This window comes from Nocardia sp. NPDC102475, from assembly GCF_055584605.1.
On record NZ_JBVJLS010000022.1, the window covers coordinates 111,749 to 157,367 of the forward strand.

The 45,619-nt window shown below is 66.0% G+C and carries 40 protein-coding genes, 1 other RNA gene and 1 pseudogene (1 of these 42 only partly in view); 24 read left to right on the top strand and 18 right to left on the bottom strand.

Going from position 1 to position 45,619, the window contains the following annotated elements; translation table 11 throughout:
* Positions 1 to 352: the 3' portion of a serine hydrolase domain-containing protein gene (locus tag ACZ60G_RS33035; RefSeq protein WP_465815181.1), read on the top strand. 1,160 nt of this gene lie to the left of the window's left edge; the window shows 352 of its 1,512 coding nt (coding positions 1,161–1,512); its start codon lies off the left edge, out of view; its stop codon occupies positions 350 to 352.
* Between the two features lie 38 nt (positions 353 to 390).
* Here ACZ60G_RS33035 and sigJ read toward each other — a convergent pair whose 3' ends face one another.
* Positions 391 to 1,338 carry an RNA polymerase sigma factor SigJ gene (gene sigJ, locus ACZ60G_RS33040; RefSeq protein ID WP_465815182.1) on the bottom strand — a complete coding sequence of 316 codons (948 nt, stop codon included), beginning with the start codon at positions 1,336 to 1,338 and terminating at the stop codon, positions 391 to 393.
* A 306-nt stretch (positions 1,339 to 1,644) separates the two neighbouring features.
* Between sigJ and ACZ60G_RS33045 the strand changes: the two genes are divergently transcribed.
* On the top strand, positions 1,645 to 2,562 hold the full coding sequence (locus ACZ60G_RS33045) for a cobalamin biosynthesis protein (RefSeq protein ID WP_465815183.1): 918 nt from the start codon (positions 1,645 to 1,647) through the stop codon (positions 2,560 to 2,562).
* A gap of 193 nt (positions 2,563 to 2,755) precedes the next feature.
* Here ACZ60G_RS33045 and ACZ60G_RS33050 read toward each other — a convergent pair whose 3' ends face one another.
* Positions 2,756 to 3,616 (bottom strand): SURF1 family cytochrome oxidase biogenesis protein, encoded by an 861-nt coding sequence (locus tag ACZ60G_RS33050; protein ID WP_465815184.1) that lies wholly within the window; start codon positions 3,614 to 3,616, stop codon positions 2,756 to 2,758.
* 188 nt (positions 3,617 to 3,804) lie between these two features.
* A pseudogene (locus tag ACZ60G_RS33055) lies at positions 3,805 to 4,266 on the bottom strand (low molecular weight protein-tyrosine-phosphatase); the annotation flags it as partial.
* Between the two features lie 44 nt (positions 4,267 to 4,310).
* Here ACZ60G_RS33055 and cobC point away from each other — a divergent pair.
* From cobC to ACZ60G_RS33095, 8 genes are all read left to right on the top strand, one after another.
* Positions 4,311 to 5,348: an Rv2231c family pyridoxal phosphate-dependent protein CobC gene (gene cobC, locus ACZ60G_RS33060; RefSeq protein ID WP_465815185.1), complete on the top strand. Its 1,038-nt coding sequence runs from the start codon at positions 4,311 to 4,313 to the stop codon at positions 5,346 to 5,348.
* Positions 5,349 to 5,391: 43 nt separating this feature from the next.
* Positions 5,392 to 6,513, top strand: a complete 1,122-nt coding sequence (locus ACZ60G_RS33065) for a Nif3-like dinuclear metal center hexameric protein (RefSeq protein WP_465815186.1) — start codon at positions 5,392 to 5,394, stop codon at positions 6,511 to 6,513.
* Positions 6,514 to 6,617: 104 nt separating this feature from the next.
* A complete protein-coding gene (locus tag ACZ60G_RS33070; RefSeq protein ID WP_387294769.1) occupies positions 6,618 to 7,262 on the top strand; it encodes a hypothetical protein in 645 nt (214 codons plus the stop codon).
* 181 nt (positions 7,263 to 7,443) lie between these two features.
* On the top strand, positions 7,444 to 8,181 hold the full coding sequence (locus ACZ60G_RS33075; protein WP_465815223.1) for a zinc ribbon domain-containing protein: 738 nt from the start codon (positions 7,444 to 7,446) through the stop codon (positions 8,179 to 8,181).
* A gap of 82 nt (positions 8,182 to 8,263) precedes the next feature.
* The gene (locus ACZ60G_RS33080) at positions 8,264 to 9,547 is read left to right on the top strand and encodes a bifunctional RNase H/acid phosphatase (protein WP_465815187.1); all 1,284 of its coding nucleotides are present in this window, start codon (positions 8,264 to 8,266) and stop codon (positions 9,545 to 9,547) included.
* A gap of 315 nt (positions 9,548 to 9,862) precedes the next feature.
* A complete protein-coding gene (locus ACZ60G_RS33085; RefSeq protein WP_465815188.1) occupies positions 9,863 to 12,337 on the top strand; it encodes an FAD-dependent monooxygenase in 2,475 nt (824 codons plus the stop codon).
* Between the two features lie 177 nt (positions 12,338 to 12,514).
* Entirely contained in the window at positions 12,515 to 19,741 is a 7,227-nt protein-coding gene (locus ACZ60G_RS33090; RefSeq protein ID WP_465815189.1) for an amino acid adenylation domain-containing protein, read from the top strand.
* A 203-nt stretch (positions 19,742 to 19,944) separates the two neighbouring features.
* Positions 19,945 to 20,643 carry a S1 family peptidase gene (locus ACZ60G_RS33095; RefSeq protein ID WP_465815190.1) on the top strand — a complete coding sequence of 233 codons (699 nt, stop codon included), beginning with the start codon at positions 19,945 to 19,947 and terminating at the stop codon, positions 20,641 to 20,643.
* On the opposite strand, the gene ACZ60G_RS33100 is transcribed toward ACZ60G_RS33095, so the two are convergent.
* Entirely contained in the window at positions 20,583 to 21,467 is an 885-nt protein-coding gene (locus ACZ60G_RS33100) for a helix-turn-helix domain-containing protein (protein WP_465815191.1), read from the bottom strand. The two genes, ACZ60G_RS33095 and ACZ60G_RS33100, sit on opposite strands and share 61 nt — an antisense overlap.
* Positions 21,468 to 21,595: 128 nt before the next feature.
* Here ACZ60G_RS33100 and ACZ60G_RS33105 point away from each other — a divergent pair, with 128 nt between their 5' ends.
* Entirely contained in the window at positions 21,596 to 21,991 is a 396-nt protein-coding gene (locus tag ACZ60G_RS33105) for a hypothetical protein (protein ID WP_465815192.1), read from the top strand.
* Between the two features lie 20 nt (positions 21,992 to 22,011).
* Here the strand turns inward: ACZ60G_RS33105 and ACZ60G_RS33110 are convergent, their stop codons facing one another.
* Entirely contained in the window at positions 22,012 to 22,509 is a 498-nt protein-coding gene (locus tag ACZ60G_RS33110; protein WP_465815193.1) for a GNAT family N-acetyltransferase, read from the bottom strand.
* Positions 22,510 to 22,625: 116 nt separating this feature from the next.
* On the bottom strand, positions 22,626 to 23,033 hold the full coding sequence (locus ACZ60G_RS33115; RefSeq protein WP_465815194.1) for a hypothetical protein: 408 nt from the start codon (positions 23,031 to 23,033) through the stop codon (positions 22,626 to 22,628).
* Positions 23,034 to 23,266: 233 nt separating this feature from the next.
* On the opposite strand from ACZ60G_RS33115, the gene ACZ60G_RS33120 reads away from it, so the two are divergent.
* Positions 23,267 to 23,686 (top strand): pyridoxamine 5'-phosphate oxidase family protein, encoded by a 420-nt coding sequence (locus ACZ60G_RS33120; RefSeq protein WP_063040418.1) that lies wholly within the window; start codon positions 23,267 to 23,269, stop codon positions 23,684 to 23,686.
* 4 nt (positions 23,687 to 23,690) lie between these two features.
* Here the strand turns inward: ACZ60G_RS33120 and ACZ60G_RS33125 are convergent, their stop codons facing one another.
* From ACZ60G_RS33125 to ACZ60G_RS33140, 4 genes are all read right to left on the bottom strand, one after another.
* Positions 23,691 to 24,269, bottom strand: coding sequence for an NUDIX hydrolase (locus tag ACZ60G_RS33125; RefSeq protein ID WP_465815195.1), 579 nt, complete (start codon positions 24,267 to 24,269; stop codon positions 23,691 to 23,693).
* Between the two features lie 36 nt (positions 24,270 to 24,305).
* Positions 24,306 to 24,590, bottom strand: a complete 285-nt coding sequence (locus ACZ60G_RS33130; RefSeq protein WP_465815196.1) for a hypothetical protein — start codon at positions 24,588 to 24,590, stop codon at positions 24,306 to 24,308.
* Positions 24,591 to 24,654: 64 nt separating this feature from the next.
* Positions 24,655 to 25,263: a TrmH family RNA methyltransferase gene (locus ACZ60G_RS33135; protein WP_465815197.1), complete on the bottom strand. Its 609-nt coding sequence runs from the start codon at positions 25,261 to 25,263 to the stop codon at positions 24,655 to 24,657.
* 61 nt (positions 25,264 to 25,324) lie between these two features.
* On the bottom strand, positions 25,325 to 26,212 hold the full coding sequence (locus tag ACZ60G_RS33140) for an alpha/beta hydrolase (RefSeq protein WP_465815198.1): 888 nt from the start codon (positions 26,210 to 26,212) through the stop codon (positions 25,325 to 25,327).
* Between the two features lie 106 nt (positions 26,213 to 26,318).
* Here ACZ60G_RS33140 and rnpB point away from each other — a divergent pair.
* Together rnpB and ACZ60G_RS33150 are read left to right on the top strand one after the other, a co-directional pair.
* Positions 26,319 to 26,734: RNase P RNA component class A (gene rnpB, locus ACZ60G_RS33145), an RNA gene on the top strand.
* Positions 26,735 to 26,861: 127 nt separating this feature from the next.
* Complete coding sequence (locus tag ACZ60G_RS33150; protein ID WP_465815224.1) at positions 26,862 to 27,719, top strand: slipin family protein; 858 nt, start codon at positions 26,862 to 26,864, stop codon at positions 27,717 to 27,719.
* A gap of 194 nt (positions 27,720 to 27,913) precedes the next feature.
* Here the strand turns inward: ACZ60G_RS33150 and ACZ60G_RS33155 are convergent, their stop codons facing one another.
* The gene (locus ACZ60G_RS33155) at positions 27,914 to 28,294 is read right to left on the bottom strand and encodes a hypothetical protein (RefSeq protein WP_465815199.1); all 381 of its coding nucleotides are present in this window, start codon (positions 28,292 to 28,294) and stop codon (positions 27,914 to 27,916) included.
* Between the two features lie 429 nt (positions 28,295 to 28,723).
* Between ACZ60G_RS33155 and ACZ60G_RS33160 the strand changes: the two genes are divergently transcribed.
* Both ACZ60G_RS33160 and ACZ60G_RS33165 read left to right on the top strand, forming a co-directional pair.
* Entirely contained in the window at positions 28,724 to 29,056 is a 333-nt protein-coding gene (locus ACZ60G_RS33160; protein WP_465815200.1) for a hypothetical protein, read from the top strand.
* A 17-nt stretch (positions 29,057 to 29,073) separates the two neighbouring features.
* Positions 29,074 to 30,774, top strand: coding sequence for an RNB domain-containing ribonuclease (locus ACZ60G_RS33165; protein WP_465815201.1), 1,701 nt, complete (start codon positions 29,074 to 29,076; stop codon positions 30,772 to 30,774).
* A gap of 398 nt (positions 30,775 to 31,172) precedes the next feature.
* Here the strand turns inward: ACZ60G_RS33165 and ACZ60G_RS33170 are convergent, their stop codons facing one another.
* Entirely contained in the window at positions 31,173 to 31,634 is a 462-nt protein-coding gene (locus tag ACZ60G_RS33170; RefSeq protein WP_465815202.1) for a hypothetical protein, read from the bottom strand.
* 254 nt (positions 31,635 to 31,888) lie between these two features.
* On the opposite strand from ACZ60G_RS33170, the gene ACZ60G_RS33175 reads away from it, so the two are divergent.
* The 3 genes from ACZ60G_RS33175 to ACZ60G_RS33185 are packed head-to-tail and all read left to right on the top strand — an operon-like array spanning position 31,889 to position 33,430.
* Complete coding sequence (locus ACZ60G_RS33175; protein ID WP_465815203.1) at positions 31,889 to 32,086, top strand: hypothetical protein; 198 nt, start codon at positions 31,889 to 31,891, stop codon at positions 32,084 to 32,086.
* On the top strand, positions 32,076 to 32,576 hold the full coding sequence (locus ACZ60G_RS33180) for a DUF6879 family protein (protein ID WP_465815204.1): 501 nt from the start codon (positions 32,076 to 32,078) through the stop codon (positions 32,574 to 32,576). The genes ACZ60G_RS33175 and ACZ60G_RS33180 overlap by 11 nt, the downstream gene beginning before the upstream one ends.
* A complete protein-coding gene (locus ACZ60G_RS33185) occupies positions 32,573 to 33,430 on the top strand; it encodes a helix-turn-helix domain-containing protein (RefSeq protein ID WP_465815205.1) in 858 nt (285 codons plus the stop codon). The genes ACZ60G_RS33180 and ACZ60G_RS33185 overlap by 4 nt, the downstream gene beginning before the upstream one ends.
* A 116-nt stretch (positions 33,431 to 33,546) precedes the next feature.
* Here ACZ60G_RS33185 and ACZ60G_RS33190 read toward each other — a convergent pair whose 3' ends face one another.
* From ACZ60G_RS33190 to panB, 5 genes are all read right to left on the bottom strand, one after another.
* Positions 33,547 to 34,473: a CHAD domain-containing protein gene (locus ACZ60G_RS33190; protein WP_465815206.1), complete on the bottom strand. Its 927-nt coding sequence runs from the start codon at positions 34,471 to 34,473 to the stop codon at positions 33,547 to 33,549.
* A 2-nt stretch (positions 34,474 to 34,475) separates the two neighbouring features.
* A complete protein-coding gene (gene pip / locus ACZ60G_RS33195; RefSeq protein WP_465815207.1) occupies positions 34,476 to 35,438 on the bottom strand; it encodes a prolyl aminopeptidase in 963 nt (320 codons plus the stop codon).
* Positions 35,438 to 35,887, bottom strand: a complete 450-nt coding sequence (locus tag ACZ60G_RS33200) for a hypothetical protein (RefSeq protein ID WP_465815208.1) — start codon at positions 35,885 to 35,887, stop codon at positions 35,438 to 35,440. The genes pip and ACZ60G_RS33200 overlap by 1 nt, the downstream gene beginning before the upstream one ends.
* Positions 35,888 to 35,976: 89 nt before the next feature.
* Entirely contained in the window at positions 35,977 to 36,831 is an 855-nt protein-coding gene (locus ACZ60G_RS33205) for a phosphotransferase (protein WP_465815209.1), read from the bottom strand.
* 7 nt (positions 36,832 to 36,838) lie between these two features.
* Positions 36,839 to 37,693 carry a 3-methyl-2-oxobutanoate hydroxymethyltransferase gene (gene panB, locus ACZ60G_RS33210; protein WP_465815225.1) on the bottom strand — a complete coding sequence of 285 codons (855 nt, stop codon included), beginning with the start codon at positions 37,691 to 37,693 and terminating at the stop codon, positions 36,839 to 36,841.
* Between the two features lie 183 nt (positions 37,694 to 37,876).
* On the opposite strand from panB, the gene ACZ60G_RS33215 reads away from it, so the two are divergent.
* The 3 genes from ACZ60G_RS33215 (at position 37,877) to ACZ60G_RS33225 (ending at position 43,972) form a co-directional block, all read left to right on the top strand.
* Positions 37,877 to 39,415, top strand: coding sequence for an alpha/beta hydrolase (locus tag ACZ60G_RS33215; protein WP_465815210.1), 1,539 nt, complete (start codon positions 37,877 to 37,879; stop codon positions 39,413 to 39,415).
* Positions 39,416 to 39,530: 115 nt separating this feature from the next.
* A complete protein-coding gene (locus ACZ60G_RS33220; protein WP_465815211.1) occupies positions 39,531 to 40,871 on the top strand; it encodes a glutamine synthetase family protein in 1,341 nt (446 codons plus the stop codon).
* An 89-nt stretch (positions 40,872 to 40,960) separates the two neighbouring features.
* Positions 40,961 to 43,972, top strand: a complete 3,012-nt coding sequence (locus ACZ60G_RS33225) for a bifunctional [glutamine synthetase] adenylyltransferase/[glutamine synthetase]-adenylyl-L-tyrosine phosphorylase (RefSeq protein ID WP_465815212.1) — start codon at positions 40,961 to 40,963, stop codon at positions 43,970 to 43,972.
* Positions 43,973 to 44,048: 76 nt separating this feature from the next.
* Here the strand turns inward: ACZ60G_RS33225 and ACZ60G_RS33230 are convergent, their stop codons facing one another.
* Positions 44,049 to 44,381 carry a winged helix-turn-helix transcriptional regulator gene (locus tag ACZ60G_RS33230; protein ID WP_040688440.1) on the bottom strand — a complete coding sequence of 111 codons (333 nt, stop codon included), beginning with the start codon at positions 44,379 to 44,381 and terminating at the stop codon, positions 44,049 to 44,051.
* Between the two features lie 121 nt (positions 44,382 to 44,502).
* Between ACZ60G_RS33230 and ACZ60G_RS33235 the strand changes: the two genes are divergently transcribed.
* Both ACZ60G_RS33235 and ACZ60G_RS33240 read left to right on the top strand, forming a co-directional pair.
* The gene (locus tag ACZ60G_RS33235) at positions 44,503 to 44,841 is read left to right on the top strand and encodes a YciI family protein (RefSeq protein ID WP_040688442.1); all 339 of its coding nucleotides are present in this window, start codon (positions 44,503 to 44,505) and stop codon (positions 44,839 to 44,841) included.
* The gene (locus ACZ60G_RS33240; protein ID WP_465815213.1) at positions 44,841 to 45,482 is read left to right on the top strand and encodes a cysteine hydrolase family protein; all 642 of its coding nucleotides are present in this window, start codon (positions 44,841 to 44,843) and stop codon (positions 45,480 to 45,482) included. The genes ACZ60G_RS33235 and ACZ60G_RS33240 overlap by 1 nt, the downstream gene beginning before the upstream one ends.
* Positions 45,483 to 45,619: the final 137 nt, after the last annotated feature.

Below are 45,619 nucleotides of genomic sequence, written 5' to 3' on the forward strand. Positions count from 1 at the left end.
GCTGGCGACTCTCGCTCTCGGTGTGCTCTGCCTGGTGCGATCACGCCGCTGGGCCGATCGGCAGACCGCCCGGCCCAGCTGGCTGATCGCCCTGCGCCAATTGCCGTATCTCGCCGCGATCCCGATCCTCATCGCGCTACCGCAGCTCGCAGGTCTGGTCTTCCGCGGCCGGGCCCCGACTTTTCTCCAGGTGACCTACGTCTGGCCTGGTCTCGTGATATTTCTCGGCATTGCCGCGTTGGCGGGCGCGGGGGTTCTTCTTGCTCGCGGTATCCGGCTCATCATGTTGCGGCGCAATCGATCCGGGACCGATATCGAACGAGAAGCGCCCGTGGACCGAGCGCCCGCCTAGCCGGCGGCCCGCACATCGCAATGTGCGGGCCGCGTGGGTTATTCGGCGTTCGGGCCGAGGTACCAGTCGGGGGCGCCTTCGGTGGGGAGGTCGTGCAGCTTGTCCGGGTTGCGGACGACATTGATCGCGACGATGCGGCCGTTGTCGATGGTGAAGGAGAAGACGCCGGTGTGGGTGCCGTCGAAGACGACCAGACCGGGCGCGCCGTTGACCAGGACCGCGCGGCCCCACGCGCCCGCCGCGGACGGTGCGTGGTACCAGCCGAGCAGCATCTTCGCGATGAGTTCGGCGCCGCGCACGGGCTGGCGGATAGCGGGGACCTTGCCGCCGCCGTCGGCGGTCAGGCTGACATTGGCGTCGAGCACGCCGAGCAGCGCGCTCAGATCACCCGAGCGCCAGGCGACCGCGAAGGCCGAGACGACCTTCTCCTGCTCGACGGGCGAGGCGGGGAAGCGGGGCGTGCCGTCCTCGACGTGCTTGCGTGCACGCGAGGCGAGCTGCCGCACGGCTGCCGGCGTGCGCCCGACGACCTCGGCGACCTCGGGACCGCTCATACCGAACACATCCTGCAGCACGAATGCGGTGCGCTCGGCGGGCGAGAGGGATTCCAGCACGACCAGCAGCGCCGTGGTGACGCGCTCGTCCTGGGTGATCCGGTCGGCCGGATCGTCCCACGTGGTGACCTCGGGTTCCGGCAACCATTCACCGACATACTGCTCGCGCCGGGCGCGGGCCGAACCGAGTTGATCGAGGGCCAGCCGTCCGGTGACCGTGGAGAGCCAGGCCCGCAGATTCTCGATCTCGCCCGCGGTCCCGGCCTCGTACTGGCGCTGCAGTCGCAGCCACGCCTCCTGCACCACGTCGTCGGCATCGGTGAGACTGCCAAGCGTGCTGTAGGCGAGCCTGCGCAGATATGGCCGGTGCTCCTCGAAACGCCGAGCCAACTCGGCCTGGTCGATGGGTTCGCAGGAGTGGTCTGCAGTCACTGGTCTCGCCGTTCGGTCGTACGGCCCCGTCAGGGGCGAGCTTATGCGTCGTCACCCTGATGACGACGCAGGGCTAGCGAGTGTGACATCACCGCTCTCCGGGCGAGTTGGCGGGTCGCGCAGCGATCGGCTGGCAGCGCAGCGCTACCTGGACAATTCGGCGTTCGGCCCCGAGGACGCACAGGGGGATCGGTCGTAAGGCCATACGAGCGGTACGCATCGGTTGCGGATGCGAGCGCCCGCGGGGCGGACACGTGCGCTGGGCGTGGGCGTGGGTGGGAGGTGGCGACGGGCTACCCTCGCCGGGTGCGAACGGGGACTTCTACGGCGGCCGGGCTGTTGCTCGGGTTCGCCCTCGACCGGGTATTCGGTGATCCACGCCGGTGGCATCCGGTGGCCGGATTCGGTACGGCGGGAAGTGCGCTGGAGCGGGTTACCTATGCCGATCGGCGTTCGGCGGGGGTGGTGCACGAACTGGTGTTGGTAGGTGCGACAACGGCGTTCGGGTTCGGGCTACGGCGCGGTGGGGTAATCGCGACCACGCTGGCGACCTGGACGGTGCTCGGCGGGCGCAGCCTCGTGTGCGCTGGACGGGAGATGGCCGACCGGCTCGAGTCCGGTGATGTGGCGGGTGCGCGAGCACTGCTGCCGTCGCTGTGCGGGCGGGATCCGGAGGTGCTCGATGCGGACGGATTGGCCCGTGCCGCATTGGAATCCATTGCCGAGAACACCTCGGACGCGACGGTCGCGCCGCTGGTGTGGGGTGCGATCGCCGGAACGCCCGGGCTGCTCGGGTATCGCGCGATCAACACGCTGGACGCGATGATCGGCTACCGCAACGAGCGATATCTCCGCTTCGGCTGGGCCGCCGCTCGTGTCGACGATCTGGCGAATCTGTTGCCCGCGCGCGTCACCGGCATGCTCACCGCCGTCCTGGCCCCTGCTGTGGGCGGTCACCCGGCCGAGGTGCTGCACGCGTGGCGACGAGACGCGTCCAAACACCCCAGCCCCAATGCCGGGGTCGTCGAGGCCGCGATGGCAGGTGCGCTCGGTGTCCGCCTCGGCGGGCGGACTCGATACCGCCATGGCATCGAACTGCGTCCCAGCCTCGGCGACGGCCCCGCACCTCAGGTAGCGGATCTTCGTCGCGCTGTACGCATGTCGGAGGCGATCCAGGTCGGAGCGGTCCTGACCGTCGCGCTCTGGTCGATTCTGCGTCGCTGAGTCCGCTCCGTGGCGGCGTGTTCTGGTCGCTTGGCAGAAATCGCCTGATCGGCTGCGAAGTTGCACGCGCGGATTCGGTGTGGAGCTGGTCAACAGAATCCGTGCCGATGTTCACCGTGCGGTGGACAGGTCCTTCGTCCAGCCCTCCGAGGATCCGCTCGCGGGACCTCGTCTCAGCCGTGAGCGCTAGCGCTCAGCGAGAACCGCCGTAGCGGTCGGCCAGGCGCTGCTCGTTGGTGGATGCCGGTGCGGGGGTCGGGGTTTCGGCCGGGGCTGGTTCCGGGGTGGCCATGGCCTTTCCCTTGCGGCGCTCGCGGATCTCGGCGTAGATGAAGTAGCCGAGGCCGAGGGGAGCCATGATGCCGAAGGCCAGCCATTGCAGGCCGTAGGAGAGATAGGGGCCCGCGTCGAGTTGCGGGAGGGGGGTGGGGGTGAAGGCGCCGGGCTGGTTTTCACCGAGCTGTAGGTAGCCGCCGCGTTCGCCGGTGGCGATGACGGTGAGGGGCGCCTGCAGGACGGTCATCTCCTGTGTGGTGTCCACCGAATACACCTGGCGGTAGCCGTCCTGGACCATCGGGTCCTTACCGGGGGTGACGCCCTCGGACATCCGGATTCGCGCCTCGATCTTCTGCGGTCCGGTGGGCGCGTCCGGAATCTGCGGTGGGCGGGAGCCGTCCACGGCCGCGACCAGTCCGCGATCGATGAGCAGGATGCGGCCGTCGTCGAGTTTGAAAGTGGCCAGTACCGAGTACCCGGGCGCGCCGTCGAGATGGCGCAGGCGAACCAGCGCGGTCGAGTTCGGCATATAGCTGCCGGTCGCCGTGACACGTCGCCATTCGGCGTGCGAATCGGTGCTCTCGTCGTCCAGGACGGTGGCGATATCGATCGGGGCGGCGTCCACCGAATCGGCGATCAGTTGGTTGCGGTGCGAGGTGGTGGTGTTCTTGCCGAGCTGCCACGGTGCGAGCACGGTGAAGCAGAGGTAGGCGAAGGCCGCCACGAGTACGGCCAGGATCAGCCAGCTCGGGCGCAGCAGGAAGGTCAGTCGGCGCATCACAGGCGTCCATCGGGGACGGGCTCGTAAGAGACTGATTGGTCCGATTTGTGGCCGGGCTCTTCGACAGCGAGGGAGCCGTCCGTGGACGCGACGACGTCTCGGGATGCGTCAGTGTGGGCCGAGCGACTGGCATCGCCCGGGTCCGCGGCTTGGCCCGTGTCGCCGGTGCGCGCGGCGAGGGTGGCACGAACCCAATCCAACAGCCCAGGGATGGCGGCCGCGATCTGATCGTGGACGAGGTCGAAGTCGGCGGTGTCGCCGTAGTACGGGTCGGGGACGTCGAGGGCGTCGGCAGCGGGGTCGAAGCTGCGGAGTAGGCGGCGGCGATCCGATGGGATGCCGAGGGTGGCGAGGCGGCGTTCGTGACCGGAGTCGAGGGCGACCAGCAGGTCGGCGTCGCGGTGCTGGTTGCCGAATTTCGCGGCGATGTGGCCGGTCGGATAGCCGTGGCGGCGCAGCGTGGCATTGGTGCGGGCGTCGGCGTCCGCTCCGGCATGCCAGCCGTCGGTGCCCGCGCTGCTGACCCGTACGCGGTCGGCGAGCCCCTCGCGGTACAGGTGTACCGCGAACATCTTCTCCGCCATCGGCGAACGACAAATGTTGCCGGTACAGACGAACGACACGTGCAACTCACCCACGACAGCCATTCTGGCCGGTCGTCCCGATGGACCGCCACGTAGGGTGTTTTCTCGTGTCAGCGGAGAGTGTCGATCGCGCGAAATTGCGTCATCACGGTGACGTCGATGCGCGCCCCGGCATGCTCGATTTCGCGGTGAATGTGCAGGGCAGTGCGCCGCCGGACTGGTTGCGGAACCGACTGGCCGCGCGACTGGGCGACCTCGGCAGATACCCGAGCGCGGCCGACGAACTGGCCGCACGCGCCGCGGTGGCGGCCCGCCACGGACGCAGCACCGGCGAAGTGATGCTGCTGGCGGGCGCGGCCGAGGGTTTCGCGGTCCTGCCCCGACTCGCACCGCGACTGGCCGCCGTGCTGCACCCCTCGTTCACCGAGCCCGAACTGGCGCTGCGCGAGGCCGATATCCCGGTGACCCGCGTCGTACTCGAGCCGCCGTACGCCCTCGACCCGGCGCTCGTCCCTACCGCGGCCGACCTGGTAGTGCTCGGCAACCCGACCAACCCCACCTCGGTCCTGCACCCCGCCGACACCATCCGTGCGCTGCGCCGACCGGGACGGATCATCGTGGTCGACGAGGCCTTCGCCGATGCGATTCCCGGCGAACCGCAGTCACTGGCCGCTACGGCCGGACCGGACATCCTCGTTCTGCGCAGCCTCACCAAAACCTGGGCCCTGGCGGGTCTGCGCTGCGGCTACTTCCTCGGCGCACCCGAACTGCTGGCCCGCCTGAATCACGGCCGCGCGCACTGGCCGCTCGGCACACTGCAACTGGAAGCGATCAGCGCGACCGCCGAGCCGGATGCGGTCGCCGCGGCGCAACAGCGCGCACACACGATCGCCGCCGAACGTGACTCGATGATCGAACGACTGACCGCTGTCGGCATACACGTCCACACCCCCGCCGCCGGGCCATTCCTGCTGCTGCGCGTGCCGGATGGTGAGCTCCTGCGAAAGCACCTGGCAGACCAGGGAATTGCGGTCCGCCGCGCAGACACCTTCCCGGGCCTCGGAGCGGATCATGTGCGCGTCGCGGTCCGCGGTCCCGCCGCGGTCGATCGGTTGGTAGCCGGAATTCGCGCGGCAGGGGTTTGATGTCGGCTGGTGCGGGCGGAAATCGGGATATGGAGGTAGGCGGATGGTGACGACGCTGGCGGATCTCATCGAGGTGCTCGACGTGGCATATCCGCCGAAGCTGGCGGAGTCGTGGGATTCGGTGGGGTTGGTGTGCGGTGACCCGGGTGATGAGGTGACTCGGGTGCTGTTCGCGGTGGATGCCACCGCCGCCGTTGTGAATGAGGCCATCGACTGGCGGGCGCAGGCTTTGGTGGTGCACCATCCACTGCTGTTGCGCGGGGTCGACACCGTCGCCGCCGATACGCCCAAAGGTGCACTCCTGCATCGGCTCATCCGGTCCGGGTGTGCGTTGTTCGCGGCGCACACCAATGCGGACTCCGCTGATCCGGGAGTTTCCGATGCGCTGGCCGATGCGCTCGGACTCACTGTCACCGGACCTTTGGATTCGAAACCGCGAGCTGCCGTCGACAATTGGGTGGTCCAGGTGCCGCGTTCGCATGCGGATGCGGTGCTGGCGGCGCTGTTCGCAGCCGGTGCCGGTGGCAGCGGAACCTATCGGGACTGCGCTTTGCGGGTGCCGGGAGTCGGGCAGTTTCGTCCGGTGGCAGGGGCGAATCCGGCGATCGGCGCGATCGGGGAGTTGCAGCAGGTCGACGAGGATCGCCTCGAAGTGATCGCACCGCCTTCGGCCCGCACCGCCGTGCTGGCGGCGCTGCGGTCGGCCCATCCCTACGAGGATCCCGCCTATCACGTCACCGAGCGCGCGGCGTTGCCATCCGGGCTCGGCATCGGTCGCGTCGGCACCCTGCCCGAACCGGAGTCTTTGCGCGAGTTCACCTCTCGGGTCGCCGCCGCATTGCCCGCCACCACCTGGGGCGTTCGTGCGGCCGGTGACCCGGACCGCATGATCCAGACCGTCGCGGTGTGCGGCGGCGCGGGTGACTCCTATCTGAAGACGGTCGCCCGCCTCGGTGCCGACGCATACGTCACCTCCGACCTGCGCCACCATCCGGTCGACGAACATCTGCGCAGCGGCGGCCCGGCCGTAATCGATGCCGCCCACTGGGCCACCGAATTCCCTTGGTGCGCACAGGCGCAGACAGCAGTCCGAACCGCCCTGCCCGACCTCGAAACCCGCATCTCCACCCTGCGCACCGACCCTTGGACGATCGCCGCCCCGTGATCCGATACCCGAACCAGCCAGTGCGACGGCGTGTTCGGGCGTGTTGCCGGACTTGGTATGTGGTTCAGGTGAGTTGACGCGCCCGCTCGGGGTACAACTACCGCATGAACTACCCGGTGGACTTCGGGATCGTGCAGATCGGTCTGATGCTGATCATCCTGGTCGCGGTCGCGTTGCTGATATCGGCGCTCGTCATGGTGCGCAAGGTCGGATTGCGGGTTTTGCTCGGGCGCGGCGCGGGCGGATTAGCGCTGCTGGTCGTCGCGGTGCTGCTGCTGTGGGTGATCACGCTCGTGCAGACATTCCTCGGACTGAGCGGGGAGGTCAAGGCCGCGCACGTGGTGGTGAATCAGGTTGCGGGCCAAGACCACCGGCTCGAGGTCGACCTCACCCTCTACGGCGACGAGCATCATCCCGAAAAGCACGAGAAATATCAGGTCGAGGGTGACCTTTGGGTGCTGCAGGCCAATATCGTCGAATTAAAGCCCTGGGTGAACGCCCTCGGCTTCCACTCCGGCTACAAGGTCACCCGCCTCTACGGCCAACGTCTCGACGGCGTCGCGACCACCCAGAACCAGATCTTCGTCAACGGCGACGACCAGGACTTCTTCAACGATATGCGCAACCACAAATGGTGGACCGACCCCTTCGTCCGCTCCGCCTACGGCAACGCCGTAATCGCCACCCCCGGCACCTACGACGTCTTCATCTCCCGCGACGCCATCAAAACCCGCGCCCCCGGCAGCTGACTGTTCGAGCTGACACCGTCGTGATCGGCTGATCGCGTCGCTACGCGGCCTCGGTTCCACGCATTTCCCCGCCACACACCTGGCCCGGACCGGATCACCCACCATCCGGGGTACGGTTGAAGACTGGCATCGCCACCTCGCGTGCCCCCATCCGTCCACAGCGTCCAGGAGTTTGTCCGCGTTGAATGTCGAACCACCTGTCCAGGCCAAGCTGCTCCAGCTCGCCGCCGTCGACGCCGAACTGACGCGGATCGCGCATCGGCGCACCGTGCTGCCCGAGCAGCAGGAGGTGGCGCGGCTCGAGGGTGAGCGGAATGCGCACAAGGATGCGGCGGTGGCGGTCGAGATCATGCTCGACGATCTCGACCGCGATATCCGGAAGCTGGAGGGCGAGGTCGACGCGGTGCGCAAACGCGAGGAGCGCGACCGCGGCATGCTGACCGCCGGTTCGGTGGGCGCCAAACAGCTGTCGGAAATTCAGCACGAGCTGGGCAGCTTGGAGCGACGCCGTTCGGTGCTCGAGGACGAATTGCTCGAGGTGATGGAGCGCCGCGAGGCGTCGGCATCCGATCATGATCACGCGGGTGCCCGGCTCAGCAAGACCGAGCAGGAGCTGGCCGATGCGCAGCGCCTGCGCGACGAGGCGCTGGCGGATCTCGATGTGGCGCAGGGCCGTTGCGATTCCGACCGCAAGGATCTGGTCGCGCTGTTCCCGGACGAACTGCTGAGCATCTATGACCGGCAGCGCACCCAGCACGGCGTCGGTGCCGCGCTGCTGCAGGCCCGCCGGTGCGGCGCGTGCCGGATCGAACTGGACCGCGGTGAGATCGCGCGGATCGCCAAGGCCGCGCCGGATGTGATCATGCGGTGTCCGGAATGCGGTGCGATCCTGGTGCGCACCAAAGAGTCGGGTTTGTGAGGTTTCCGGTGCGGGTATCAGTACTCGCGTCGGTCCGCTCCCAGCGACGGATGGTCGGCTGTCGAAGAGGACGAGGGAAACAATGACCGAGCACGAGGTGATCGTCGAGGCCGATGGCGGTTCCCGGGGCAATCCGGGCCCGGCCGGTTACGGCGCGGTCGTCTTCGGTGCCGATCACATCCGAATTCTCGCCGAGCGCAGAGAATACCTCGGCATCACCACCAATAATGTCGCCGAATACCGCGGGCTCATCGCGGGTTTGGAGGCGGCGGCGGAGTTGGGCGCGCGCGTGGTGTCGGTGCGGATGGATTCCAAGCTGGTGGTCGAGCAGATGTCCGGCCGCTGGAAGGTCAAGCACGCGTCCATGATTCCGCTGGCTGACCGGGCACGCAGGCTCGTCGCCGGCTTCGACAGCGTGACGTTCACCTGGATTCCACGTGCCGAGAACTCCCATGCCGACCGGCTGGCGAACGAGGCGATGGATGATGCCACGCTGATCGGCGAGGTGCACGCTGCCGAGCGGCAGTTGCTCGATGCGGGCGCATCGGCCGCCACCCTGGCCGAAGAGGTGCGCGCGGCCGAAGAACAGCTGCTCAGCTGGACCGACGAGCCCCAAGCCTCCGCGCGCGGCGTCGAAGAGCACCTGCCGAGTTGGATCGACGAGGCCCGGGATGCGCAGTCGAACGCATCGAATGCCGCCGAACACGAGACGCCGACCGCCGCCGAAAGTGCACCCGCGTGGACCGGCGCAACGGGCCGCCCGACCCGGTTCCTCCTGCTGCGCCACGGCCAAACCGCCCTCTCGATAGAGCGCCGCTACTCCGGCCGCGGCAACCCACCGCTCACCGACCTCGGCCGTGAACAGGCCGCTCGCGCCGCGAAAATGCTCGCCGCGAAGGGTGGCATCGCCGCCGTGGTCACCTCCCCGCTCGGCCGGGCACGTGAGACCGCCGAAGCCGCCGCGACCGCACTCGATATCCCGGTGCGCGTACTCGACGGCCTCACCGAAACCGACTTCGGTGACTGGGAGGGTCTTACCTTCCAGGAAGCGGCACAACGAGATCCGCAACTACACGCCCGCTGGCTCGGCGATCCCTCGACTCCCGCGCCGAACGGCGAGAGTTTCGATCAGGTGCGCGAACGAGTCGAGGCGGCGCGGCGCGATCTGCTCGCCCTGTATCCGGGCCAGAACATCGTGGTGGTCAGCCATGTGACCCCCATCAAGACGTTGCTGCAGTTGGCGCTCGGCGTCGGTCCGTCGCTGCTGTATCGCTTGCACTTGGACCTGGCGTCGCTATCGATCGCGGAGTTCTATCCGGACGGCGGTTCGTCGGTTCGGTTGGTCAACGACACGTCCTACCTCTGAGGAAGTTGGGCATCGGACCAAACCCGAATCTTTTCGCGAACCGTGAATTATGGCGCATCGCAATGGATTCGGCCTGTCGAAACGACCCCTTTGGGTTGAATCTCACACGGTAACGTTTCAGACACGGTTATAGCGGTAGGCTTCGGTCGGTCAGGCACAGGCATCCCGCTCCGCCTGTCTGGTCGGGGATAACGAAGGTCTTCGAACAGTGCTGCTCGGGGGGATGAGAGCTGACGAGCAGCGTTGCTCGGTGGTCGCTTCGAACGATGAAGTAGTCCTGTGCGGTCGAGTGATTCGATGGAAGCGCAGGTTCGAATGAGTAGTCCGATCAAGGTTATCGTGCTCGGTGCGGGGATCGGAGGGCTCACCACCGCCGCCGCATTGCGACAGGCGGGCTTCGCGGTCGAACTCTATGAGGCCGCTCCCGAGCTGCGTGGCCAGGGATTCGGACTTTCGGTGCAGGCCAATGGGATCAAGGCGCTGCGGGCAATCGGCCTCGGCATCGAGGAGGAACTGTTCGAGCGCGGTGGCAAGGTCGAGACCTTCCGCTTCAACAACCCGGACGGCACGCCCATCCGAGTGCTTCCGGTACACCGCCAGGACGACCGGCTCGGCGCACCGAGCGTCGCCCTGCACCGCAAGGATCTGCACGCGATCCTGCTGCGCGCGATCGGCGACACCCCGACTCATGTTGGCGCACAAGCGACTCGGTTCATCGACGACGGTGAGCACGTGCGTGTCGAATTCGCCGACGGCCGCATCGCCGAGGGTGATCTGCTGATCGGCGCCGACGGCATCCATTCCGTGGTGCGCGCCCAATTGCACGGCCGTGCCGAACCGCGCCCCGGCAATTTCGTCGCCTGGTTGGCCTGCATCCCGTTCGAACATCCCGCCGTGCCGCGCGGCTACTCCGCCCACTATTGGGGCGCCGGAATGCGTTTCGGCATCCACGACATCGGTCACGGCCGGGTGTACTGGTGGGGCACCATGACCATGCCGGGTGACGAGGCCGCTGATTGGCAGGGCACCAAGGAAGATCTGCGTCGGCTCTATGCCGACTGGGCGCCGGAGGTACGCGCCTGCATCGATCAGACCGAATGGTCCGATGTGCTCGCAGTGCCCTGCCAGGACCGTCCGCCGCTGGACGGCTGGGGCCGCGGCCGGGTCACCCTGCTCGGTGATGCCGCACATCCCATGCTGCCCAGCCTGGGCCAGGGCGCCAACTCGGCCATCGAGGACGCGGTCGTACTCGCCCACACGCTGAAGTCCTCGCTGGATCCTGTTGCGGGCCTGCGCCGTTACGAGCAGGTGCGTGCCGAGCGCACCGCCATGTTCGTCAACGGCTCCTGGTCGCTCGGCAAGATCGAGCAGACGACCGACCCCAAGCTGGTGAAGGTGCGCGACACCTACTTCCGGCACGCACCCACCGAATTCTTCCTGCGCGAATTGGGCAAGCCGATGTCGTTCCCACCGCTGGAGGGACCGACCGCGCGGCTGCCGCGCCAGCTGTCCCCGGTGGAGCGCTGGCACTGGATCGCGGATCAGCTTGCGCCGCTGCATATTCTGGCCCGGGTGCGGGTGCACGGCTCGATTACCGCCGAGCAGGTGCGAACCGGTCTCGACGAAGCGCAGCACCGACATCCGCTGCTCGGTGTTGCCGTGGCGGCCGAACCCGACGGCACCGCACCGCGTTTCGTGCCGGTGCCCACGCCGATTCCGCTGCGCGTGGTCGAATCCGCCGATCCGGATGCCTGGTTGACCGAGGTCGACGAGGTCGAATTGCGCGAACCCTTCGACTGGCACTCGGGTCCGCTCGCGCGCGCCGTGCTCATCACGGATGCGACCGGTGAGACCAGCGATCTGATCGTCACCCTGCACTATGCGATCGCCGACGGCGAGAGCGCGATGTCGGTGGCCAAGCAGGTGCTGCAGGTCGCCGCGGGCGATGGCGTCGGTCTCGAGCCCGCACCGATCCGGCCGGGTCCGGAGGAACTGTTCCCGGCGAAGTTCCAGGGCGCCAAGGGCTTCGGCCGCACCGTGGGATCGCTGCTGCGCGACCAGAAGTCGCAGCTGAAGCGGCCGCACCGACTCGAACCGACCGAACTCGCACCGCCGTCGCGGCGACGCAGCAGGGTCGTGCACCGCAGCCTGGATGCCGATCAACTCGACGCATTGACCGCAGGCTGTGAGCGCAAAGGCGTCGGCCTGCAGGCCGCGCTGTCGGCGGCGCTGCTCATCGCGGCGGCCCGCGAGTCGGGCACCTACACCGAATCCTGGTACACCGTAGGCAGTTCGGTGAACTTCCGCGGCCACCTCGACGGCGCGGTCGCCGATACCGAGGTCGGGACCTACCAGGGCATGATCGCGACCCCGGCGAAGTACGCGCCGTGGTCCTCGCTGTGGCAGATCGCCGGCGAGATCGAGCGCGAGTACGGCGCAAGAATGGACCGTCGCGACCATCTCGCGGCATTGAGCCTGCTGAAGGTCGCCGCACCGAAATCGGTGGCCGCCAGTGCATCCACGGTCAAGCTGATGGACACCCGGGGTCCAGGTCACCTGTGTATGACATATCTGGGGCGCTACGCATTCCCGGACAAGATCGGCGCGTGGCAGCTCTCGGGCGCGCAATTCGTCTCGGGCATGTCGGTGAGTGGCTTCATCATGGCCACCGCCAATGCCACGCACGGTCAGCTGTCGTTCAACATCGGCTATGTCGAGCCCGCGGTGTCGCGCGAGCGTGCCGAACGTCTTGCCGATGAGAGTGTGCGCGCACTGTTGTCGGTGATCTGACGGGGTTCTCACACCCATAAACAAGGGCGAATTCCGGCGTCTAGGTCGATGCCGGTAATTCGCGCTATCTGAAAACTGGATACAAGTGGTAACAGCTATGCGTTTCGGCGTCGTCAGGGGTGGGTCCTGGACAGTTCGCGCACGGTCTGTGCCGCGACTGTCGCGATAGGAGTGACTGTGACGTCGGAAACCAGCGCAAATCCCGAAAGACCGATCGAAGCATGGCCGGTGAGCGCATATCAGCGCGACGTACTCGGCCTGGCATTCCGGCTGGCGCCGGAACCCGTTGCGCAACAAACCTATAGCCTGCGCATGGATGAGCCGCTGGATATCGAGCGGCTGCAGGCGTGCTGGCAGCGCGCCCTGATGAGCGATGACGCATTGCGACTGCGCTTCACATTCGAGAACGGCGAATTCCGCCAATGGATTTCGAATGAGATTCCGCCGGTCGAGGTGGTCGACTTGACCGGAACACCGGACCCCGAGGCCGCGGCCCAGGAGTGGCTGTGGCGCGAGGTCGGCGCGCCGGAGCGGCCGGATCGGCCCGCGCGGCTTGCCGCGGTGATGGACCGGCCGGACCGGTTCTTCCTGTTCATGTCGTTCCATCACACGCTGGCCGACGGCTACGGCATGAATCCGGTCATCGCCACGCTCGATACCAGCTACAAGATGAAAGACGTTCCGCTCGAAAAGCTTGCGGTGCCCGAGCCCGCCAACGAGCACACCGACCGTTCCGTGGCCACCTATCGGCGGATCATCGAGGACGACGAGGCGTACCGGACCTCCGAGCAGTACACGGCGGACCGCGACGGTCTGCTCGCCGCACTCGACGGCGTCGAACCCGCTCTGTTCCCCAACCGGACCAGCTCGCCGAGAATCGCCCGCGGACACTACAACACGATGATCTCGGGGCAGTACCTCGACCGCGTCCGCGCCACCGGTGTCACCGTCTTCGCCTATCTGACCGCCGCGGTGGCAACGTATCTCGCGACGATCCACCGGACCGATCAGGTGGTGATCGGCGTCCCGATGCTGAACCGGCACTCGGCGGAGACCTATCGCACGCAGGGCCACCGCGCCAATGTCGTTCCGCTGCCGGTGCGCGTCCATCGCGACGCGCCGCTCTTGCGGATCGCCGAGCAGGTGACCCAGCAGATTCGGAAGCTCAAGAAGCATCAGCGCTTCCCGTACGGCGAGCTGACCCGCGCGCTGAATCCGGATCCGGCCGCTCCGCCGCTGTACGACGTCGCCTTCTCCCATACGAAGCTGCCGGATGCCGATTACGTCCACGAGCTGATCTCGAAATGGACGGTGCACAATCCGGGTTCGGTGACCAACGCGCTCACCATCGTCACTGCCGAAAATGGCCGGGACGGCTCGTTCAGCCTCCAGCTGTTTTACGACAAGGACATTTTCGACGCGAGCTTCCCGATCGAATCGGCGCTGCGCAGCGTCGGCGAAATGGTTACCGCGTCGCTGGACGATCCGGAGACCCCGGTGGGTGCGCTGCCGCTGCTTTCGGCGCAGGCGAGCGCCGAAGTCGCGGCGTTCGAGGCTGGTCCGCGTATCGAATTCCCCTACACCACCATTGATCGGCTTTTCACCGAAAAGGCCGCCGGCCATCCGGACCGGGTGGCGGTCGTATCCGCCGACTCCCGCGAACTGACCTACACCCGATTGTCCGGTCTGGTCGATGGTTTCGCAGCCCGGCTGCATGAGCTCGGTGCCACCGGCAACGAGTGCATTCCGGTGGTGCTGCCCCGTTCGACCGACATGCTCATCGCGGTGCTCGGCATCCTGCGTGCCGGATGCGCTTACGTGCCGCTCGATCCGGACTACCCTGCGGCGCGTATCGAAACGGTTCTCGCGGACTGCGAAGCACGGTTCGTGGTCGCTGGAAGCGAGCATGCGCGGGTCTACCGAGACCTCGGCATCACCCCTGTCACGGTGGCCGATACTGTGCACGGCACGGTCGAAAACGTCTCGCATCCACACGATTTGAGCTATCTCATCTACACCTCGGGCTCCACCGGTGTGCCCAAGGGTGTGATGGTCGAGCACCGCTCGGTGGTCAACCGGCTGACCTGGATGCAGCGCCGCTACCCGCTGCTCGCCGATGACGTGATCTTGCAGAAGACGCCCGTCACCTTCGACGTTTCGGTGTGGGAGTTGTTCTGGTGGGCCATCACCGGCGCCAAGGTCGCGCTGCTCGAGGTCGGCGGCGAGCGCGATCCGCGCCGCATTGCCGAGGCCATCGAGGCGAATGCGGTGACGGTCGTGCACTTCGTGCCGTCCATGCTGGCGGCCTTCGTCGACGAACTGGAGGCCGATCGCACGATCGTGCCGCGCATCGCGAGCTTGCGCCGGGTGTTCTGCAGCGGGGAGGCGCTGCCGCCCGCACTGGTCCGCCGCTTCCACGCCGCCTTCGCCGCGGTCGCTCAGCGGCCACCGCAATTGGTGAACCTTTACGGTCCCACCGAGGCCACCGTAGACGTCTCGTATTTCGATTGCCCGCACGGTGATTCGCTGGATCTGGTGCCGATCGGCCGTCCGATCGACAATATCGACCTGCTGGTGCTCGACGAATCCGGTCGCCGTATGCCCATCGGCGTTCCCGGTGAACTGAATATCGCCGGAGTCGGCCTCGCGCGCGGCTACCGCGGCCGCCCCGACCTGACCGCGGCCGCATTCGTCGACGATCTGACCGTGCCCGGCCGTCGCCGCTACCGCACCGGTGACCTGGCGCGTTGGCTGGCCGACGGCACCCTGGAGTACCTGGGCCGATTCGACGATCAGGTCAAGATCCGCGGTAACCGGATCACCCTCGGCGAGGTGCAGAACGCCATCCTGGGCTGTGCGGGTGTGCGCGCCGCGGTCGTCGTCGACGAGCAGTCCGAAACGCACGGGCTGCATCTGGTCGGACATTTCGTCGGCGATGCCGTCACCGGTGACGAGATCGCCGACCAGATCGCGCTTCGCCTGCCCCGCTACATGATTCCGACCCGGCTGCTGCGCGTCGACCGGATTCCGTTGACGCCCAACGGCAAGACCGATCGCAAGGCGCTCGCACGGGCGGCGGCGGTTTCGGAGCATGCGGACTTCGTCGGCGTGCCGATCGAACCGCGGACACCGGTCGAGGCCGAGCTGGCACAGGTCTGGCGGACCGTGCTCGGTATCGACTCCATTGGTGTACACGACAACTTCTTTACCCACGGCGGCGACTCCATACTCGCGCTATCGGTACGGACTTCAGCCGAACGCGCCGGACTGTTCTTCGATGTGGATGCCTTCTATGAGCATCCGACCATTGCCGAATTGGCTCGGATCGTCTCGGATGGCCCGGACGGCAACCGGATTCGCATCGCCGATCCATTGGCGACCGTGCCGCTGATCGACCGCGCCGCACTGCATCAGGCCGAGGACGCCTTCCCGGCCACCGCGCTGCAGCTCGGCATGCTCTTCCACAGTATCGAGCGCACGGATTCGGTGACCTACAAGGACGTATTCCGCTATCGGTTCGAAATGCCCTGGGACGCCGCGCAATTCCGCGCCGCATTCGACCGGCTGGTCAGCCGTCAGCCCGCACTTCGCTCCTCGTTCGAGCTGAGCAGGTATTCGGTCCCGCTGCAGGTCGTGCACACCGCGATCGAGTACGAGATGGACATCGTGGATGTCTCCGATCTCGATCCGGTGCTGGCCGATCAGGATGTCGAGGACTACACGCGGGAACGCAGGCACGCCCGGTACGACCTCGCACGCGCCCCGCTACATGCCGTCCGGGTATTCCTGCAGCCGTCCGAGGGCACCCTCCAGACGGTCGATCTGGTGCTCAGCTTCCACCACGCCATCCTCGACGGATGGAGTGTCGCGACCTCGGTGCTCGAGCTGCTGGTCGACTACCTGAACAAGCTGGGACTGATCGAAACCGGTATCGATGACACGGCGCATGCGGCCACTGTCCTGGCCGAGTACGCCCAGTCCGAAATTGCCGCGGTGCACGATGATTCGGCCCGCGAGTTCTGGCGCGAGGCGCTGGCCGGAGCCGAGCCGACCGCGCTGACCGCTCTCGGTGTCCACGAGGGTGCGGGTGCGCAGGACCCGCAGGCCGCCGCCCTGGTGCCGCGTCGGCTCGCCGAGCGGGTCACCGCATTCGCGGCCCGGCATCAGGTGCCCGAGAAGGCGGTCTACCTGGCGGCGCACTGCCTGACCTTGCGCACGGTGACCGGCCGCGCCGATATCACCACCGGCGTGGTCAGCCACGGCCGACCGGATCGCGCGGGCGCGGAGAGTGTCGCGGGCCTGTTCCTGAACACGCTGCCGATGCGGCTGGACGATACCGCCACCACCTGGCGGGCGGCCGTAGAGCAGATAGCGCGCCGGGATCGCGACGCCTACCCGCACCGACGCTATCCACTGCGGTCGATCCTGGCCGATGGCGGGCCCGCGTTCGAGACGGCATTCAACTTCATCAACTACCACGTCTTCGCACCGATCCTCGGTACCGACCGAGTCACCCTGCGCGACTTCGACGTTCGCGAGGACACCAATTTCCAGCTACTGGTGACGGTGGCCCATGATCCGCGCGACGGCCGAATGTGGGTGCGGGTCAACGGTGATCACACGCTGACCAAGGACCAATGCGAGACCGTCGCGGTGACTCAGCTGCGCATGCTGGCGGCGATCGTCGCGGATCCGGATGCGGCTATCGATCGCGGCACCGGTCCGGCGACCGCGCGCGATGTCGGCACACTTGTCGCCGACGCGGCCGCGCTCAATCCGCACACCATCGCCGTTCAGGGCGACGAATCCAGCCTCACCTATGACGAACTGATCGAGCGCAGCGAACGACTCGCCCGGTGGCTGCACGGTTTGGGGGTCGGACCCGGCGACCGGATCGGCATCCTGATGAGTCGTCGCCCGGAATTGGTGCTGCTGGTGCTGGCACTCACGCGAATGGGCGCGGCCTGCGTGCCGCTCGATGTCAGCTACCCGCGGGCCCGGCTGAATCTCATGATCGACCGCGCCCGGCCGCACCGGGTGATCGCCGACGCCGCCTATGCCGAGATCATCGACAATGTTCGACTGGTGCTGGACACGGCGGAGGTGTTCGATCCGACGGCTGACAGTGACGCAGATTTCGCTGTCCCCGACTATATTTCGCCCGACGCACTCGCCTACGTGCTGTTCACCTCCGGCTCCACCGGCGAGCCCAAGGGCGTCGCCATGCCGCACCGTGGCCTGAGCACGCTGGTGGACTGGCAGAACCGCAGCCCATCGGGCATGAATCTGGCAAGCACGTTGCAGTTGGCGCCGTTGAGCTTCGACGTGTCGTTCCAGGAGATCTTCACGACCCTGGCCGCAGGTTCCACGCTGCGGGTGAGTTCGGCGGATTTGCGCTCCAATGTCGAAGAATTGCTGAATACCGTTGTCGCCGAGGGCATCGAGCGACTGTTCCTGCCCTATGTCGCACTGCAGGCCTTCGCGGAGGCCGTTGTGGCCCGGCGCAAGTTCCCGGTCGACCTCAAAGTGCTCGCGTCCTCCGGTGAGCAATTGCGCATTACCGACGAGATCCGCGCGCTGTGCAAAGTGGTGCCGGGGCTATTGCTGGAAAACCAGTACGGCCCAACGGAATCCCACGTCGCGACGGTATTCCCCCTTGCGGGCGCACCCGACGACTACCCGGCGCTGCCGCCGATCGGACGCCCGGTCGACGGCGATACCGTCGAATTGCTCGACAGTGCACTGCGTCCGGTCACCGACGGTGTGATCGGTGAGATCTACCTCGGCGGACGTTCCCTCGCCCGCGGTTACCAGGGCCGGGCCGCACTGACCGCGCAGCGGTTCGTGGCCACCCACGGCGGTGGAATCCTCTATCGCACGGGCGATCTCGGCGTGCGACTGGCCTCCGGCGATCTGGTCTGCCTCGGCCGCAGTGACAGTCAGGTGAAGATCCGCGGTTTCCGGGTGGAGCCCGCCGAGGTGGAGCTGTGCATCCTCGGACTGGTCGAGAAGTATCCGACCATCACCGAGGCGGCCGTGGTGGCTCGGGGATTCGGCGGCATCGACGGTGCGCTGATCGCCTTCCTGGCCGGTGACGCCGAGCACACCGATCTGGCCGCGTTGCGCCACGATCTACGCGGCGTACTGCCCGCGCATATGGTGCCGTCGCGCTTCGTCTTCCTCGACGAACTGCCCCGCACCCCCAGCGGCAAACGCGATGACGGCGCATTGCGTTCGATCGTCGAATCCGCACCGGAATCGGTTACCGCACAACGGGAACCGGCCGACGATTACGAGCACTCCGCAGTCGAGCTGCTTGCCGAATACGCGGGTCTACGTTCCATCGGCCTCGACGACGATTTCTTCGCCGCGGGCGGCACCTCCATCGGCGCCATGCGCGTGGTGATGGGGTTGTCCCGGCGCTTCGGCGCCGAAATACCGCTGGATTTGTTCATCGGCGCGCCGACGGCCGCCCAACTCGCGGCGCTGATCCGGTCCGGGAATACCCGGCGCACCTTCGACCCGCTGGTGCCGATCACCGTCGGCGGGCACAAGCCGCCGCTGTTCCTGGTGCATCCGATCGGTGGAAATGTGCTGTGCTACTTGACCCTTGCCCGCTATCTCGATCCGGATCGCGCGATCTACGGCCTGCAGGCCGCGGGCGCGGATGCGGGTAGTGCGCCGGAGAAGACGATCGCCGGGATGGCCGAGTCCTATCTGGCGGCGGTGCGTCGTGTGCATCCGGAGGGCCCCTACCACCTGGCCGGCTGGTCCTTCGGTGGGAATGTCGCGCTCGAGATGGCGCGGCAACTGCCCGAGTGGGAGGTGGCCAGTGTGACGCTGCTGGACACCATGGCATTGCGTCAGCAGGCCCGCGAACCCATCGCCGAGGAACAGCTCATTCGCTGGTTCTTCCTCGAATTGCTGTGGTACGCCCGCGGAAATCAGGCCGCGCTCGTCGATTTCGAACCCGGCGTACACGGATCCGAGGAGCTCTTCGATGCGATGCTCGCCGAGGCGATCCGGTCGGGAATTCTGCCCGCCGACAGTTCACCGCAGGCGATCCGGCGGCTCTACGAGGTGTTCTACGCCAACTACACGGCGTTATTGGAGTACCAACTCGAACCCTACGACCGCGATATCACCCTGCTGCGCGCCGAGGAGGGCCTGCCACCGGGTGTGGATCTCGCGCACCAGGCCGTCGGCAGCATGTTCGACAGCGCGAACAACGGGTGGCAGCAGTACGCGGCCCGGCGCTTCACGCTGGTCCCGGTGCCCGGCGACCATCTGCACATGATGACCGAACCGCACGTCCGCGAGGTCGCGGTGCAGTTGGACTCGGCGCTCGCGGCGGCCGATCCGGATCCGGACCGGGAGCTCGGCGCCGAAATGCTCGACGCCTGAGCGGTGTGGCCCAACCGCTATGCCGGTAGCGGTTGGGCCGAGGCGCTATGGTGCGGCAAACAGGTAGTTCTTCACGAAGTGTGAACTAGAGTTCCGGGGTGGCCGCAGCTGTCGGGGGCGGCTCTCCATCGTGTGTGCGGTTGGCCAATGCCTGAGTCGATTGCGATGTCGGCCAGCGCTTTTCGAGAAGGAGAGTAGTTGCCGTGAGATTCGCAACGATCGCGCTGTGCTCGGCGGCTGTGGCCGCCACGGGATTCGCGGGTGCCGGTACCGCGCAGGCTGGCGGAAATGCGGTGATCGGCGGCAGTTCCGGCCTGGTCTTCGATACCAACGCCGCGTGCTCGCTGACCACGATCGGCTACGACAGCGACGGGCGCTTGGTCGGGCTGACCGCGGGGCACTGCGCCCCGACCGGCGCGCGATTCGGCGCCGAGCGCTTCCTGGATGCCGGTGTGATCGGCACGGTCGCATACTCCGATGAGGGTGAAGGCCTCGATTTCGCGGTGCTGCAATTCGATCCGGCCAAGGTCACGCCCGTGCGCAATGTCGGGCCGACCACCATCGCCGGATTCGGTGCGGCACCCGCACCCGGCGAACCGGTGTGCACGAGCGGGCGCAGCAGCGGATTCGACTGCGGTGTGGTCTGGGGTTCGCTGGAGGGCACCACCATCAACCAATCCTGTTCCAAGCCGGGCGATTCCGGTGGTCCGGTCACCGTCGGTGATCGACTGGTCGGCATGAATCAGGGACGGCTGACCGGAATCGGCGGCGTCGGATTCAACATCCCGTGCATCTTCCCCGCGAATCCCATTCACTCACCGGCATTCTTCGCACCGATCGATCAGATACTCCAGGCCGTCGACGCCACCGGCGGTGTCGGCAGCGGATTCCAACCCCTCTGATCCCTCGACGGGTTGTGCGCCGCCGCGAGCCCGCGCAGGGCTGCGGCGGTGAATTCGTCGAGTGGGTAGAACAATTCGATCGCGAGCTCGGACAGCGTGACATCGGCCGGTGCGCCGAAGGTGGCCATGGTGCTGAACATGCGTAGTTCGCCGAACGGAGTTCTGATGCGCAGCGGGACCTCGAATGGATTGGGTTGTGCCGCATCGTCATCGGGTTCATCGATGAAACCCAGCGGTACGGGATAGGCGGCGACCTCGTCGTAGAGTGTCCGGAGCTCGGCGTCGCCGGTGGCATTGACCTGGCGAGACAGTCGCTCCAGGAACAACTCTCGCACCTGGGTCAGATTGGCGAGACGGGCCGCGAGGCCGTCGGGGTGCAGCACCAGCCGGTAGACATTCGGTTCCGGCAGCATCAGCGCTTCGGGGATATCGGCCATGAACAGGCCCATGGCAATATTGCCGGTGACCACATTCCACAGCCGGTCCACCACGACCGCCGGATAGGGCTCGTGCGCGGTCAGCATGATGTCGAGGGCGGAGCGAACCGAGGCCAAGCCGGCGTCGTCGAGACTGCTCTCCCGGTAGGCGGGTGCGTAGTCGGCGGCCAGCAGCAGGGTGTTGCGCTCGCGCAGCGGCACCTCCAGCGCATCGCAGAGCCGCAGAATCATGGCTCGGCTGGGTTTTGCCCGTCCGGTCTCCAGATAGGAGATGTGGCGCGAGGAGCTGTCCGCGGCCAGCGCCAGATCGAGCTGGCTGAGCCTGCGCCGCTGCCGCCAGTCGCGCAGCAGGGCGCCGACCCGTGATTCCGTCTGATTTACCGCCACCTGGGCAGGCTAATCAGCGTCGCGTGCGCTCGGCCATGACCTCAGAGGTTATTGAGACCTTCACCTCAGGCCCGGCATGGTCGGCTTCGGGAGCCGATCGGCTGCCGGATCGACAAAGGAGAAGAAGATTGAGCACACTCGTCGCCCGCACCGATTACCTGCGTACCGTACTGCGCTTGGACGGCTGGGGCACCGGAGTGTTCGGCGTCGTCATGCTGGCCGGGGCGGCTGCGCTGAGCGGGCCGTTGGGGCTGCCGACCGCCTGGTCCATTCCGTTCGGCGTCGCGATGGTCGGCGGCGGACTGGCGCTGCTGCTCATTGCCGGGTATCCGGATCTCGTGCCGAGCCATTCGGTCGCTGTTATCCGGGTCAATGTGGTCTCGGCGTTGGCGCTGCTGGTGCTGCCGTTCTCGGGTCTGCTCGACTTGACCGGGCTCGGGGTCGCGTTCCTGCTGATCGGCGCGGTGTGGGTTGCGGTATTCGCGGCGCTGGAGGTGAGTGGGGTGCGGCGGGCGGGGTTGTGACGGTCGGTGCCGTCGGAAGGTCAGGTCGGCACGATACCGGACATCACCGCAATGAACATTTCACTTTCGAGTCGAGGATCATCCTCTGCGCACCGCTGTTTGCCTCCGGTGAAGGCGAAACCTGTTCGCAGGTACAGGGACTCGGCGTGATGGTTGCCTTCGACAACCCAGAGCCGAAGTTCCTCGTGACCATTTGCCCTGGTCCAGTCGATGGTTGCGGCTAGCAGCAGATCCGAGGCTCCGGTGCCGCGTGCGCTCGGATTCACCCAGACCGACGCCACCATCGGCGGACTGTCATCGGTCTTGGTCACGATGCCCGCCGAGCCGACGACTCCGCCGTCGCGCTCGGCGACGAATAGCAACCGCGTCCTCATCCACTGCCGCCATTGCGGCTCGTCCCACCGGGATGCCACCTCGAATGTCGAGGCAAACGTCCCCGGTGGCGATCCCGCCAGGGCATCGAGCCGGATCTCCCGGGCGACCGTCCATTCGTCCCCGCCCAACTGCCGCACTCTCATCCGGTGATCGTGTACCGACACCGCTGCATCACGCAAATGAACATCTTTTCGGACTTGCCGGTCCGGCTGTGTTGGACGTCGTGCCGATCCGGAACGATATGCGCTGAGTCGTCGGCTCAGCGTAGTCGTCCGCGACGATTCGTCAGGCGCCCGTCGTGTATGGCTTGGTTGCGCAGCGATTCGATCGTCTCGGTATCCCGTTCGTGGGCGAGATCCAGCATGGTGAGTCCGGTTTCGCGGATCAGCCCATCCAGGTCGTCGAGCATCGCGGCGATCGCATCGCTGGCCGTCCGCAATTCGGCGGCGCTCGGATCCGGTCGATCGAAGACCATGCGAAGTTTGTGCAGCCGCAGCCCGGTGTCGAAGAGGCGGCGCACCAGCCGATCGCTGGTATCGGCGAACGCGGTGGCGGTTCCGGATAGCTCCTTGGTGGGGCCGAATGATCGTCGCGGCCTACGCCACGTGCCTCGGCTGCTGCCCACGCGGGCGCCGGTCCGGGAGCTCGACCGCACATCGTCGGGCATCGAAATCCTCCTGAGTCGTTGCTTCGTATTTTGTGGCCACGTTTCGGGACCCCGGAGACGTGGCCATTCTACTGCGCCCGATTTCGGCGGCGACGAACGGCTCCTTCGGAAAACCGATACCTGTTTATCCTTCGTACCGTGTAATTGCTTGGTAGGCAACATGATCACCGCCGGTCCGAAGTGAGGTGATCGATAGGGGCTGCTTCGCATCGCGAACTGATGGACAATGGGGTATGGCAGTACACGGTGTGCGGGAGTCACGCGAACTGTCGGTCGATACCGCGCTGCACCTGCTGGGCACGATCGGATTCGGGCGTGTCGCGTTCTCGCGCTACGCCTTACCCGCGATTCGCCCGGTCAGCCATGCGTTGGTCGAGGACCATCTGGTCATCTACGCCGACGCTGCGACCACCGGTTCGCTCGATCGTCAAGTCGTGGCCTATGAGGTGGACGCGATCGACCACCGGACCTCGCTCGGCTGGTGCGTGATCGTGACCGGCATCGCCGACACCGTGCGCGACCAACACGAAATCGTGCACTACCAACAGTTCTTGCCCGCTCGTACGGTCGGGTCCGGTGATCGAGTGACCAGAATCCTGCCCGACATTGTCACCGGAATCGAGTACGTAGGGCCGGACGAGGCCGATCGATAGTCGTTCACAGGTTCGGAATCCTTTCGGGGAGTAGCGGTTCGAGTTTCGTGAGGAAGCGCGCGAAATGTGGATCGGCGTCAGTGCGGTCGAAGCTGTCGATATCCCACCAGCGAGCTTCCGCGAATTCGCCCGGATCCAAGGTGTATTCGCGGGTGCGGTCGCCGCGGATGACATACCAGAGGCTGACATCCTGGTGTCCGCTGTGGGTGCCGACCGTCGTCGTGACGGTGAGGAACAGCGGTGCGGTCCCGATGACGGTGAATTCGGGATCGATGCCCAACTCCTCGGCGGCCTCGCGTCCGGCGGCGGTCAGCGGATGTTCTCCCGGCGAGAGGTGGCCGCCGGTCGGCAGCCACAGTCCGGCGAGGAGATGCCGGCCGAGCAGCACGCTGCGGGCTCGCGGGTCGACGAGCACCACATACGAGACCAGATGCCGTGGGGGAGTATCGGGTTTGACGCGACGGAACACATCGTCGGTCGAGGCCAGCCAGGCCTGGGTGTCCTCGATATGCTGCCGTTCGAGTGCGTCGAGCGGCGTGATCGCGTCGACGATATCGGCGACGGTCGCGGTCGCGAGGTTCATGGCAGGTGACTGTAGCCGCAGGCACCGACAGGTTTACTACTCGAGGACGACCGGGCGCAGCCGGGTGGTGTACACACCGGCGCGATCGAGCGCATCGGCGGCGGCATCGAGTTCGATCATGGTCTCCTCGAAGACTTCTCGCGCCCCGGCAATGCAGTAGGCCGGGGTGGTGAGCGCCCCGATCCCTTCGGTATCGACCAATATTCCCGAGGCCTGCAACGAACTGTAATCGGCATCGAGCCCGGCCAACGCCCCACGCAGTTCCCGCAGCCGATGAAACAACTGCTGCCGCCGAACCTCCAGTGCCAACGGATCGGTCATCACCCGCTCCCCACTTCCGAATTCCCCCGCAATCTACCGCGACCCGCATTCCAGCAGCACCGGCTCAGCACAGCCCCGCGAGTTTGTAGAGCACGAGCGATCCGGCGACGGCCACATTGAGACTGTGCCCGGTGCCGACCATCGGGATCTCGACGGCCATATCCAGCAGTTCCAGTCCTTCCGGCGGAATCCCGGTGGACTCGTTGCCGAGCACGATGACGGTACGTTTGCGCGCGACGGGCAGATCGGCGAGCCGAATGGATTCGTCGGTGAGTTCCACGCCGACGATCGCCGAACCCCCGTCCCGCTGACGCTGCAGCCACCGATCGACCCGCCCGTCGATCCAGTGCACGCACTGGCGGTGGCGCAGCGTATTGCCGTGGTCGAGCGCATCGGGCACCCAGGGCCGTCGCGGCACCGCCATGCACGCACCGACCGCATCGCAGGTGCGAAGCAGCGTGCCGAGATTGACACCGTGCTTGGGCCAAAGCGGTGCCGCGAGTAGATGATTCCAACAGCCATGCGAACGCGGACGCCGCTGACGGCGGATTTCGGGGCGAGTGCGCACCCGCGCGGCCGTCACCGGCGCGCGGGAATACCCTTCCCGAGGGAGCGGAAGGCTTGGCGGACAATGAGTTCCATCACAATGACGCTTCGCGGCGCACCAGGCCATCGACGTGGCCGGTCATCCTGACGACCGGCCGTATCGTCCCAGCATACCGTCCGTGCTGCAGCTAGGGCCGCAGCACCGACACCAGGAACTCGGTCTGGTCGTACACCGTCTGCTCGAAGACATCGTCGAAGTAGACATCGAAATGTCCTACCGGATAACGCTTTACGATCGCGTGCTTGGTGCGTTCGGCCGCGCGCAGGGTCGGCTTCGGTGGCGCGATGGTGTCGTTATCGGCGATCGCGTAGAAGACCGGCATCTTCAATGCCTTGGCCCGGCGGCCAGGGGAATCGAACAGCGTCGAAAAGGCGACGCGGGCGGCGACTTTCGGTTCGTAGGTCTCGCTCTCGTCGGCGAGCCTGCCATAACCCTCCGGCGCATCCGGCGCGCTCATCAGCGCCGCCGAGCGCTTCCGACCGGCCAACCGGACACGAACGGGCTTGCGCCGGATCGGGCCGACGAGCAGATCGGTGGCCGCGATAGTGGCCACCTTGGTCAGACTGGTCGGCCCCTTCGCCATGGCCGATGCCCAGCCACTAGTGAACGGAACCTGAGCGACGACGGCCGCGATGTAGTCGTCGTCGGGCGCGACCGACAACACATGGCCGCCACCGAAAGAAGTGCCCCACAGCGCGATTCGGGTCGCGTCGAAGCCGCGCAGCGTGCGCGCGTAGGCGATGGCCGAGCGCCAGTCCTCGCGCTGCCGGGCGATATGTAGTAGCTGACGCGGCGCACCCTGACTGGCCCCGAAATGCCGGTAATCGAATACCAGCACACCCATCCCGGCGGCGGCGAAACGACGTGCGTATCTATCCAGACCCATCTCCCGGTTGGCGCCGAGTCCGTGCCCCATCACGACAAGTGGGCGGGGCTTGGGGATGCCAGCGGGGGGATACAGCCAGGCAGCGCAGTGCTCGCTACCCGAGGGAAAACTGACCTCGACACGTTCCATGGCACCTCACCGTACTGTTTCGGTCCGAACTATTGCCCCCCGACCGGTCACAGGTCAGGCCAGTGAACAACGTACCCCTAGATCAAAGTAGGCTAAACGCTGCGGACGAGTTGGCCGGGCGGCCGCGGTGATGGGAACGGGCACGCGAGTGTCGCCGCCCGTCGCCGAGGAAAGTCCGGACTCCACAGAGCAGGGCGGTTGCTAACGGCAACCCGGGGTGACCCGCGGGAAAGTGCCACAGAAAACAGACCGCCCACGATCCCTCGGGATCGTGCGGTGAGGGTGAAACGGTGCGGTAAGAGCGCACCAGCGCCCCGGGTGACCGGGGCGGCTAGGTAAACCCCGCCCGGAGCAAGGTCGAAGGTCGCACCGTTCGCGGTGCGGCTGCGCAGGTGTTCGAGGGTTGCTCGCCCGAGCCTGCGGGTGGACCGCTCGAGGCACCCGGCAACGGTGTGTCCAGATGGATGGCCGTCACCCGGTGTGAACCGGGGACAGGATCCGGCTTACAGGTCAACTCGTCCGCCCCTGCAATCCGGTGCTCGCCGGTGCCATGATGGAGGTGACCGCTGAGCCGGAATTCGGTGCGGTCAGGCACTTCGCACGGGGTGTAGCCATGGATATTCTTGCTGTTATCGGGGCGATTTTCGGGATGGGGGCGGTCGCGGGTGGGGTGCTCACCGCGATGAGCGCGCGCGTGGTCAGCCAATACGAGAAAGGGCTGGTATTCCGGTTCGGCCGGGTGGTCGGAACCCGAGAGCCCGGACTGCGCATGCTGATTCCGTTCGTCGACCGGATGCGCAAGGTCTCGACACAGATCGTCACCATGCCGGTGCCCGCACAGGACGGCATCACCCGAGACAACGTGACGGTGCGCGTCGACGCGGTGGTCTATTTCCGGGTGGTCGATCCGGTGTGCGCGGTGGTTGAAGTGCAGAACTATCTGTTCGCCGTCGGGCAAGTGGCGCAGACGTCCCTGCGTTCGATCATCGGAAAGAGCGATCTGGACAGCCTGTTGTCCAATCGCGAGGAGTTGAACAAGGGGCTCGAGATCATGATCGATAGCCCGGCGCTCTCCTGGGGTATCCATATCGATCGGGTGGAGATCAAGGATGTCTCGATTCCGGATGCGCTGAAGCGCTCGATGTCGCGGCAGGCCGAGGCGGAGCGGGAACGGCGGGCGCGAGTGATTTCCGCCGAGGGCGAATTGCAGGCGTCGAAGAAGTTGGCGCAGGCGGGCGCGCAGATGTCGGAATCGCCGGCGGCGCTGCAACTGCGATTGCTGGAAACCGTGGTTCAGGTTGCGGCGGAAAAGAATTCGACATTGGTGCTGCCGTTCCCGGTGGAATTGCTGCGGTTCCTGGAACGCGGTACGCCGTCCGCGGCGACCACCGCCGAGCCCACCCCGACCGCATCCGAATCCACACCGGAGATCAACCCGCCCGACCCGACACAGGCGCTCGGTCAGGGCAACACGCCAGCGGTCGAACAAGATGGAACGCGCCCGTAACACAACAGGCGTATACCGATACGGGTACGGCAGCTATTGCGTGCCGTACCACCGCATCGGTAGCACAACGTAAGGAAACCGGGCCGATGTCCATACTGATTCCCGTGATCGCGATCATTCTCATGATCACCGTGGGGTATGTGTTGAAATACCTGCCCAATTACTTTCCGTGGCTGAAGGATTGAGGTTTTCGCTCAGCAGAGCATCTTCGCCATCTGAAAGATCGCCTGGGCCTCTTCCTTGGAGGCCTCGGAGGTGCCCTTCGTGCGCTTGATGACGTTCTGGACGACTTCGTCCTCGCCCTTGCCGCCCTTGATGTCCTTGCAGGTGTCGACCAGGATGTCGCGGATTTTGGTGTCGTCTTTGCCCTCGGCGAGCTTGGGGAAGGCGTTGCGGTAGCTGACGACGAACGTCCCCGCCTTGACGTTGTCAATTGTCTCGCCGCCCGCGGACTTGGCCGCTGAAGTCGTCGCGGAAGCGGGAGCCGCAGAAGAGCCGCTGTCATCATTGCAACCGGCAAGGAGCAGGGCGAACACGGCGGAGCTGGCCGCGATAGCGGCGGTAGTTCTGGTCACGCAGCGGGATGCTAGCGGCAGTTGGGAAACGTCGCCTCCCGTCCGGTTAACGGAAGGCGACGAAAACCGCATCGTTGACGGTGAGGTCAGAGCGGGTTGACCATGAAAACCTGAGCCCAATACGCCGCCTGCTCGGGCCCGAGCAGAGGCATCAGGTAATCGAAAAGAATCGTTGACATCAGTGGATAACTCCCAATTGTCGACGTACAGGTCACTTGCGAATGTGCGGGAAAAGCTCGATCCCGCCACGCCGGGGAACCCTAGCAGCCGGGGTGTGACCTCGCCGGGCTCGGCGTGTCCGGCATGGCGATTCGGTTGGAACTGGCCTAGAACGTGAGCGACGTCATAGAGTAGGCGCCGTTGGTAAGACCCGTTGCCGGTCCGCCACGAAAATCACATTCTTCGATCACGGAAGCAGGTCACAACTCTATGCGGATTGTTCGTTCACTGGTCGCCGGTGCGCTTATCGCCGGGGCCGCATCGGTTTTCGCCATGCTGGGCACCGGATCCGCCTCGGCGGTCGCGGTCACCCCGCTGGCGGGTGGGGTCCAGGTCGACCTCAACCCGGCCGACACCGCCTGGGTGTACCAGAACCACATCGGGCAGACCATTGCCGGTCTGCCGCATCCGTCGGCGGCGTCGTTCGGCGAGGCGCTGGACGCGGCGGCGGGCGTTTCCACCAGCGTCCCGGGTGGCCGGGTGACCTTTACCGTGTACGGCCCGCTCAATGAATTGAACGGCACCATGCTGGCACTGCAGTAGAGACCGACTGCGACAGCGTGGAACTTCACCAGCGGATCGTGTCGGCGCCGGTCGATTTCGGCGCCATTCGATCCGAATTCGGACTGGCCTCGGCGTATCCCGCCGAGGCCACCGCGGCGGCCCGCGACGCGATCGACGCGTTCGCGGGCACTCGCGCCGATCGCACCGATATTCCATTCGTCACAATCGACCCGCCCGGCGCCATGGATCTGGACCAGGCGGTGCATATCGAACGCACCTCTTCCGGTTTCACCGTCCATTACGCGATCGCCGATGTCGGCGCCGTAGTAGACCCCGCGGGCCCGCTGGCCCAGGAAGCGGGCGTGCGCGGCCAGACCTTCTATCTCCCCGACGGCACCGTGCCGCTGCACCCGCCGATCCTGTCGGAGAATTCCGCAAGCCTGCTGCCCGACCAGACCAGGCCGGCCGCCCTCTGGACCATCGAATGCGATGAGAACACGGAACCGCAGCGATTCTCGGTGATCCGGGCCACCGTGCGCTCGCGCGCCCGACTCGACTACGCGAGCGTCCAGGCCGACGCCGACGCGAACCGCCTGCATCCGTCGATCGCGGCCCTGCCGGAATTCGGCAAGCGGCGCATCGAGGCCGGGCTGGCACGCGGCGCGATCGGGCTGCGCCTGCCCGCCCAGAGCGTCATCCGTGACGACAAGGCCGTCGGCCACTGGCGTCTGGTGGTGGAACCTCGCACCGCCGCCGACGACTGGAACGAGCAGATTTCCCTGCTGACCGGCATGTGCGCGGCGCGAATCATGTTGAACGGCACCGGATCCGATGGTGCGCCCAGTGTCGGTGAGCGCATCGCATTGCTGCGGACGATGCCGCCGCCCATTGTTTCGGCGATCGATTCGATGCGCAGGACCGCCGCGGCGTTGGGGGTTGCCTGGCCTGTGGAACAGTCCGTCGGTCAGATGCTTGCCGGGCTCGATCCGAATGCGCCTGCGACGTTGGTGCTGATGTCCGAGGCGACCGGGCTGCTGCGTGGTGCGGGATATACGGTGCTCGATGGGGTGGCCGGTGCCGGGGTGAATGGTTCTGGGGTAGGTGCTCAGTCGGCTGGTGGTGCGCAATCGACAGGCGGTGCGCGGGCGGCGGGCGGCGCCGAGCTGGAGGGCGATTCGCGGTCAGGAGGTTATGCCGAGTCGCCGGGCGGCGCGGGCTCACGAGACGGATCGGATTCCGTCGGTGGCACGGGCGCGCCAGGCAGTCCCGGTGCGGTCGGCGGCGGGCGGACCGGCGCCAAATCTGCGAGCGTCGCTCAGACCGCGAACAATCTCCAGCACAGCGCAATCGGCGCGCCCTACGCGCACGTCACCGCACCACTGCGCCGCCTCGCCGACCGTTTCGCCACCGAGATCTGCCTGGCCCGCTGCGCCGGAACCGAAGTGCCGCAATGGGTCCGCGATGGCCTGGTCCCCACTGCCGAGTCGATGAAACGCAGCGACAGCATCGCGGGCAAAGTGGAACGCGCCTGCATCGACCTCACCGAAGCCACCCTGCTCGCCGAGCGCAGCGGCGCGATTTTCGAAGCCGTAGTAGTACGCGAAGCCAACGGCACCCGCCCCGCAGAGGTCTTCATCGCCGACCCACCAGTAGTCGGCCCCTGCATCGGCGCACCCCCGGAAGGCGAGCAAGTCCAGGTCCGCTTGGTCGCCGCCGACCCCACCACCCGCAAGATCAGCTTCGGCTATCCCATCTGACGCCGTCGTGTCGGCTTCACGCGCCATCCAGATCTACGAAACGGATTGCCGCCCAACGGGCGTGGGTGTCCAGTCTGGAGGCCCCGCAGCGGCAGTACCGTCAGATTCCGAGAGACGCGACCATCCAGTTCCGGGCTGCCTCGAGATCGTTGCTGGCAATGGTTCGAGTTGCGTAAGTCGGCTTGCTGACCCATCGCCGTGACCGCCACCCCATCATGGGCCGCACTGTCCACCACCCCATCTCGCGATTCAGCATGTGACCTGCGCGCGTGTGTCGTGGATTCAGCCAACGTCGGGGTCGGGGTCGCGTCGCCGCCCTCCATAGGCCGGTCAGGTGATCGCGCATGGTAACCGGACCGTCGTAGTCGGCGTACCGCCGTCCGTTCGGCAATCTCACGTCATCCGCCTATTTTGCAGTCGTCGGCCGAAACATCTCGTGTGCCAGATATGGTCTCGATCGGGCCGTCTGGCCTGCCCTGGATCGTACCCACTACCTGGGCGTACATGCGCCACGTCCCCGGCACACACGGAGCGGTCGCGGTGTGGGTCTGACGCGACCACGGCACCAGCCGGGTTCGTATGTGCTGACCCACAGAATCCCACTGGCCCGAGTCATTCAGCCGCTGCAAGCTCATGTAGTAATCGTGGGTCAACCCCGGATCGCCCTCGCGGGGCATGTCGCATTTCGCCCATGTGTCTGCATGAACGTCCGGCGGTACAATCGTTGGCTTGGTGAAGATGAATCCGTTGTCACACAACTGTCTTCGCGCATCGGTCACCAGCGGCTCGCTTGGATTGCCATTCGCGACGTTGCTGCCTGCGCCGGAGACCAGCATCGCACCGAGCGCTGCGACGATCATGCTTAGCCGAGAAATGTTGTACTGCAATGTTTTCCCATTTCAATATCCTGACCAGCCGGGAGCCGATCAGTACTCCCGTGACGGGTCGGGCTTCATCCCGCCCGTGTCCTCGCGTTCGATCCGTTCGTGGATTCCCCTGACAGTGCGGTCTTTCGGTATCCGTTCTGGCCACACGATCACTCCGACCGTCACCGCCAGCGGCAGCCCGATCGCGACAACCCACCGACCGGACCGATACCGTCGAGCTACCTCACTTGCTGCTCGGCTTCTTGGAGCCGGATACGTTTATCGGTGCGACGCTGACCGACACCGGCCGGGGCACGTTCCAGCTCACCGGTCGACCGATCACTGAACCAGAAATACTCGGACAACTCGACCTTGCCGACGACGAGACGGCTATCGAGGTTCCGAAGCTAGAAAGGATGTTCTACGGTGCTGCTAGTGCCCGATGAAGGGTTTCCGGATCTACTCCGGACCTGCAAGCGGGAAGCGTTCCACCTCGAAGTACTCGACTCCTACGCCGAACCGCAGGAATACGAACCGCTACGGCGGTTCCTGGCGAATGAGCCGGACGACTTCGCATGGTTCCAACCATGGACAGGGGTAGTGCAGGAAACAGCTGACCGAGGTGTGGCAGTTACACGGGTCCGTATCGTCACGGAGCCCCACACCGACTACACCCGGTTTTCTATGGCCGTAGCTGAACTGAACACAAAGGCAGGGGAAGATATCCGTTATCTGCCCCGGCATGAGGCTGGGGAAGTACCGCCAGACGATTTCTGGTTGTTCGATGATGAATTGGTCATCTTCTCCGCATTCGGGGAATCCGGAGGCTGGTCGGGTGCAGTAACCGCCGACTCGCATATTGCTGCTTACTGTCGGCGGTTGAAAGAACAGTTCTGGTCGCTAGCTATCCCGTATTCGGAGTACGTCACACGGTGACTGGTTCTGTTGATCAACAACGCGAATCTCTCGGGGCACGTCTTCGGGAGATTCGCTTTACCGCCGGTCTGTCCGGCGCTGAACTAGCACGCCGCAACGGCTGGGACGCTAGTAAAGTCTCCAAAATCGAGTACGGCAGAATCAAGCCGTCATTAGACGATATATCCGCGTATTGCAGAGACTGTAATGCCGAAGACCAGTTAGCGGACCTACATGCTACCCGCCAGAACATAGATACCGCGTACCTCGAATGGCGGAAGATTCTCGGCACCGGCACCAAACGACGGCAACAGGCTTCTATCAAGTGGGAATCCGAGGCCAGGATACTCCGATGGTTCGAACCGGTCCTTATCCCTGGTCTGCTTCAAACAGCCGACTATGCTACCGGTATCCTGCGGAAGGTTATCGACTTCCAACAGATACCAGACGACTTGGACGAAGGCGTGTCCAAGCGTATGGAGCGTCAGAGAATCTTGTATCAGCGAGACCACTTGTTTCATTTCGTCATCGCCGAGCAAGCCTTGTACACCACGGTCGGAAACGATCAGACCATGATCGGCCAAATGGATAGGCTGTTAGCTGTTCAGGGTATGCCACGAGTAACGTTGGGAATCATTCCGTTCATGGCGCCATTCGAGACTGCCACAACCAGTTTTCTGATGTTCGACAACAAGATGGTTCTTATTGAGGGTATAACCGCGGAGTTGAACATTACTCAGCCGAGAGAGATCAAGGTCTATCACCGTACGTTCGATATTCTCGCGAGGCAATCGGTCACCGGTGAGGCTGCACGGAGTTTGATCGGGGCGGCACTCGACAAACGACGCGGACGGCCCCCGGACCGCGTGAGATAGCCTCTTAGAGAAGGCGTTCCAGATTCTGGTCGGCCAGTCGGCTAAAGGTGAAGCCGCGAGAGCGCTGATCAGGACAGCTCTCGACCTGAGGCGAGAAAAGCCTCGGTAATGACGAGTCAACCCGATACGAACGCCGCCGCGGCGGGGTATTTGGCCAGCGCTTCGCCCGCGGCGATTTCTTCGGCGTCGGCGAGTAGTTCGTAGATGGTGGCGTTGACGCCGGTGGCGTGGGTTCGGGCGGCGCGGGCCAGGATGGCTTCGCGGGATTCGACGGCGTCGCGGTGGTCGCCGAGTACGGTTTGCAGGCGTTTGGCTTCGATGCCGAGATCCTTTGCGGCACTACCGAGTACGTCGGTCGCGCCCTCGCAGGAGTAGCGCAGGCGCTTGGCGCCCTTGCGGATGTCGTGCAGCAGTTCGACGCGCTCGGTGGGGGAGACGGCGGGTTCGGCGTAGACCAGTCGCTGTAGGCGTTTGCGGTCCTTGCGCAGGATACGTTCGAAGGCTTCGGCGGCGGGCTGTTTCGACTTGTCGGCATCGAGGGGCGGGTCGGTGCGCCAGGACGAAAGACGGTGGCGCAGTGCGTGATAGCGGTGGTGATCGAGGGCGTCGAGGATCTCGGCATGCGCGCTCCGGTACCGGTCTCGCTCCGCGTCGACCAGTTCGGTACGCACGTACTCGGTGGTGCCTGGCACGTAGGCGCTGCCCGCCGTCTTTGGTGCAGCTGATTCCGTTGCGAGCCGGGCGAATTCATCCTGCGGTGCGTGTGCGGCCAGCAGTGCCGCGAACCGTTCCGCCCGCACCTCGGCATCACGGGCAACACCGAGCAGCTCGGCCAGCCACTTCAGTTCGTCCTGCATCTCGGCGATCGGCGTGGCCTCGAAGAGCGTGCGGTAGGAGCGCAGCACGCTGCGCAGTCTGCGCGTCGCGACCCGCATCTGGTGCACCGAATCCCAGGCGTCGGCGCGGACGTCCGGTTCGGCGGCCAGCAGCCGGTCGACGTCGTCGCGCAGCGCCGCGACGATGGCGGTTCCGGCCCTGACCATGATCAGCTCACTTTCGCGAATCCGTCGGTCGCCTCGACGAGATGGTGGGTGATTCCGGGTTCGGAGGCGGCGTGACCGGCGTCGTCCACGATGTGCAGTACCGAACCGGGCCAGGCGCGATGCAGTTCCCATGCGCTCGTCGCCGGGCAGACGACATCGTGGCGACCCTGCACGATGACGGCCGGGATGTGCGCGATCTTGTCGATATCGCGGAGCAGTTGTCCCTCGTCGAGGAATCCACGATTGACGAAGTAGTGGTTCTCGATCCGGGCGAAGGCCAGCGCGAACCGCGGCTGGGCGCTTTCCTGCACCCGATCCGGGTGCGGCAGTAGCGAACTCGTCGCGCCCTCCCAGGTGGACCAGGCGATGGCGGCCGCTTCGGCGACCTGTTCGTCGGGGGAGTGCAGCAGCCGGTGGTACACCTGCACCAGATCGCTGTCGCGCTCGTCCACCGGTACCGGGGCCAGGAACTTCTCCCACTCGTCGGGGTAGATGTTGCCCGCGGCGCCGTTGTAGTACCAGTCGATTTCCTTGCGCCGCAACAGGAAGATCCCGCGCAGCACCAGTTCGGTGACCCGCTCCGGATGCTGTTGCGCATAGGCGAGTGCGAGCGTGGAACCCCAGGAGCCGCCGAATACCTGCCAGCGGTCGATGCCGAGACGAATACGCAGCGCTTCGACGTCGGCGATCAGATGTGCGGTGGTATTGGTCTCCAGGCTCGCACCGTCCGCGATATGCGGGGTGGATCGTCCGCAGCCGCGCTGATCCAGCAGCACGATCTTGTAGGCGGCCGGATCGAAGAACTGCCGGTGGAACGGTTCGGTGCCGCCACCGGGTCCGCCGTGCAGGAACACCACGGGCTTACCGTCCGGGTTCCCGCTGACCTCCCAGTACACGGACTGGCCCGCGCCGACATCGAGCATGCCGGTTTCGTACGGCTCGATCGCGGGGTAGAGGGTTCGCATCAGAAGGCGATTCCCGAAGCCAGATCGGGCAGTTCCAGCGCTTCGATCGCCTGCTGGTGTACATCGGCGCAGCTCTTGGTGGTGATCCGGTCGATCATCGCCTTATCGGCGAGTACGTGGCCGTTGATGCCGCCATTGCGCAGCGCCCATTCGTGCACCAGCGCATTGAGCCCGATCCGGCCCAGCGTCGGACCCTGCACCCGCCAGTTCGACAGTTCCGGGCGGATCATGTCGCACAGCTGGGTGGCCGACGCGTCGGAGATCTCCAGGGTCGTCGTCGGTGCGCTGGTGGTCTTGCCCGCGCTGGTGGCTGTCGCCGATCCGGTGGTGGAGCTCGAGCTGCCGGTGGGCGCCGGGGTCGAGTCGCTCCCGCAGGCGGTGAGTGCCGCGGCGGCGAATAGGCCCGCCACCACCAGCGTGCTGCGTGAAATCCAACGGGGTTGCGGCATCGGTACCTCTGCTCGTGTCGGCATTGTCGGCTTCGAGTCTGCCATTATTTGCCGCGCCTGGCCCGCGTGAGTTTGCTGGGCGCCGCCGATCAAATCGGGCCGAAGCCCGCGCGCAGATCGTCGAGCAAGCCGTGCAGGAAGCGCGCGAACCGCGGTGGTGACGCGTCGATGGTGCGCCACGGATGCAGGGCGGCCAGTGGTGCCAGCCGGTCGGCGAGGGCGATCTCGGCATCGGTGACGGCGCACGACTGCCGCCACCGGTCCAGATATTCCGAGCGGTGCGGACCGCGCAGCACGCGCCAGGACAGCAGCGGATGGGTGATTACCGCATCGCCCCAGTCGAACAACATGTCCGAATCGGTGAACACGTTTCCCGGATGCAGATCATTGTGTTCGATGCTCAGCCTGCCGAATTCGGCAAGCGCCGCGCCGGCTTCGGTGATCGCCGCGCCGAGGCCGGGAACGCGTGGCTCGAAATGCCGATACACCGTGATCAGTTGGGACGGCGGCAGATACGGTGTGCCCGTGGCACGCAGCTCATCGATGTGATCGCCCATCGCCAACTGGAGGTCGGCGTAGCGGCGGACCAATTCGGTCCACGCGGCCGCGGAATCCCGCGCGGTGGCACCACCGTCGGGACTGAGCAACCAGCCGTGATCCGGTCGCACCGCAAGCGGTTCGAGCACACTGCCGGGTAGCAACCGGGCCAATGCTTGTAGCAGCGGACCCTCGTGCGCACCGGCGCGAGCATTGGCCTTCAGCCACACCGGACCCGCATCGGTCGGGATGCGCACGATCAACGACCACGCTCGCCGCCGCGTTTCCTCCGGCGTCTCAACGATTTTCAAGCCGCGATCGGTGAGAACACCCGTGGCCCAATCGAGCATCGGCTGCACGGGTTGGCCGAGCAGCGCGGCTGGCGCGTGCACTGCTCGGCCGGTCATCGTGAACTCAGAAGCTGTGCTCGGGGCCGGGGAAGGTCCCTCGGCGCACCTCATCGGCGTAAGCGGCCGCGGCGGAACGCAATTCATCGCCGATCCGGCCGAACCGCTTGACGAACTTGGCGGTCTTGCCGCTGGTGAAGCCTGCCATATCCTGCCAGACCAGCACCTGCGCATCGCATTCCGCGCCGGCGCCGATGCCAACGGTTGGAATGGTCAGCTTGCGGGTCACCTGGCCGGCCAACTCGGCGGGCACCATCTCCATCACCACGGAGAACGCACCGGCCTCCTGGACCGCGATGGCATCGGCGATGAGCTGCTCGGCGCCGTCACCGCGGCCCTGCACCCGGAAACCACCGAGGGTATTGACGCTCTGCGGGGTGAAGCCGATATGCGCCATTACCGGAATACCGGCCGAGGTGATCAGCGCGATCTGCTCGGCGACCCGCTCACCGCCCTCCAGCTTGACCGCGTGCGCACCGCCCTCTTTCATGAACCGGGTCGCGGTGGCCAGCGCCTGCTGCGGCGACGTTTCGTAGGTGCCGAACGGCAGATCGGCCACCACCAGCGCATGCGGTGCACCACGGACCACACCGCGCACCAGCGGGATGAGCTCGTCGACGGTGATCGGCACGGTGGTGTCGTAGCCGTAGACGACGTTGGCGGCGGAGTCGCCCACCAGTAGTACCGGAATTCCGGCTTCTTCGAAGATGCGAGCGGAGGAATAGTCGTAGGCGGTCAACATCGACCACTTCTCGCCATCCGCCTTCATCTGCTGCAGATGAGGTACCCGCGTCCTGCGCTTGACCGGCTTGGCAGCTGGGGCAGCGCCGTAGGCAGGGGTCTCCGATTCGGATACGGACATCATCGTCCCTTTCGTGGTTGTCGCCTCGAGGCCCGTCCGGGTCCCCGGGTTGTGTGACGAATCCAGTCTGCCACCCGTGCGATCGCGACTTAAGTGCGATGACGGTGCATTTGGTCACAGCCGCATCCGCGCCGCCGGGCGACCCGACGCACGGCCTCGCCCGGCAATGGCAGGATCTTCCCCATGTCTGTGGTGCGGAGTGGGTCGCGTGGTGTGCTGGTCGCGGTGGCGTTGGCGGTGGTGGCGGCCGGATGCAGCGCATCCGAGGACGCGCCGGGCAATGCGTTACCCACTCCGCCCCAGGGCCTCGAGAAGTTCTACAGCCAGACCGCGAACTGGGGTTCCTGCGACGATTTCGGCTCCCCGGACGACCGCCCCGCACCCAATACCGAATGCGTCCGCATCACTGTGCCCGTCGACTACACCAAGCCCGACGGCGCGACCGCGCAGATCGCGCTGGCCCGAATTCCGGCCAGCGGCAAGCGGATCGGCTCACTGCTGCTCAATCCGGGCGGGCCGGGCGTATCGGGTCTGTCGATGGCGGGTATCGCGGGTAAGACGCCGTTGGCCGAGCGCTTCGACAGGGTCGGCTTCGATCCGCGCGGTGTCGGCTCCTCGATCCCGACCATCGCCTGTCTGACCCCGCAGCAGAACGACGCCGAACGCGCCGAACCCCCCACCGACAACACCCCGGACGGCATCGCCAAGGCCGAGGACGAGAACCGTCAGTTCGTCGGCCACTGCGTCGAGCGCACGGGCACCGAATTCCTGGCCCACGTCGGCACCCGCGAGGTGGTGCAGGACATGGATGTGATCCGCGCCGTCCTCGGCGATCCGAAGCTCAGCTACCTCGGCTACTCATACGGCACCAAGCTCGGCTCGGCCTACGCCGAGAAGTTCCCGGACAATGTGCGCGCGCTGGTGCTCGACGGTGCGGTGGACTCCTCCCAGGATCCGGTGCAGGAATCGCTGCGGCAGGCGGCGGGCTTCCAGCAGGCATTCGAAGCCTATGCCGCGGAATGCGCCAAGCAGCAGGACTGCCCGGTCGGCACCGATCCGGCCCAGGCGGTCGCGAAGTTCCGCGCGCTGGTGAATCCGCTGGAGACCAAACCAGCCGCGACCACCGATCCGCGCGGACTCAGCTACGGCGATGCCATCACCGGCGTGCAGCAGGCGCTCTACTCCGATGATTTCTGGAGGGTGCTCACCGTCGGCCTGTCCGAATTGCGCGACGGGCGGGGCGACACGCTGCTGAAGCTCGCCGATCTCTACGACGGCCGCCGCGACGACGGCAGCTACGACAACACCCAGGAGGCCTTCAACGCCATCCGCTGCGTCGACGATCCGCCGATCAACGATCGTGCGGTGGCGGGTCGACAGGACACGGAATACCGCAAGGCGGCGCCGTTCCTGGACGACGGCCGCGGCACCGGTACCGCACCGCTGGAACTGTGCGCCGTCTGGCCGGTCCCGAACACCGGCACACCGCACAAGGTTTCGGCGCCGGGTCTGCCGAAGACGGTGGTGGTGTCGACCACCGAGGATCCCGCGACGCCGTATCAGGCCGGTGTCGATCTGGCCAACCAGTTGGGCGCCGCACTGATCACCTACAAGGGCACCCGACACACCGCGGCACTGGTCGCGGGTGACCAGTGCCTTGACGACGCGGTGATCTCCTACCTCACTGATCTGAAGGTCCCTGAGGCCGGTCTGACCTGCTGATCCCCCGCTCACAACGCGATCTTGCACCCTGTGCGATTCATTCCGAATGATGGGATTGCAATCCCTAAGCGTGTATGTAACACGGATTTAACGCCGGGTGCTTACGCTCGGCGACATGGATCGCCAGAAGGAATTCGTGCTGCGGACGCTCGAAGAGCGGGATATCCGCTTCGTGCGTCTCTGGTTCACCGATGTGTTGGGCTATCTGAAGTCCGTTGCCATCGCTCCGGCGGAGCTGGAGGGCGCCTTCGAAGAGGGCATCGGCTTCGACGGCTCGGCCATCGAGGGGTTCGCCCGGGTGTCGGAGGCCGATATGGTCGCGCGGCCCGATCCCTCGACCTTTCAGGTGCTGCCGTGGTCGACGAGTAAGGGCCACCAGCACTCCGCGCGCATGTTCTGCGATATCACCATGCCCGACGGTTCGCCGTCGTGGGCCGACCCGCGCCATGTGCTGCGGCGGCAGCTCAACAAGGCCGGTGACGTCGGGTTCAGCTGCTACGTGCACCCGGAGATCGAATTCTTCCTGCTGAAGGACAGCCCGCAGGACGGCTCCATGCCGACCCCGGCCGATTCCGGCGGCTTCTTCGATCAGGCCGTGCACGATTCCGCCCCCAATTTCCGCCGCCACGCCATCGACGCGCTGGAGTCGATGGGCATCTCGGTGGAGTTCAGCCACCACGAGGGCGCACCGGGCCAGCAGGAGATCGACCTGCGCTACGCCGATGCGCTGTCGATGGCCGACAACGTGATGACCTTCCGCTACCTGATCAAGGAAGTGGCCATCGATGAGGGCGTGCGCGCGACCTTCATGCCCAAACCGTTCGCCCAGTACCCGGGCTCGGCCATGCACACCCACATGAGCCTGTTCGAGGGTGAGGCCAACGCCTTCCACGATCCGGACGATCCGATCAACCTCTCGGAGACCGCGCGCGCGTTCATCGCGGGCATTCTGGAGCACGCCCCGGAGATCAGCGCGATCAGCAACCAGTGGGTGAACTCCTACAAGCGGCTCATCCACGGCGGCGAGGCGCCGACGGCGGCCTCATGGGGCCGGTCCAACCGCTCCGCGCTGGTGCGGGTGCCGATGTACACCCCGAACAAGTCCTCCTCGCGCCGTGTCGAGATCCGCAGCCCAGATTCGGCCTGCAATCCCTACCTGACCTTCGCCGTGCTGCTCGCGGCCGGTCTGCGCGGCATCGAGAAGGGCTACACGCTGCCGCCGGAGGCCGAGGACGACGTGTGGTCGCTGACCGCCGCCGAGCGGCGCGCCATGGGCTTCCGTGAGCTGCCAGGCACGCTCGACGAGGCCCTGCAGGCGATGGAGCGCTCGGAGCTGGTCGCCGAGACGCTCGGTGAGCACGTCTTCGACTTCTTCCTGCGCAATAAGCGCCGGGAATGGGCGGACTACCGCAGCCAGGTGACGCCGTACGAGCTGAAGGAGTACCTCGGCCTCTAGCCCGCTAAACCCGGCGCGGTCGGCTACGTTTGCGACTCTTTCCACCCCGGCCGGGTGGAAAGAGATGATCGGCCATCTAAGTTGGACTTATGGTCCGGCCGCCCTCTGCTCGTTCTGCTGTCCCCGGTGTCGGTCGGCTCGGCTTGCTCGAGCCGACCGCCGCCGCCTCGTTACGAGAGTTGGCTTGGGACAATATCGACTCCATTCCAGTGCTGTGGGCGCTGTCTCGCGCGCCCGATGCCGATCTCGCACTGCTGACGCTGACGCGGTTGCAGGCCGCGCTCGGCGATGACTGGTCCGAGCTCGATTCGACGTTGCGGACCGATACCGCCTTGCGCGGCAGGCTTTTCGCGCTCATCGGATCGTCGAGCGCATTCGCCGATCATCTGGTCGCAGACCCTCCCGCATGGCGAATTCTGCTGCGCGACAAGTTACCCGCGCGCGAGGAGCTGATCGCCGACCTGCTGGACGCGGTGCAGGCCGTACCGGCCGAGAGTCCGCATGCGGACGCGGTACTGTACCGGGCCGAGCTATCCGGTCCCGAGGCAATTGCGCTGCTGCGCAAGCGATATCGCGATCAGCTCATGCTCTTGGCGGCGCTGGACCTGGCTGCCACCGTGGAGAACGAGCCGGTGCTGCCATATCAGGTGGTCGGCCGCCATCTCACCGATCTCGCCGATGCCGCACTGACCGCGGCGCTCGCGGTAGCGGTGGCACGGGTCTGTAAGGACTCCCCGGTGCCGGTGCGGCTGGCCGTGATCGCCATGGGCAAGAGCGGTGCTTGCGAACTCAACTACGTCAGTGATGTCGATGTCGTCTTCGTGGCCGAACCGGCCGATGCCACCGCCACCCGGTTGGCCGCCGAGATGATGAGCGTGGGCAGCGCGGCCTTCTTCGAGGTCGATGCGGCACTGCGGCCCGAGGGCAAGGCGGGTGCGCTGGTGCGCACCTTGGACTCGCATATCGCGTACTACAAGCGCTGGGCCAGGACCTGGGAGTTCCAGGCACTGCTCAAGGCGCGGCCGATGACCGGCGATCTGGCGCTGGGGGAGCAGTACCGCGACGCGCTGATGCCGATGGTGTGGACCGCCTCCGAGCGCCCCGACTTCGTCGCCGATGTGCAGGCGATGCGGCGTCGAGTGGAGGATCTGGTGCCCGCCGATCTGCGCGAGCGCGAGCTCAAACTCGGCCACGGCAGCCTGCGTGACGTCGAATTCGCCGTGCAGCTACTGCAATTGGTACACGGACGAGTGGACGAAACCCTGCACGTCCAGGACACCATCGAGGCGCTGACGGCGTTGGCGGCGGGCGGCTATGTCGGCCGCGACGATGCCGCGAATCTCACCGCCTCTTATGAATTCCTGCGCCTGCTCGAACACCGGCTGCAGTTGCAGCGGCTCAAGCGCACCCACACTTTGCCCGCCGCCGATGACGAGGAAGGCATGCGCTGGCTGGCGCGCGCGGCCCATATCCGCCCGGATGGACGGCAGGACGCGGTCGGCGTGCTGAGCAATGAGATTCGCCGAAATGCGGTGCGGGTGCGGCGATTACACGCCAAACTCTTCTATCGGCCACTGCTCGAATCGGTGGTCAAGATGGATCCCGACGCCCTGCGGCTCAGCCCGGACGCGGCGATCCGGCAGTTGGCGGCGCTCGGCTATGTTGCCCCGGAAAACGCACTGGGACATCTGAAAGCGCTGACCGGCGGGGTATCGCGCAAGGGCCGGATTCAGGCGCTGCTATTGCCGACCCTGCTCGAATGGCTGGGGGACACTCCGAATCCCGATGCCGGACTGCTCGCCTACCGGCGGGTCTCGGAAGGCCTGGACGATCAGATCTGGTTCCTGCGCGAATTGCGCGATGAGGGCGCGATCGCACAGCGGTTGATGATCGTGCTCGGCTCCTCGGAATATCTGCCGGATCTGCTGATCAACGCACCGGACACGATCCGGATGTATGCCGACGGTCCGGGTGGGCCGCTGTTGCTCAGCCCGCAGCCGGAAGACGTTGCGCGCGGGATCCTTACCGCGGCGGCGCGCTACGACGATCCGAAACGTGCTGTGGCCGCTGCCCGTTCACTGCGCCGACACGAATTGGCGCGGGTGGCCTCGGCCGATCTGCTCGGCATGCTGGACGTGCCGCAGGTGTGCCGGGCGCTGTCCTCGGTGTGGGTCGCGGTGCTGGAAGCCGCACTGCGCGCGGTGATTCGAGCCAGCGAGGTCGAACTCGGGGCGCCGGCACCGGCCGACTTCGCAGTGATCGGCATGGGTCGACTGGGCGGCCTGGAACTCGGTTACGGCTCCGATGCCGATGTGCTCTTCGTCTGCGACCCGCGTCCCGGCGAGGACGAGACCAAGGCCGTGAAATGGGCGATCAGCATTGCGGAGAAGGTGCAGCGGTTGCTCGGTGCGCCGAGTACCGATCCGCTGCTGCAGGTCGATGCCGGACTGCGCCCGGAGGGGCGCAACGGTGCGCTGGTGCGCACGTTGGCCGCCTATGCCGCCTACTACGAGCAGTGGGCGCAGCCGTGGGAGGTGCAGGCCCTGCTGCGCGCGCATCAGGTGGCCGGGGACCAGGACCTCGGTGTCCGGTTCCTGCACATCATCGACAAGGTGCGCTATCCCGAGGGCGGGGTATCGGCGGAGGCTGTGCGCGAGATCCGCCGGATCAAGGCCAGGGTGGATGCCGAACGCCTGCCGCGCGGTGCGAATCCGGCGACCCACACCAAACTCGGACGCGGTGGTCTCGCCGATATCGAATGGACCGTCCAGCTGATGCAGCTGCGCTACGCCGACGATGTGCGCGCACTGCACAACACCTCGACGCTGGAATCCCTCGATGTCATCGAGCAAACCAAATTGCTTGCGATCGAAGATGTTTCGCTGCTGCGCGAAGCCTGGATCACGGCGACCAGGGCGCGCAACGCGCTGGTGCTCGTGCGCGGCAAGCCGGCCGATCAACTACCCGGCCCGGGCCGTCTACTATCGGCCGTAGCGCGCGTCGCAGGTTGGCCGAACGACGACGGCAGCGAGTTCCTCGACAACTACATGCGCATCACCCGCCGCGCAAAAGCGGTGGTGGAGCGCGTCTTCGGCGGCTGACCCCCGCCGACGGTAGTCGAAAGGTGGTTCTCAGTGGGCACGGCGGCCGCCATTCGACTACCGTGGGCGATTTCGCTCAGGGCAGGGGGATGCCTGCGCGGTCGGCGCGTTTTTGGCCCCATTCGTAGAGGGCGGTGAGCACGGGGACCAGGCTCCAGCCTTCCTCGGTCAGGTCGTATTCGACCTGGGGCGGCACGGTATCGAAAGTAGTGCGGCGGATCAGGCCGTCGGACTCCAGGTCGCGCAGTTGCTGGACGAGCATTTTCTCGCTGGTGCTCGGCATCAGGCGCCGCAATTCGCCGTAGCGGCGCACGCCCTCCTTGAGGTGGGCCAGGATGACCGGCTTCCATTTGCCGTCGATGAGATCGACGGTCACCTCCACCGCGCAGTAATAGCGCTTCTCCGGCATTGCTCGCCTCCCGGTACTCACCAAAAAGTGCGTTCTTGTTACACTGTAATCATCGGGCTTACATGGAACTCGCACTGCGGCGCGGCCGCACCACATTCTGCAGACATGGAGTTCGATTCCCGTGAAAGTCATCGTTTTCGACAGCTTCAAGCCCGGCGTGACGATGGAGACCATCACCCCTTATCTTCCCGAAGAGGTCGCCAATGTGTGGCGGCTGTGGAAGGCGGGCATCGTGCGCGAGAACTACGCGCGCGCCGATGAGCCGGGCGTGGTGATCGTATTCGAGGTCGACAGCGTCGAGGAGGCCAAGCGTTATGTCGCCGATTTCCCGCTGACCAAGGCCGGTCACCTGGAATGGACCTACGTTCCGGTGCAGGCCCCGTTGCCGCTGGAGGCGCTGATGGATCCCGCCGTCGACGTCGCCGAGCCCTACGACCGGACGAAGGTGGGGTCGGCCTGATGCAATACGCCTACGGTCTGAGCATTCCGCAGACCCTCGCGGATGCCTGTGATCCGACCAGGATGGCGCTGATCGTCTACGACATGCAGGTCGGCATCGTGCGGCAACTGCCGGACGGCGACAAGATCGTCCAGGCCTGTGTGCAGCTGCGGGATGCTGCGCGGGAGAACGGTTTTCGCGTCTTCTACACCCGTCACATGTCCCTGCCGCCCGCGGCGGCCGGGGTCGCGCAACTGCGCACGGCCATGGAGTGGCAGCGGGTCGACAACCCGAACGAGGTGAATTCCAGCTTCCCGCAGGGGTCGCCCCAGTATCAGCTCGTCCCCGAGCTGACCCCCGGTCCGAACGAGGTGGTCATCGATAAGATCACCATGTCGGCCTTCTCGGCGACACCGCTCGATATCGCCCTGCGCGACTTGGGCATCGACACTTACGCCATTGCGGGCATCGCTCTGGAGGTCGGCATCGAACCCACCGTCCGGCACAGCCTTGACCTGGGCTATCTCCCGATTGTGGTGACCGATGCCTGCGGTGCGGGCCATCGGGATGCGGCCGAACGTTCCTTGGCCACACTGGCTTTCGCTGGTGGCTCGCTCACCACGGACACCGCGATGCTGGTCGAGCGGATGCACCGCCACTGAGCGCAAGCCGCGCCGGACCGACCGCGGTCAGCACCTGGAAGCGCGGATCATGCTCGGCTGGACCGCAGCGCAGACCGCCGAGGCCATCGGCACCAGTCCCGGCGTGGTTCGGGTCATGCAGCATCGCGCGCTGAACA

What these genes read in the sequence shown, in the direction of transcription:
- ACZ60G_RS33050 (WP_465815184.1), bottom strand. Translation starts at nt 3,616, where the DNA reads ATGCGCCGACTGACCTTCCTGCTGCGCCCGAGCTGGCTGATCCTGGCC.
- ACZ60G_RS33065 (WP_465815186.1), top strand. Translation starts at nt 5,392, where the DNA reads ATGGTGACGACGCTGGCGGATCTCATCGAGGTGCTCGACGTGGCATAT.
- ACZ60G_RS33070 (WP_387294769.1), top strand. Translation starts at nt 6,618, where the DNA reads ATGAACTACCCGGTGGACTTCGGGATCGTGCAGATCGGTCTGATGCTG.
- ACZ60G_RS33080 (WP_465815187.1), top strand. Translation starts at nt 8,264, where the DNA reads ATGACCGAGCACGAGGTGATCGTCGAGGCCGATGGCGGTTCCCGGGGC.
- ACZ60G_RS33085 (WP_465815188.1), top strand. Translation starts at nt 9,863, where the DNA reads ATGAGTAGTCCGATCAAGGTTATCGTGCTCGGTGCGGGGATCGGAGGG.
- ACZ60G_RS33110 (WP_465815193.1), bottom strand. Translation starts at nt 22,509, where the DNA reads ATGAGAGTGCGGCAGTTGGGCGGGGACGAATGGACGGTCGCCCGGGAG.
- ACZ60G_RS33115 (WP_465815194.1), bottom strand. Translation starts at nt 23,033, where the DNA reads ATGCCCGACGATGTGCGGTCGAGCTCCCGGACCGGCGCCCGCGTGGGC.
- ACZ60G_RS33120 (WP_063040418.1), top strand. Translation starts at nt 23,267, where the DNA reads ATGGCAGTACACGGTGTGCGGGAGTCACGCGAACTGTCGGTCGATACC.
- ACZ60G_RS33125 (WP_465815195.1), bottom strand. Translation starts at nt 24,269, where the DNA reads ATGAACCTCGCGACCGCGACCGTCGCCGATATCGTCGACGCGATCACG.
- ACZ60G_RS33130 (WP_465815196.1), bottom strand. Translation starts at nt 24,590, where the DNA reads ATGACCGATCCGTTGGCACTGGAGGTTCGGCGGCAGCAGTTGTTTCAT.
- ACZ60G_RS33135 (WP_465815197.1), bottom strand. Translation starts at nt 25,263, where the DNA reads ATGGCCTGGTGCGCCGCGAAGCGTCATTGTGATGGAACTCATTGTCCG.
- ACZ60G_RS33140 (WP_465815198.1), bottom strand. Translation starts at nt 26,212, where the DNA reads ATGGAACGTGTCGAGGTCAGTTTTCCCTCGGGTAGCGAGCACTGCGCT.
- ACZ60G_RS33150 (WP_465815224.1), top strand. Translation starts at nt 26,862, where the DNA reads ATGGGGGCGGTCGCGGGTGGGGTGCTCACCGCGATGAGCGCGCGCGTG.
- ACZ60G_RS33160 (WP_465815200.1), top strand. Translation starts at nt 28,724, where the DNA reads ATGCGGATTGTTCGTTCACTGGTCGCCGGTGCGCTTATCGCCGGGGCC.
- ACZ60G_RS33170 (WP_465815202.1), bottom strand. Translation starts at nt 31,634, where the DNA reads ATGATCGTCGCAGCGCTCGGTGCGATGCTGGTCTCCGGCGCAGGCAGC.
- ACZ60G_RS33190 (WP_465815206.1), bottom strand. Translation starts at nt 34,473, where the DNA reads ATGGTCAGGGCCGGAACCGCCATCGTCGCGGCGCTGCGCGACGACGTC.
- pip (WP_465815207.1), bottom strand. Translation starts at nt 35,438, where the DNA reads ATGCGAACCCTCTACCCCGCGATCGAGCCGTACGAAACCGGCATGCTC.
- ACZ60G_RS33200 (WP_465815208.1), bottom strand. Translation starts at nt 35,887, where the DNA reads ATGCCGCAACCCCGTTGGATTTCACGCAGCACGCTGGTGGTGGCGGGC.
- ACZ60G_RS33205 (WP_465815209.1), bottom strand. Translation starts at nt 36,831, where the DNA reads ATGACCGGCCGAGCAGTGCACGCGCCAGCCGCGCTGCTCGGCCAACCC.
- panB (WP_465815225.1), bottom strand. Translation starts at nt 37,693, where the DNA reads ATGTCCGTATCCGAATCGGAGACCCCTGCCTACGGCGCTGCCCCAGCT.
- ACZ60G_RS33215 (WP_465815210.1), top strand. Translation starts at nt 37,877, where the DNA reads ATGTCTGTGGTGCGGAGTGGGTCGCGTGGTGTGCTGGTCGCGGTGGCG.
- ACZ60G_RS33220 (WP_465815211.1), top strand. Translation starts at nt 39,531, where the DNA reads ATGGATCGCCAGAAGGAATTCGTGCTGCGGACGCTCGAAGAGCGGGAT.
- ACZ60G_RS33225 (WP_465815212.1), top strand. Translation starts at nt 40,961, where the DNA reads ATGGTCCGGCCGCCCTCTGCTCGTTCTGCTGTCCCCGGTGTCGGTCGG.
- ACZ60G_RS33230 (WP_040688440.1), bottom strand. Translation starts at nt 44,381, where the DNA reads ATGCCGGAGAAGCGCTATTACTGCGCGGTGGAGGTGACCGTCGATCTC.
- ACZ60G_RS33240 (WP_465815213.1), top strand. Translation starts at nt 44,841, where the DNA reads ATGCAATACGCCTACGGTCTGAGCATTCCGCAGACCCTCGCGGATGCC.